Source organism: Campylobacter sp. BCW_6463 (assembly GCF_001762785.1).
GTDB lineage: Bacteria > Campylobacterota > Campylobacteria > Campylobacterales > Campylobacteraceae > Campylobacter_D > Campylobacter_D jejuni.
On the sequence record NZ_MJXL01000029.1, the window covers coordinates 1 to 57,671 of the forward strand.

Annotated in this window: 50 protein-coding genes, 1 tRNA gene and 5 pseudogenes; 14 read left to right on the plus strand and 42 right to left on the minus strand. The window is 30.0% G+C overall.

Going from position 1 to position 57,671, the window contains the following annotated elements:
* A pseudogene (locus AJ884_RS02530) lies at positions 1–474 on the plus strand (glycosyltransferase family 2 protein); the annotation flags it as partial.
* On the plus strand, positions 474–1,436 hold the full coding sequence (locus tag AJ884_RS02535; protein ID WP_070286407.1) for a radical SAM protein: 963 nt from the start codon (positions 474–476) through the stop codon (positions 1,434–1,436). The pseudogene AJ884_RS02530 and the gene AJ884_RS02535, both read left to right, overlap by 1 nt.
* Here AJ884_RS02535 and truD read toward each other — a convergent pair.
* Positions 1,429–2,547, minus strand: a complete 1,119-nt coding sequence (gene truD / locus AJ884_RS02540; protein ID WP_070286408.1) for a tRNA pseudouridine(13) synthase TruD — start codon at positions 2,545–2,547, stop codon at positions 1,429–1,431. The two genes, AJ884_RS02535 and truD, sit on opposite strands and share 8 nt — an antisense overlap.
* Complete coding sequence (locus tag AJ884_RS02545) at positions 2,516–3,337, minus strand: thiamine-phosphate kinase (protein ID WP_070286409.1); 822 nt, start codon at positions 3,335–3,337, stop codon at positions 2,516–2,518. The genes truD and AJ884_RS02545 overlap by 32 nt, the downstream gene beginning before the upstream one ends.
* 86 nt (positions 3,338–3,423) lie before the next feature.
* Between AJ884_RS02545 and AJ884_RS02550 the strand changes: the two genes are divergently transcribed.
* The 10 genes from AJ884_RS02550 (at position 3,424) to AJ884_RS02595 (ending at position 11,119) form a co-directional block, all read left to right on the plus strand.
* On the plus strand, positions 3,424–4,497 hold the full coding sequence (locus AJ884_RS02550) for a DUF5644 domain-containing protein (protein ID WP_070286410.1): 1,074 nt from the start codon (positions 3,424–3,426) through the stop codon (positions 4,495–4,497).
* Positions 4,494–4,877 carry a hypothetical protein gene (locus tag AJ884_RS02555; RefSeq protein WP_002870895.1) on the plus strand — a complete coding sequence of 128 codons (384 nt, stop codon included), beginning with the start codon at positions 4,494–4,496 and terminating at the stop codon, positions 4,875–4,877. Before AJ884_RS02550 ends, AJ884_RS02555 begins: the two co-directional genes overlap by 4 nt.
* Entirely contained in the window at positions 4,870–5,553 is a 684-nt protein-coding gene (rsmD, locus tag AJ884_RS02560) for a 16S rRNA (guanine(966)-N(2))-methyltransferase RsmD (RefSeq protein ID WP_070286430.1), read from the plus strand. The genes AJ884_RS02555 and rsmD overlap by 8 nt, the downstream gene beginning before the upstream one ends.
* Before the next feature lie 58 nt (positions 5,554–5,611).
* The gene (locus tag AJ884_RS02565; RefSeq protein WP_070252594.1) at positions 5,612–6,658 is read left to right on the plus strand and encodes a flagellar basal body P-ring protein FlgI; all 1,047 of its coding nucleotides are present in this window, start codon (positions 5,612–5,614) and stop codon (positions 6,656–6,658) included.
* Positions 6,658–6,999, plus strand: coding sequence for a hypothetical protein (locus tag AJ884_RS02570; RefSeq protein WP_070286411.1), 342 nt, complete (start codon positions 6,658–6,660; stop codon positions 6,997–6,999). Before AJ884_RS02565 ends, AJ884_RS02570 begins: the two co-directional genes overlap by 1 nt.
* 62 nt (positions 7,000–7,061) lie before the next feature.
* A complete protein-coding gene (gene flgM, locus AJ884_RS02575) occupies positions 7,062–7,259 on the plus strand; it encodes a flagellar biosynthesis anti-sigma factor FlgM (RefSeq protein ID WP_002792053.1) in 198 nt (65 codons plus the stop codon).
* A 40-nt stretch (positions 7,260–7,299) separates the two neighbouring features.
* Entirely contained in the window at positions 7,300–7,734 is a 435-nt protein-coding gene (locus AJ884_RS02580; protein ID WP_002856482.1) for a flagellar protein FlgN, read from the plus strand.
* Between the two features lie 9 nt (positions 7,735–7,743).
* Positions 7,744–9,570, plus strand: a complete 1,827-nt coding sequence (flgK, locus tag AJ884_RS02585; protein WP_070286412.1) for a flagellar hook-associated protein FlgK — start codon at positions 7,744–7,746, stop codon at positions 9,568–9,570.
* A gap of 16 nt (positions 9,571–9,586) precedes the next feature.
* A complete protein-coding gene (locus AJ884_RS02590) occupies positions 9,587–10,351 on the plus strand; it encodes a TIGR02757 family protein (protein WP_070239585.1) in 765 nt (254 codons plus the stop codon).
* A gap of 3 nt (positions 10,352–10,354) precedes the next feature.
* Complete coding sequence (locus AJ884_RS02595) at positions 10,355–11,119, plus strand: TSUP family transporter (protein WP_061210475.1); 765 nt, start codon at positions 10,355–10,357, stop codon at positions 11,117–11,119.
* On the opposite strand, the pseudogene AJ884_RS02600 reads toward AJ884_RS02595, so the two are convergent.
* From AJ884_RS02600 to AJ884_RS02745, 30 genes and pseudogenes are all read right to left on the minus strand, one after another.
* Positions 11,112–12,281: pseudogene (locus AJ884_RS02600) on the minus strand (type II secretion system F family protein). The gene AJ884_RS02595 and the pseudogene AJ884_RS02600 overlap by 8 nt on opposite strands.
* Positions 12,278–13,838 (minus strand): annotated as a pseudogene (locus AJ884_RS02605) (GspE/PulE family protein). Before AJ884_RS02605 ends, AJ884_RS02600 begins: the two co-directional pseudogenes overlap by 4 nt.
* Positions 13,828–14,414, minus strand: a pseudogene (locus tag AJ884_RS02610) (transformation system protein). The pseudogenes AJ884_RS02605 and AJ884_RS02610 overlap by 11 nt, the downstream one beginning before the upstream one ends.
* Before the next feature lie 3 nt (positions 14,415–14,417).
* On the minus strand, positions 14,418–15,026 hold the full coding sequence (locus tag AJ884_RS02615) for an ATP-binding protein (RefSeq protein ID WP_002921280.1): 609 nt from the start codon (positions 15,024–15,026) through the stop codon (positions 14,418–14,420).
* Positions 15,019–16,430: pseudogene (mshL, locus tag AJ884_RS02620) on the minus strand (pilus (MSHA type) biogenesis protein MshL). Before mshL ends, AJ884_RS02615 begins: the two are co-directional and overlap by 8 nt.
* Positions 16,408–16,719, minus strand: coding sequence for a transformation system protein (locus tag AJ884_RS02625; protein WP_070286413.1), 312 nt, complete (start codon positions 16,717–16,719; stop codon positions 16,408–16,410). Before AJ884_RS02625 ends, mshL begins: the two are co-directional and overlap by 23 nt.
* 23 nt (positions 16,720–16,742) lie before the next feature.
* A complete protein-coding gene (gene nifJ, locus AJ884_RS02630) occupies positions 16,743–20,303 on the minus strand; it encodes a pyruvate:ferredoxin (flavodoxin) oxidoreductase (protein WP_070286414.1) in 3,561 nt (1,186 codons plus the stop codon).
* Positions 20,304–20,395: 92 nt separating this feature from the next.
* Positions 20,396–21,037: an HAD family hydrolase gene (locus tag AJ884_RS02635; RefSeq protein WP_070286415.1), complete on the minus strand. Its 642-nt coding sequence runs from the start codon at positions 21,035–21,037 to the stop codon at positions 20,396–20,398.
* Positions 21,037–21,996 carry a fibronectin-binding outer membrane protein CadF gene (cadF, locus tag AJ884_RS02640; RefSeq protein WP_070233839.1) on the minus strand — a complete coding sequence of 320 codons (960 nt, stop codon included), beginning with the start codon at positions 21,994–21,996 and terminating at the stop codon, positions 21,037–21,039. The genes AJ884_RS02635 and cadF overlap by 1 nt, the downstream gene beginning before the upstream one ends.
* 125 nt (positions 21,997–22,121) lie before the next feature.
* Positions 22,122–22,511 (minus strand): 30S ribosomal protein S9, encoded by a 390-nt coding sequence (gene rpsI / locus AJ884_RS02645; protein WP_002851459.1) that lies wholly within the window; start codon positions 22,509–22,511, stop codon positions 22,122–22,124.
* Between the two features lie 2 nt (positions 22,512–22,513).
* Positions 22,514–22,939: a 50S ribosomal protein L13 gene (rplM, locus tag AJ884_RS02650; RefSeq protein ID WP_002779321.1), complete on the minus strand. Its 426-nt coding sequence runs from the start codon at positions 22,937–22,939 to the stop codon at positions 22,514–22,516.
* Positions 22,940–23,022: 83 nt separating this feature from the next.
* Positions 23,023–25,788 carry a RecB-like helicase gene (locus tag AJ884_RS02655; RefSeq protein ID WP_070286416.1) on the minus strand — a complete coding sequence of 922 codons (2,766 nt, stop codon included), beginning with the start codon at positions 25,786–25,788 and terminating at the stop codon, positions 23,023–23,025.
* Positions 25,785–28,151, minus strand: coding sequence for a PD-(D/E)XK nuclease family protein (locus tag AJ884_RS02660; protein ID WP_070286417.1), 2,367 nt, complete (start codon positions 28,149–28,151; stop codon positions 25,785–25,787). The genes AJ884_RS02655 and AJ884_RS02660 overlap by 4 nt, the downstream gene beginning before the upstream one ends.
* The gene (locus tag AJ884_RS02665; protein WP_002862138.1) at positions 28,148–28,669 is read right to left on the minus strand and encodes a FixH family protein; all 522 of its coding nucleotides are present in this window, start codon (positions 28,667–28,669) and stop codon (positions 28,148–28,150) included. Before AJ884_RS02665 ends, AJ884_RS02660 begins: the two co-directional genes overlap by 4 nt.
* A complete protein-coding gene (locus AJ884_RS02670) occupies positions 28,656–29,258 on the minus strand; it encodes a hypothetical protein (protein WP_002870878.1) in 603 nt (200 codons plus the stop codon). The genes AJ884_RS02665 and AJ884_RS02670 overlap by 14 nt, the downstream gene beginning before the upstream one ends.
* A complete protein-coding gene (locus AJ884_RS02675) occupies positions 29,255–29,356 on the minus strand; it encodes a hypothetical protein (RefSeq protein WP_002858872.1) in 102 nt (33 codons plus the stop codon). The genes AJ884_RS02670 and AJ884_RS02675 overlap by 4 nt, the downstream gene beginning before the upstream one ends.
* Positions 29,353–29,574 (minus strand): DUF4006 family protein, encoded by a 222-nt coding sequence (locus tag AJ884_RS02680; protein ID WP_072224426.1) that lies wholly within the window; start codon positions 29,572–29,574, stop codon positions 29,353–29,355. The genes AJ884_RS02675 and AJ884_RS02680 overlap by 4 nt, the downstream gene beginning before the upstream one ends.
* The gene (locus tag AJ884_RS02685) at positions 29,571–30,434 is read right to left on the minus strand and encodes a cbb3-type cytochrome c oxidase N-terminal domain-containing protein (protein WP_002870877.1); all 864 of its coding nucleotides are present in this window, start codon (positions 30,432–30,434) and stop codon (positions 29,571–29,573) included. The genes AJ884_RS02680 and AJ884_RS02685 overlap by 4 nt, the downstream gene beginning before the upstream one ends.
* On the minus strand, positions 30,434–30,697 hold the full coding sequence (locus tag AJ884_RS02690; protein WP_002851307.1) for a cytochrome c oxidase, cbb3-type, CcoQ subunit: 264 nt from the start codon (positions 30,695–30,697) through the stop codon (positions 30,434–30,436). Before AJ884_RS02690 ends, AJ884_RS02685 begins: the two co-directional genes overlap by 1 nt.
* A gap of 4 nt (positions 30,698–30,701) precedes the next feature.
* A complete protein-coding gene (gene ccoO / locus AJ884_RS02695) occupies positions 30,702–31,367 on the minus strand; it encodes a cytochrome-c oxidase, cbb3-type subunit II (protein WP_002855439.1) in 666 nt (221 codons plus the stop codon).
* Positions 31,368–31,379: 12 nt separating this feature from the next.
* Positions 31,380–32,846 carry a cytochrome-c oxidase, cbb3-type subunit I gene (gene ccoN / locus AJ884_RS02700; protein ID WP_002880455.1) on the minus strand — a complete coding sequence of 489 codons (1,467 nt, stop codon included), beginning with the start codon at positions 32,844–32,846 and terminating at the stop codon, positions 31,380–31,382.
* A gap of 125 nt (positions 32,847–32,971) precedes the next feature.
* Positions 32,972–33,652 (minus strand): butyrate response regulator transcription factor BumR, encoded by a 681-nt coding sequence (gene bumR, locus AJ884_RS02705; RefSeq protein WP_002862143.1) that lies wholly within the window; start codon positions 33,650–33,652, stop codon positions 32,972–32,974.
* A 2-nt stretch (positions 33,653–33,654) separates the two neighbouring features.
* Positions 33,655–34,866 carry a butyrate sensor histidiine kinase-like phosphatase BumS gene (bumS, locus tag AJ884_RS02710; protein ID WP_002862144.1) on the minus strand — a complete coding sequence of 404 codons (1,212 nt, stop codon included), beginning with the start codon at positions 34,864–34,866 and terminating at the stop codon, positions 33,655–33,657.
* Positions 34,863–35,522, minus strand: coding sequence for a sulfite exporter TauE/SafE family protein (locus AJ884_RS02715; protein ID WP_002870873.1), 660 nt, complete (start codon positions 35,520–35,522; stop codon positions 34,863–34,865). Before AJ884_RS02715 ends, bumS begins: the two co-directional genes overlap by 4 nt.
* A complete protein-coding gene (carA, locus tag AJ884_RS02720; RefSeq protein WP_002851156.1) occupies positions 35,519–36,637 on the minus strand; it encodes a glutamine-hydrolyzing carbamoyl-phosphate synthase small subunit in 1,119 nt (372 codons plus the stop codon). The genes AJ884_RS02715 and carA overlap by 4 nt, the downstream gene beginning before the upstream one ends.
* A complete protein-coding gene (locus AJ884_RS02725; protein ID WP_070286418.1) occupies positions 36,637–37,188 on the minus strand; it encodes a DUF507 family protein in 552 nt (183 codons plus the stop codon). The genes carA and AJ884_RS02725 overlap by 1 nt, the downstream gene beginning before the upstream one ends.
* 92 nt (positions 37,189–37,280) lie before the next feature.
* Positions 37,281–37,799: a MotE family protein gene (locus AJ884_RS02730; protein WP_070286419.1), complete on the minus strand. Its 519-nt coding sequence runs from the start codon at positions 37,797–37,799 to the stop codon at positions 37,281–37,283.
* Positions 37,792–38,220 carry a flagellar export protein FliJ gene (locus tag AJ884_RS02735; RefSeq protein ID WP_070286420.1) on the minus strand — a complete coding sequence of 143 codons (429 nt, stop codon included), beginning with the start codon at positions 38,218–38,220 and terminating at the stop codon, positions 37,792–37,794. The genes AJ884_RS02730 and AJ884_RS02735 overlap by 8 nt, the downstream gene beginning before the upstream one ends.
* On the minus strand, positions 38,217–39,467 hold the full coding sequence (locus AJ884_RS02740; RefSeq protein ID WP_070286421.1) for an adenylosuccinate synthase: 1,251 nt from the start codon (positions 39,465–39,467) through the stop codon (positions 38,217–38,219). Before AJ884_RS02740 ends, AJ884_RS02735 begins: the two co-directional genes overlap by 4 nt.
* A gap of 27 nt (positions 39,468–39,494) precedes the next feature.
* Positions 39,495–39,592: transfer RNA gene (locus tag AJ884_RS02745), tRNA-Sec, on the minus strand.
* Between the two features lie 139 nt (positions 39,593–39,731).
* Here AJ884_RS02745 and yedE point away from each other — a divergent pair.
* On the plus strand, positions 39,732–40,940 hold the full coding sequence (yedE, locus tag AJ884_RS02750; protein WP_083267221.1) for a selenium metabolism membrane protein YedE/FdhT: 1,209 nt from the start codon (positions 39,732–39,734) through the stop codon (positions 40,938–40,940).
* A 3-nt stretch (positions 40,941–40,943) separates the two neighbouring features.
* Entirely contained in the window at positions 40,944–41,171 is a 228-nt protein-coding gene (yedF, locus tag AJ884_RS02755; RefSeq protein WP_002855447.1) for a sulfurtransferase-like selenium metabolism protein YedF, read from the plus strand.
* A 71-nt stretch (positions 41,172–41,242) separates the two neighbouring features.
* Here the strand turns inward: yedF (AJ884_RS02755) and AJ884_RS02760 are convergent, their stop codons facing one another.
* The 10 genes from AJ884_RS02760 to fdhD all read right to left on the minus strand — a co-directional run bounded on the left by AJ884_RS02760 (position 41,243) and on the right by fdhD (position 57,612).
* Positions 41,243–42,772, minus strand: coding sequence for a type I restriction-modification system subunit M (locus AJ884_RS02760; RefSeq protein ID WP_070286422.1), 1,530 nt, complete (start codon positions 42,770–42,772; stop codon positions 41,243–41,245).
* A complete protein-coding gene (locus tag AJ884_RS02765; RefSeq protein ID WP_070286423.1) occupies positions 42,769–44,034 on the minus strand; it encodes a restriction endonuclease subunit S in 1,266 nt (421 codons plus the stop codon). The genes AJ884_RS02760 and AJ884_RS02765 overlap by 4 nt, the downstream gene beginning before the upstream one ends.
* Positions 44,027–46,996 (minus strand): type I restriction endonuclease subunit R, encoded by a 2,970-nt coding sequence (locus AJ884_RS02770; protein ID WP_070286424.1) that lies wholly within the window; start codon positions 46,994–46,996, stop codon positions 44,027–44,029. The genes AJ884_RS02765 and AJ884_RS02770 overlap by 8 nt, the downstream gene beginning before the upstream one ends.
* A 72-nt stretch (positions 46,997–47,068) precedes the next feature.
* A complete protein-coding gene (putP, locus tag AJ884_RS02775) occupies positions 47,069–48,538 on the minus strand; it encodes a sodium/proline symporter PutP (protein WP_070286425.1) in 1,470 nt (489 codons plus the stop codon).
* A gap of 17 nt (positions 48,539–48,555) precedes the next feature.
* A complete protein-coding gene (locus AJ884_RS02780; RefSeq protein ID WP_070286426.1) occupies positions 48,556–52,044 on the minus strand; it encodes a proline dehydrogenase family protein in 3,489 nt (1,162 codons plus the stop codon).
* 130 nt (positions 52,045–52,174) lie between these two features.
* Positions 52,175–53,197, minus strand: coding sequence for a selenide, water dikinase SelD (gene selD / locus AJ884_RS02785; protein WP_079860378.1), 1,023 nt, complete (start codon positions 53,195–53,197; stop codon positions 52,175–52,177).
* 10 nt (positions 53,198–53,207) lie between these two features.
* The gene (gene yedF / locus AJ884_RS02790) at positions 53,208–53,780 is read right to left on the minus strand and encodes a sulfurtransferase-like selenium metabolism protein YedF (RefSeq protein ID WP_002867054.1); all 573 of its coding nucleotides are present in this window, start codon (positions 53,778–53,780) and stop codon (positions 53,208–53,210) included.
* Between the two features lie 109 nt (positions 53,781–53,889).
* Complete coding sequence (gene ccaA / locus AJ884_RS02795) at positions 53,890–55,992, minus strand: aspartate chemotaxis receptor CcaA (RefSeq protein WP_070275956.1); 2,103 nt, start codon at positions 55,990–55,992, stop codon at positions 53,890–53,892.
* Positions 55,993–56,099: 107 nt separating this feature from the next.
* Complete coding sequence (locus AJ884_RS02800; RefSeq protein WP_002870865.1) at positions 56,100–56,837, minus strand: winged helix-turn-helix domain-containing protein; 738 nt, start codon at positions 56,835–56,837, stop codon at positions 56,100–56,102.
* Positions 56,830–57,612, minus strand: coding sequence for a formate dehydrogenase accessory sulfurtransferase FdhD (gene fdhD, locus AJ884_RS02805; RefSeq protein WP_052794950.1), 783 nt, complete (start codon positions 57,610–57,612; stop codon positions 56,830–56,832). Before fdhD ends, AJ884_RS02800 begins: the two co-directional genes overlap by 8 nt.
* Positions 57,613–57,671: the final 59 nt, after the last annotated feature.

Genomic DNA, 57,671 nt, shown 5'->3' on the forward strand with positions numbered 1-57,671 from the left:
AATTCCCAAAATAATATAATCTTACAACAAACTAATCAAATTCATAATTTAAATGAAACCTTAGAAAATAAAAATCAATTATTAATTGTAAAACAAAACCTGCTAAAATTCCAAAATAATTATGGAAAAGCCAAAATAAGAATTCAAAACCAACTTTCTTATAAACTAGGACAAGCTTTGATTTTAAATTCTAAAAGTGTATTCGGTTTTTTATCTTTACCTTTTATAATATTAAGCATTGTTATTTCACATAAACAAGAACAAAAGGCTTATAAATTTAAAGTAAAGAAAAATCCAAATTTAGCTTTACCACCTTTAGAAACTTATCCTGATTATAATGAAGCTTTAAAAGAAAAAGAATGTTTTACTTATAAATTAGGAGAAGAATTTATTAAGGCTAGTAAAAATTGGTATGGGGGTGGGTATATTAAATTTTGGTTAATTAACATACAAAATTTAAAAAGGAAAGATTAATGAAACTAAAACAATGGCTATTATCACTAGTAAAAAAACTACAAACTAAAAAGAAATATAAGCATATTTTAGAATTGCAATCTAGAATTACAGAACTAGAAAAAATAAATAATATTTTATTAAACAATATGACAACGGGGGGGGGGAGTATAACAGAAAAAATTAAAAAAATTACTCCTAGACCTTTTTTACACGGTATTAGTTTTCATTTAGCAGAACACTGTAATTTAAATTGTTTTAGTTGCGATAATTTCTCTCAGATAGCTAAAAAAGGCTATTATGAATTAAATCAATTTGAAAAAGATGTGCAAAAAATATTTTACATTACCGAAGGAATGGTAGAACAGTTTTATTTAGCAGGAGGGGAACCTTTGATGAATAAAGATTGTAAAGAATATTTTTATATTTTAAGGAAACATTTTAAAAATAACTCAATTTGGTTAATTACTAATGGAATTTTACTCCCAAAACAAGATAATTCTTTCTGGAAAGCTTTAGAAGAAAATAATATCATCCTAAGACCTACAAAATATCCCTTGAAAATTGACTGGGAAAATATTAAACAAAAATGCAAAGAATACAACATAACACTATCTTTTTTCAATGATGAAAACATAGAAAAAACCAGTTTTAAAACAGCTTTAAATTTAAAAGGCGATAGCGATCCATTTGATAATTTTACAATTTGTCACAGAGCTAATATAAGAATACAAATAAAGGATGGTATAGTATACCCATGTCCTATAGTAGCAAATATCAAATATTTTAATAGCTACTTTAAGCAAAATTTGCAAATTTCTAATAGGGATTATCTTGAACTTAAAAAAATTACAAGTTATGATGAAATATTAAACTTTATATCCAAACCTTTACCATTCTGCAGATATTGTGCCATTTCAAAAATGGATTGTAGACCTTGGTGTCATAGTACAAAAAACATAACAGAATATGCAGTTAACTAAAGATTGTATTATGCAAAATTTCTTCTAAAACCACAGTGGCATAAGAGCCTTTTTGTAAGAAAAACTCCATGCAAAAATGAGCTTTTTCTTCATCATAACGCCATTTTAACTCTTCTAAATATCCCCACATAAAGCGTCTTGAACCTTGCATTTTAGCCTTAAACTCCAAAGTATCTTTAAAAATTTCATTTTCTAAATTTAAGGCCAGACCTTCTCCTGCTTCATAAGCCTTAGCACCGATTAAAAGTCCCATAGCACTAATGTCTCTTGCTCTAAAACGCTCAAGCTCAGCACTCAAATCCTCGCATAAAAAACACTTTCCAAAAGGATAATGCCCTAAAACCTCGCCTTTTAAAAGCTTAAAAAATTGCTCTTGTTTTTTAAGTTCCTTGGCTTCTTCTTTAGAAATTTTATAAATTTGGATCAATTCTTTTTCGCTAAAATCATTTGCAAAATGTGATAACTCCACTCTTTTACTCAAATAGCGATTAAAAAGCTCACTTTGAAAAGCTGAGATTAAAAACTCTTTCATTTTTACATTTTTCATTTTTTTGCCACGCAAAATTTCAAGCCCTTCTTTATAATTATCCCCAAATTTTCCAAAACGCTGATAGCCAAAATAATTTGCAAAACCTTGTTTATCCAAATTCATCAAAACTTGTTCTAGTTTTAAAGCATCGCTTGGCATTACTTTTTTTAAGCGTATAAAAAAAGAATTTCCTTTTAAATGCCCTATTCTTAGCTTGTTTTCATGGATAAAAGTTTCTAAAATTTTAAGTTTAGGATGAGAAAAATTTGACAAAAAACTCTCAAATTTTTTAGGCATAGAAAGGTATTGAAAGGTTGATCCTTGCTTGTCTTTAAGCCCTGCATAACCAAAATCTCTTATTTTAACCCCACTTGCTTCACTTAAAATTTTTAAAGCTTCATTTGTGGTTAAATCTTTTTTATTGATATGCAAAATAAGATGCTCACCCTTACCTCTAAATTCATACAAAGGCCTTTCACGCACTACAAAATCATCGCTATTTTTACTAAAATACGCATTAATAGGACTGTGTTTTAAACTATACAAAGGCTTAAAAATGGTGTTCTCTTCCGCTAAATTCATATTTTCCTTTCACTGCTTTTCCAAAGATATTTAATTTCACGCCGTGTTTTTTGGCTATTGTTTCTATATTTTGCCGTTCTTTTTCATCAAAAGCAAACAAAATTTCATATTCTTCTCCGCTATAAAGCGTATAATCATCAAGTTTTTTAAACCAAGAAATACCGCATTTATTTAAGGCTAAAAGTCTTGCTAAATCCTTGCTCAAACCATCTGAAATATCCATAGCACAAGAAATTAAAGGTGCGATTTCATAAAAAAAACTAGCTCTTAATTTTGGCTTTATAAATACATGGTTTGGTTTTAAAATGCCCCCATTTTGTAAAATTTCAAGCCCTTTTAAACTTCGCCCTAATTTTCCTGTATAAGCAAGTAAATGTCCTTTTTTTAAACCTTTTCTAAAAACGGCTTTATCGTTAATCTTTGAAATGATAGTAAGACTAATGTCTATTTTATCATTGCTTATAGTATCGCCGCCTATGATTTTTATATTAAATTTCCTAGCTGTTTTTAAAAAACCTTTTTGCAAGGCTTTGATCTCATTTTCGCTTAAATTTTTTGGTAAAGCAAGTCCTAAAAGTGCGTATTTTGGTACAGCATTCATCACAATGGCATCTGAGATATTGACAAGCATTGCTTTTGTAGCGATTTGCTCTAAGCTAAACCACTCCCTTTTAAAATGCACATTTTCAAAAAACAAATCCTTGCTAAAACACCAATCATCAATAATAGCTCCATCATCGCCATTTTTTTCATTTAAAAAAGCTTTGATAATAAAATCTTCTTTGTTCATAATGCGTGATTTTATAAAATTTCCTTTTAAATTCTAGTGAATTTTAGAAAAATTTTATATAATATAGAAATATTTAAGGAAAAACCATGAAAAAATTAGAATTAAGAATTTTTAGATTTGATAAAACCAAGGATTATGAGGCTTATTATAAACCTTATATTTATGATAATTATGAAAATTTTGCAAGTTTTTATGATTTGCTTTTGCAAATTCAAGATGATGATATTTATTTTGATTTTGATAAAGATGAAGATACTTACATAGTTGTAAATAAGCAAATCATACCACTTTTTACACCTTTAGAAAAAATAGCAAAAGAATTTGATTTTAATCTTTGTATCGAGCCTTTAAGTACAAAAAGAGCTATTAAAGATCTTATCATTGATAAAAATGATTTTTTAGACAAATACAAATATCTTGAAAAATTTGGCGATGAAGAGGATAAAAAGCTTTATGGAAAATATGATTATTTATATTATGCAAGTGAAATTTTAGACTATCTTCCTGAATATATGGGCGATGGAGTGTTTTATTTGGCCTCAAAAATGATAGAAAAATATCCTGAAAAAAAGATAGAAATTTTAAAAACTCTAGCAGATAAAGAAAAGGGTATTTTTTATCACCTTGAAAGTAAAAATGAAATTTTAGAAACAACGATCAAAAACCTACAGAATGAAATTTTAAATTTAGGGCTTTTTGATAAAAATATTTTACACTTTGATTTACCTAAAACCAATGCTTTTGATAATGAGATCAAAGAACTTAAAGAAATTAAACATAATTTTAAAGATTTCAATATAACTTTTTATGGTTTTAATGCTTGTGATACTTTAAAATCCAAACTTGAGGCTAAATTTATTTCCTATGAAAACAGTATAAAAAATAATGGCTTTACTTTACTGAATTTAAACCCTACGCTAAGCTATAAAATGGCTGCAGATATTGTTTTGGACGCTTATGATAGCGGGGCTGATTTTATGGTAGTAAAAGAAGAAAAGGATTTTTATCTTTTTGATACTTGTGCTAAAAAACTTATGCAAACAAGTGGGAGAGATTTTGAAGACTTTTATATTTTAAGTCGTTTTGAGTTTTTAGCCCTTATTCAAGGCATACAAGCTCCATCATTAAAAAATCATACTTTAAAGGTTAGTTTGATATGAAAATCTCTTTAGAATGCAAAGATCTCATCATAGAAAAAACTTTAGAACTTTTTTTAAAAGATCATTTGGTAATGAAAAAAGATTGCGATTTCATCATTAGCGATGAAAAAATTCACACCGCAAAACCCTTATTTATCATCTCTAAGAACTCTCCATTTTTAAGCGTGCCATTTAGCAAAGAAGCCTTGTTTGAGTCTTTAAATGAATTTGACAATGCTTTAAAAGCAGCAGCTTTACAACTTGCACTTGAACAAAAAAGACTGCTTGAAGAAAAAATTGACGCTATTGCCTTGGAATTTAAAAAAGATTATGAAAATAAAATCGATCTTGCCATAAAAGATCTTAAAAACAAACTCGTAAAAGCACTTAATGATGAATGATGAATTTATAAGCGTTAAAGACTTTTTTAATCACAATGAAAAAAGAAAAAAAATTCTTCAAAAACAAGAAATTAGTTCCCCTAAAGAAAAAATAAAAAAAGTCAAAGAAACAAAACTTTATACAAATATAAAAAGTGGTAAATACAAAGGAAAAAAACTACTTTTGCCTAGTCTTACAACAACAAGAAGCACTAAAAGCATAGTAAAAAGTTGTGTTTTTAATGTAATAAGAGAAGATTTAAAAGATAAAATTTTCATTGAAGCCTTTGGTGGAAGTGCTTTGATGGCGGCTGAAGCACTAAGTAATTATGCTTTAAAAGCTTATGCTATAGAACTTGATGTAAAAGCTTATAAAATTGCTTTAGAAAATGCTAAAAACATAGATCCAAATTTAGAAGTAATCCATGCAAATACTTTTGAAATTTTACCCCGACTCATAGAAAATTCAAAAAATGAAATCATCTTATATCTTGACCCACCTTTTGATATCAGAGAAGGTTTTAGCGATATTTATGAAAAAATTTATCATTTTTTAGAAAATTTAGATTTAAAGACTTTAAATTTAATCATTTTTGAACACCACTCAACCATAAAAACTCCCGAAAAAATCCAAAATTTTCAAAAAGTCAAAGAAAAGAAATTTGGATCAACAAGTTTAAGTTTTTACTCTTCTTAACTTACTTGGAACACTTCTTGCTTAATCTATCATCAACAATAGATTAAAGGAAGAATCCATGAGAGTTTTAACGATATTTTTACTCTTTATGACAAGCATTTTTGCAGTGCAAATCAAGGATGTAGCAAACACTGTAGGTGTAAGAGATAATCAACTTATAGGTTATGGACTTGTTGTAGGGCTTAATGGAAGCGGCGATGGAACAAGCTCTAAATTTACGCTACAATCCATCTCAAACCTTTTGCAAGGTATGAATATCAAAGTAGATCCTAACGATATCAAATCAAAAAATACCGCAGCTGTTATGGTTACAGCCAAACTTCCAGCTTTTGCAAAAAGCGGAGATAAACTTGATATTACCGTTTCATCTATGGGTGATGCAAAATCTTTACAAGGCGGAACACTTTTACTGACTGCACTTCGTGGGATTGATGGTGAAATTTATGCCATAGCACAAGGCTCTATCTCAACAGGAGGTTTAACACCTAGACCAGGAGGAGCAGGTTCTCACTCAACTACTGCAACTGTAATGGGTGGAGCTAATGTAGAAAGAGAAATTCCACAAAATTTTAGTCAAAACAATGATCTAACCTTAAGTTTAAAAGTAGCAGACTTTAAAACCGCAAACGATATAGAAAGAGTTTTAAATACTGTCTTTGGCGAAGAAGTGGCTAAAGCCATCGACTCTCGCACAGTAAAACTCAAAAAACCTGAAGATCTTTCAAATGTTGATTTTATGGCAAGAGTTTTAGAACAAGATATAGCTTATAAACCACAAAGCAAAGTTATCATCGATGAAAGAACAGGAACAGTGATTGCTGGAGTTGATGTAGAGGTAGAACCTGTTTTAATCACCCATAAAGATATCACCATAAAAATAGATCCAAACAATAACGCAGTAGCTAATCAAAATGAAATCGATATGAAAGATGGTGGTTTTGTAGATCCAAGTTCAAATACCTTAAGAATCAACAATGCAAAAAGCACAGTTGCAAATATAGCTAGAATGCTTAACAAACTTGGAGCAACCCCAAATGACATTATCGCTATTATGGAAAATTTAAAGCGCGCAGGTGCAATTAACGCAGATTTGGAGATCATCTAATGAAAGTGGATAATTTTTTAAATACTTATAGTATGAATAGTGCTTTACTTGATCGCGCAGCCAAAGCAAGAAGTTTAAAATCAAGCATCAAAATAAATGATAATGATATAGTTACAAAGAGCAAAGAAGATGAAGCCTTAAAAGAACAAACGGATGCTTTTGAAGCATTTTTTTTAAAGCAAGTTTTAGACGTATCTTTAAAAAGTCAAAATTCACTCTTTGGAAAAGATGCCAGCGATGAAATATACTCTTCCATGTATAACGATACCATGAGTAAAGCTTTAAGTGGAGGTATGGGTTTTTCAAAATTATTATACGATTTTTTAAAAGAAAGGGGTTAAGTTTTTTAAATTTGGGTCGATATGGTTTGTAGAGGATTATAACTAAGATCAAGGAGGCAGAAATGATCAATCCTATACAACAAAGTTATGTGGCAAATACCACATTAAATACAAATAGAATAGATAAAGAAACAAAAACAAACGATACTCAAAAAACGGAAAATGATAAAGCGAGTAAAATCGCAGAGCAGATTAAAAACGGTACTTATAAAATCGATACAAAAGCTACAGCTGCTGCGATTGCTGACTCTTTAATCTAAATTTTCATTCTCCTTTTTTTGAGAGAGAAAAGGAGAAAATATGCTTAAACAAAGACTTGATGAAGTAAATGCTATCTTAGCAAAACTTATTGCTTTAACCGAAGAAGATATAGAAAATATCAAAGTGGCTAAACATGAGAGTGTAACGCCAAGTGTAGAAGAAAAAAACAAACTTATCGCCGAATTTATTACAGCTAAAAAACAGCTTGATGTTGCCTTGGTTGAGCTAAATAATAGCTCTACAAAAGGGCTTAGTGAACTCTTAGATGATGAAGATAAACAAAAGCTAGATCTACTTAAAAAAAATCTTCAAAACCTTCATAGCAAAAACAAAGAGTATGCTAAATTTGTTCTTATTGTCAAAGATTTTCTTGATAGCTTAGTAAATAAAATGTTTGATATCAATGATGGAACAAATAATGCTTATGGAGATAAAAAGACAAATCCAGAGTCAATTTTCAAGATCAATGTATAAGGATTTATAATGGGTATTTTTGGAACATTATACACAGGTGTTACAGGCTTAAAGGCAAGCGAAGTTCAAATCGCAACAACTGGAAATAATATCTCAAATGCTAATGCAACTTTTTATACACGCCAAAGAGTAGTGCAAACTACAAATGGGTATATTACCACAGGTGGAGTTCAAGTAGGCACAGGAACTGCTATAGAAAGTATAGTGCGTTTGCATGATGAGTATTCTTACTACAAATTAAAAGGTGCATCAAACCAACTAGAATACACTAAATATATGGCTTCAACCTTACAAGAAATCGCTCAGCGTTTTCCAGACTTACAAAATACTGGAATTTTGAAAGATTTAGAAAATTATAACAAAGCTTGGAATGATTTTGCATCCAACCCCAATGAAAATGCCACAAAAATAGCCCTTGTAAAAGCTTCTCAAACCTTAACAGAAAGCGTTAATAACACTTTTGCAACCTTGGATAAAATCCAAAAAAAAGTAAATGATGATATTAAAAATACGGTTGATGAGATTAATAGAATTGGTGAAGAAATTGCCACTATAAATAAACAAATTTATGGACAAGAAGCCTTACCAACAGAACACGCAAATGAGCTTAGGGATAGAAGAGATGAACTTGAACTTACCCTTTCAAAGCTAGTTAGTGCAGTTGCAAGCAAAAATGAAATCAATCAAGACAATCGCCTTGATACAACCATCACTGATCCAGGACATCAATACAATCTAAGTATAGAAGGTTTTAGTATAGTAGATGGGATAAATTTTCATCCTTTAAAGCTTGATTATGATGATAAAAATAAATCTTATAGCATTTATTATGAAACTCCTGATGAAAAAGTTCGCGATCTTACTGCAAAGATTAACGGTGGACAGCTTGGTGCTCAACTTGACTTACGCGGTAGAAACTATAGCAAAAGCGAAGGAAAATATGAAGATGGAATTATCCAAGATTATATGGATTCTTTAGATACTTTTGCTAAGACCATGATCAATGAAACTAACAATCTTTATGCAAGTTCTGCGAAAAGTTCTGTTACTTCTGATTATCTATCTGGACTTAAAGGAGATATTCCTTTAGTTAATTACGACAGAACCATACAACCAGGAAGTTTTGATATAGTCATTTATGATGATAAAGGCGATAAAAAACTCACCAAAACCATCACCATAGATGTAAATACAACCATGAATGATATCATGCGTCAAATCAATGCTAATACAGATGATAATAACGATCACAATGCAAATAATGATGTTGATGATCATATCAATGCAAGTTTTAGCTACGATGCAAAAACTGGAGATGGTTTATTTCAAATCAATGCAAAATCAGGCTTTAAGGTAGCTATTGAAGATAAAGGCACAAATTTCGCAGGTGCGTTTAGTATAGGTGGTTTTTTCAGCGGAACTGATGCAAGTGATATGAAAGTAAAAGATTCTATCTTAAATGATCCAAGCACAGTAAGAGCAAGCTCAAATGGGGTTGATAGTGGCAATGACATGGCAAATAAAATCATCCAACTTCAATATGATAAAGTTAATTTTTATAATGAAGATGGCACTATTGATAATCTTACCATGGAAGAATATTACCGCAAACTTACAGGTAAAATAGCTTCAGATGGTGAAAATAACAATGTTGTAAATTCAAGCAATGAAACTCTTTATAATTCTGTTTATAGCGAATACCAATCTAAAAGTGGTGTAAATACAAATGAAGAATTAGCCGCTCTTATACAATACCAATCAAGTTACGGTGCTGCAGCAAAAATCGTCTCAACCGTAGATCAAATGCTTGATACCTTACTAGGACTTAAATCTTAAGCTCTAGCAATATCAAGTGAAAAATTTTATCCATCTTAAAGCTAAGCTTGATTTTTTAGCCAATCAAAAAAATACCAATCATTCCCTTTTTGAAACTCCAGATCCTTTGCAAATTGCTAAAATTCACAATGATGAATTTATTGCCTTAATTTGTGCTTTATTTGCCTATGGAAATGCTAAAAATATAGTAAATTTTCTAAAAAAACTTGATTTTTCTTTATTAAACCTTCAAGAAAAACAAATAAAAAAAGAACTTAAAAATTTAAAATACCGCTTTCAAAATGAGAAAGATATACAAGAAATTTTTATCACTCTTTCAAGACTTAAAAATGAAATTTCACTCTACGAACTTTTTTATCAAGCCTATCAAAAAAGAGAAAATACCACAGATGCCATCTTAGCTTTTATACAAAAAATCAAAACCTTAAATTCATATTCAAGTTATGGGTATGAATTTTTCTTTGGAAAAATTTGGCAAAACACCCCTACTTCACCTCTTAAACGCTATAATATGTATCTAAGATGGATGGTTAGAAAAGATGAACTTGATCTTGGACTTTTTACCAAAATTCACACCAAAGATCTTTTAATTCCACTTGATACACATACACATAAAATTTCCTTGACTTTAGGACTTCTAAAGCGTAAAATATATGATTATAAAAGTGTTTTAGAACTCACGCAAAATTTAAAAAAATTAGATGCAAATGATCCCATAAAATATGACTTTGCACTCTATCGTTTAGGGCAAAGTAAGGAAATTGACAAATTTAAGGAGTGAAAAATGGGCTTTGAGCACTTAGATACAATTTATTATTTCATACTTTTTTTTGTAGCTCTTTTTGCTGGTTTTATAGATTCTATTGTAGGTGGAGGAGGGCTTATTACTCTACCAGCACTCATAGCCTGTGGAATTCCTGCGCATTTATCCTTAGCAACAAACAAACTCCAAAGCGTCTTTGGTTCTTTTACAGCTACTTTAACTTATTTTAAATCCACCACTCTACCTCATCTTGCTTGGGGTGTTTTTTTTACAGCCTTAGGAGCAGCTATAGGAAGTTATAGTGTTCTTTTTGTAAAAGATGAGCAATTAAAGCTTATTATCTTAATCTTTTTAACTCTTACTTTCTTATATACAGCCTTACGTCCTAACTTAGGCAAACACGAAAGTGAACCTAAAATAAAAAATATCAAAATTTTTCATTTAATTTGTGGCTTAACTTTAGGATTTTATGATGGATTTTTAGGGCCTGGAACGGGTTCATTTTGGATTTTTGCTTGTGTGATGCTACTAGGTTTTAATATGAAAAAAGCAAGCATTAATACTAAAATTTTAAATTTTACAAGCAATATTATTGCCCTTGCTATATTTTTATGGCAATACGAACTTTTATGGGCTGTAGGCTTGCTTATGGGCGTAGGACAAGTTTTAGGAGCTTATTTAGGCTCAAAACTTGTATTAAAAACTAATGGAAAGTTTATAAAAACTTTATTTTTAATCGTTGTAGGAGCCACTATCATTAAAGTAGCTTGGGATTATTTTAGTTAAAATTGACCCCTGAGCTAAGCTCCCACATAGGTAAAAATATACCTAAAGCCAAAAACAAAACTAAAAGCGCCACAAATAAAGTCATCATAGGCTCTAAAAAAATCAAAAATCTATCCATTAAATTTTCACTTTTTTGTTGATAATATTTGGTAATTTCTTCACTTAACACTTCAAGTCTTCCACTTTTCATCGCAACGCTAAGCATAGAAAATACCAAAGAATCAAAAATATCAATCTTTTTAAAAGCCTGACTTAACTCAAGACCAGAATCTATAAAACTAAAAAGTTTTTTATACTGAAAAATTAAAAATTTATTTTCAAGCCCTATAATAGCTAAATCAAAAGCTTTAGATATTGAAATTCCATTTTTTAAAAGCAAAGAAAAACCATAAAAAAATAATAATTTTGATTATAAATAATCAAACGAGAAATCAAAGGTATTTTTAAAAATAAAAAATCGCAAGAAAAAGCAAAAGAATGAAAATTTTTATAAGCTAAAATAAGCATAACAATAAAAATAACAAACAAAAATATGCAAAAAATTCCATAGTCATCTAAAAAATTATAAATTTCTAACATTACATGCGTGATAAAAGGCAAACTCGTGCCTAAATTTTCAAATAAATCTTTAAAATTAGGCACTACAAAAAGCATTAAAAACAAAAATACTTAAAAAAACCAAAGTAGGATATCTAAAAGCCTTTTTTAATTGTTTTTGAGTCTCTAAGCTTTTTTCTCGAAGTTTAGAAATTTGACTAAACACTTCGCTGATTTTTCCTGTCTTTTCAGCCGTTTTAATCAAGGCTAACTCCGCACGATTTAATCCAAAATTAGCATTTTCAAAAGCTTGATTTAGATTTTGAGCTAAAATTAAATTGTCTAATATTTTTTTCATAATCTTGCAAGAATGCATAAGATATAATTCTCTAATCGCTTCTTGAACACTTAATCCAACTTCACACAATAAAGCCAGCTCTTTAAAAAAGAGTATAAAATTTTCATCTTTTAATCTCTGAAAATTAGATTTTTGAATTTCTTTTATATTAATGATTTTCCAATTCTTTGATAAGGCTTTTGCTTGTGCTGTATTTAAATTTTCAGCTTTTATAGTTTTTGTATAATTTTGATTGTTTTTAAGAAATTCTACTTCATAAAATTTCATCTTACAACCCTTAAAAGCTCATCTATACTTGTAAGACCTTCTTTGGCTTTTTTTAAACCTTGTTCAAACATAGTTTGAAAACCATATTTTTTTGCAAGCTCCATTAAAATCGTTTTATCTTGATTTTCCCTAATTGCACAAGCTAAATCTTCATTGATCTCTAAGCATTCAGCGATTAATTCTCTGCCAAAAAATCCACTATGATGACAACGCTCGCATCCTTTTGGTTCAAAAAATTCACCTTCAAATTCAATATAATGTTTTTTGCTTTTTTGTTTGCACCAAGGACAAAGTTTTCTAACCAAACGCTGTGCTATAACAAGACTCAAAGCCGATGCTATCAAGTAACTTTTTGCTTGCATATCCAAAAGCCTATCAATGGTACTAAGAGCATCATTAGTATGCAAGGTGCTTAAAAGCAAATGACCTGTTAAAGAAGCTTTAAGTGCAATATCTAAACTTTCTTCATCGCGAATTTCTCCTATCATGATAATATCAGGATCTTGCCTTAAAATTGCTCTTAAAACACTATTAAACTCGACTCCAACTTTTGAATTGAGTAAAATTTGCTGCACTAAAGGAATTTTATACTCTATAGGATCTTCTGCGGAGATAATCTTTTTTTTCAATACTTTTCAACTCATTTAAACACGCGTATAAAGTTGTGCTTTTACCACTACCTGTAGGGCCGGTTAATAAAATCATTCCATTGGGACGATGTAAAATCTTTTTTAAAATTTCTAAATTTTTATTTCCAAGATTTAGTTTATACAAATCCAAAATTTCTTTATCATGTTTTAAAATTCTTATAACAACACTTTCGCCATAAATCAAAGGCAAACATGAAACACGAAAATCATATCTTTCATTTTCAAAATCTAATTCAAAACTTCCATCTTGTGTTTTTCTTGATTCAGCTAAATTCAAACAAGCTAAAAATTTGACATGAAAAACCAAAGCTTCATAAACATCCTTCTCAAAAATAGCAAATTCACGCAAAATTCCATCAACCCTAAACCTAATCAAAGCATCATCATTCCTTGCTTCTATATGAATATCACTCGCATGAAAAGATAAAATTTCATGTAATAAAAAATCAAAAATTTGACTGATGCAACTTTGATCATCTCTTTTTTGATTTTCTTGCCATTCAAGTCTAAGCTTAATGCTTAATCTTTTAATCTCCTCTTGAATACGAATTTGATTTAAAATTTTAGCTATCTTTAATTCATCGGCAATTGCAGTGACGATTTTTTCACAAATCATAAAAGTCTTAACTTGCTCTAAAAGCTCTAAAGAACAAGGTTTAGATCTAACAATCATAAAGCCGTCATTGTTTTTAATAAGCAGAAATTTAAATTTTAAAAGTAAAGAAAAAGGTATACCTTCATAAATAAAATCATTATCTTCATCTAAATCAACAAAATGTAAATTACAAAAATTTGCTAATTTTTTAAAAAAATCCCAAGAAGTGATATTAAATTTAGTGCAAATTTCATCAAGACTTATTTCATTATCAATATAAGCTTGAAAAATTTTATCCATTCTACTTTCCATCTAATTCCATTAAACCATAATAATTTATATAAGCATCTAAAGCACTTTGAGCTTCTTTTTCTTCACCTAAAGCTCTTTTAGCCTGAGCAAAAATCAGCCAAGAATCTTGTTTTTGCTTGTCAAGTTCATTGGCTTTTAAAGCCCAAATATTGTCTTTTGATAAGCTTTAATATCAAAATACTTCTTAGCTAAATTTAATGCCTTTTCATAGCTTGGATTTTGATAAAAAGATTTTTTTAAATCAGAAATATTTAAAATTTTAGAATCAATTTCTATCTTACTAATGTGTGTATTTTCCCGCACCGCTTTAACTTCTTCTAGTTCTTTATATAACTTTTCCCTAGAAATCTTATTTTTTTCTTGTAAAATTTGCGCTTGAAGAATCTTTTGCTCTAAATGCTTTTTATGTTCAATAGCTTGCAAATAAATATTTTTTTGCTTATTATATTTTTGCATTAGCACAAAAAAACAAAATGCTATCACTAAGATTAAAACAATTAAAAATAAATATTTTAAATATTTTTTAAGTAAAAAATATTTATACCTAAGCTCAAGTTCTTTAATTCTTTCTTGCATACCTTACCTTAATAAGCCATTCTCTAAAGCACTAAGCTTTAAAATATACTCTTGACTTTTGTTTGTATCAAAAAAACTATTTATCTCATAAAAACTTTTTAAAGTTTTATCAATATATCTTAAATTTCCTTGAGAAATTTTTTGTAAAAACTTAAGACATTTATTTGAAAAATTCATTCCGAATTTCAATTTAATATAATCATCAAGCTCTAAAAGACTAATATTTTTCAATTCAAAACAAGCACTTAAACGACTTTTAAAATGCTCTTTTTTAAGTATATTTAACTTTTTATGAGAACTTAAAACAAAACTTATAGAATCACTATAAATCCTAATGCTTTCTAGCATTGCATAATCATACATTCCTACTTCATCAAGAATGATTAAACTCTGACCTTGTGAAATCAAAAACTCAATTTTTTCTTTTAAGAAACTCTGATCTTTAAAATTTTCATTAATAAAATCAACATTATATTTTTTTGCCAATCTTTGCAACAATACACTTTTACCGCTACCACTTTTTCCCCATAAAAAAATAAAAGCTTTTTGGCTTTCTAAAATTTGATTGATTTGATGAAAAATTTCTTCTCTAAATGGAATAATTTTACTCATAATGCTTAAATCCTAGATCTTTAAGACTTGGAGCGTTTACACTATCTACTATACTTGGAGTGATAATAAAAACAATTTCGGTTGCTTTAGAATTTAAAACTTCTCCTTTAAACAAAGAACCTAGAATTGGAATTTTTGATAGAAAATTGATAGAATTTTTCTCATTAGATTTATCGTGAGAAATCAATCCACCTAAAATTAAAGTTTGATTATTCTCTACTTGCACAACACTAGAAAGCTTTTTTTGTATGGTATCAGGAGCAATAGTTCTTGGTTCTTTTTGTCGTTTATTATCTTCTGGATACTTAAAATCACTTAAGCTTGGATTAATTCTAAGCATTATTTTTCCATCATCAGAAATTTCAGGCAAGATATTGAGTAAAATGCCTACAAAAATAGAATAATTATTATAACTTTCACTAACAGTAGTCCCATTTTCAGTGCCTTTAGAACTTTCTTTGACTTGATAATTTATAGTATCGCCTACAGAAATAATGGCTTGTTGGTTATTTAAAGCCATAAGCTTTGGATTAGAAAGCACGCTAGTTTTCCATTTTGAGAAAGAAAGTTAATAATAGAATCAAAATTTAAATTCGCCCTTAAACCCAAATTCTTAACAAAACCTTGCCCATTTTGAAACTGAATAAAAGAATTTTCATTATTTACTTGCGAATTTAAACCTATATTAAAATTTTACCAATTAATCCCACTAGAATGGCTTTCATTTAAACTCACAGCAAGTATGCTAACATCGATAATAACTTGTTTTTTAAGACGATTTTCTAGTTTTTGCAAATAATTTTTCACACTTTTTAACTGAGAATTTGTTCCAGTTACTATAATAAGACCTGCATTGGGATTTATAATGGGAGTTTTAGCCTCATAATCTTCATGAGAATTTTTTAATAATACAATAATCTCTTTTTCTATATTTTGCCAAAAATCAAATTTTTCCATACTTTTAATCATATTGTCTTCTGCGTCATCAAAACTACCGCTATATTCACTTTGCCTTGGTTTAGCGTCTACAGACGCTTTAGTTATGCTTTGTCCTTCTCTGATAGAAGTGATATAACTTATCTTAAAAATCTTCGTATTAATGCCTGAAATTCTTAAAATTTTACCATCAAAATCATAGCTAAGATCATGCTCTTTGATAAAAAAATTAAAAATTTCGTCCAAACTCATTTGATGAATATTGACAGAGTTTTGCAATGTTTCTAATTTTTCTTTGGCAATTTTATCTTTAACAATAATACTAAAAGAACAATATTTTGCAAGCTCATCAAGACTTTCTTGTATGCTTAATTTTTCATTAATACTGATATCAAAAAGACGCTTTTGACAATCTAAAGCATAAAGATAATGGCAAAAAAGAATGTTAATTAATATTAATCTTATCATTTTTATTTATTTGGATTGCAATTTCTAAATTATCATATTGGAATTTAATCTCTTTAGTATTTATTTCATATATTATAGCATCATCAATCATATCACCTTTTTTATACCATCGATCATAAATTTTTACTTTATCAAGCATAATTGCAGTAATTTTAATATGTCTTAATTTTTCAAAAGTAGGATTCACAAATGGGCTTTGAAGAGTATTAAAATTTATGCGATTTTCTTTATCTATCAGTTTAAAATACTCTTCAAAATTATCTTGTGCCAACAAAGTGCTAAAACACAATGTAGCACTAAAAATATATTTTATCAGCTTTCAACCTCATTGCTATAATCAGCCATAGCGATACGCTTAAGCTGTCTATAGCGACGTTGAGCGTCTTTTTTATTGCGTTCAAAAAGCTCAGCAGCGTGTTCAGGATTTGCTTTTTTAAGTGAATTATAACGCACTTCATTCATTAAAAATTGCTCATATAAATCCCAATCAGGCTCTTTTCCTGTTAGAGTTAAAGGATTTTTTCCTTGCTCTTCTAAACGAGGATCAAAGGTATAAAGTGGCCAATAACCACATTTTGTAGCAAGCTCACCTTGCTCTCCTGAGTAACCAAGCCCACCTTTAATACCATGAGCTATACAAGGAGAATAACAAATCACCAAAGATGGTCCATCATAGGCCTCAGCTGCAGTGATAGCTTTGATAAGATGAGTATAATTTGCCGTTGAATTTACTTGTGCTACAAAAATATAACCATAAGTCATAGCAATTTGACCTAGATCTTTTTTCTGTATAGGTTTGCCTGCTGCTGCAAACTGTGCTACAGCTCCTGTTCTAGAAGATTTTGAACTTTGACCGCCTGTATTAGAATAAACTTCTGTATCAAGCACTAAAATATTTACATTTTCTCCACTTGCTAAAACATGATCAAGTCCGCCATAGCCTATATCATAAGCCCAACCATCACCACCAAAAATCCAGTGAGATTTTTTACTTAAATACTGTTTAAGCTCTAATATATCTTGCACCGCTTTAATATTTTTATTTTGCTCTAAAATAGGGATCATTTTATCTTTAATTTCCGCAGACATAGCACCATTATCTTTATTTGCAATCCAATCTTTAAAAAGGGCTGATAAAGCATTTGGAACTTCTTGCATACTTTCATTCATGATATATTCAATGCGGTGTCTTGTATTTTCAGTTGCAATTTTCATACCCAAACCAAACTCAGCATTGTCTTCAAAAAGTGAATTTCCCCAAGCAGGACCGTGTCCATTTTTCACACTTTTTCTATAAGGAGTTGATGGAGCTGAACCCCCATAAATAGAACTACAACCTGTCGCATTAGCCACAATCATTCTTTCACCGAACAATCTTGTAATTAAAGTAATATAAGGAGTTTCTCCACATCCAGGACAAGCTCCATGGAATTCAAATAAAGGTTGGGCAAATTGTGCTCCTTTTGTAGTTTCTTTATTTAAAATATCATCTTTGTATGTGATTTCTTTAAATAAATAATCCGCATTTTCTTGCTCACCAAAATCCATCTCTTCTTGAAGTGGTACCATAACCAAAGATTTTTCTTTAGTAGGACACTCATGAACACAAAGCTCACAGCCTGTACAATCAAGTGGAGAAACTTGAATTTTAAAGCTTAATTTTTCTCCTTTGGTTCCTTTAGCTTCTAAAGCATGATCTTTTACACCGCGAGGTGCATTTGCCATTTCTTCATCATTAATCAAAAATGGCCTGATAACAGCATGCGGACAAACTGAAGCACATTGATTACATTGGATACAATTTGCCTCTATCCATCTTGGTACCATAACCCCAACACCGCGTTTTTCGTATTCGGTTGTGCCGTGTTCAAAACTTCCATCTTCATAACCTAAAAAGGCTGAAACAGGTAAATCATCACCCTTAGCTGCGTTCATAGGTTTTACGATTTTTTCAACAAATTCAGTACCTTTATAGGCATTGGTTTGTTCTTTTTCTTTAAGCTCTAAATTTTTCCAATTTGGATCTACTTCAACTTTTACAAGTCCATCAGCACCCACATCAATAGCCTTGTAATTCATTTCTACAATAGCATCGCCTTTTTTACTATAAGATTTATACGCAAGCTCTTTCATGTATTTTTGTGCGTCTTCATAAGGAATGATTTTTGCAAGTTTGAAAAAGGCTGATTGCATAATGGTATTTGTACGATTTCCCAAACCTATATCACGAGCTAGTTTGGTTGCATTGATGATATAAAAATTTACTTCTTTTTCGGCTAAAGTTTTCTTTACTGCATCTGGAAGTTGTCTTATGGTTTCTTCAGCATTCCAAATACTATTTAAAAGGAAAGTTCCACCTTTACGAATTCCTGCTAAAACATCATAAATTTCCAAATAAGCCGCTACCGAACAAGCGATAAAATGCGGAGTTGAAACAAGATAAGTTGAACGGATAGGTTTTTTAGAAAATCTTAAATGGCTTCTTGTATAACCCCCTGATTTTTTAGAATCATAAGCAAAATAAGCTTGAGCGTAAAAATCCGTTTTATCTCCGATGATTTTAATCGAGTTTTTATTTGCGCCCACAGTTCCATCAGCACCAAGTCCGTAAAATAAACATTCGATCGTACTTTCATCTCCAAGTGAAATTTTCTCTCCAGTACTCAGTGAAGTATGAGTTACATCATCAACTATACCTACAGTAAAGCCATCTTTTGGATTATCAAGTTTAAGATTTTCAAATACTGCTATCATTTGAGCAGGATCAACATCCTTTGAAGAAAGTCCGTATCTTCCACCCACTATAACAGGAGCATTTTCTCTTCCATAAAAAGCTGATTTTACATCAAGATAAAGTGGCTCTCCAAGACTTCCTGGTTCTTTGGTTCTATCTAAAACCGCGATTTTTTTCACTGATTTTGGCATAACATCAAAGAAATATTTTAAACTAAATGGGCGATAAAGATAAACTTTTAAAATCCCTACCTTTTCACCCTTAGCATTAAGATAGTCTACTACTTCTTCAAGTGCTTGAGTCACAGAACCCATAGCAACAATCACACGCTCTGGCTCTTTGTGTCCATAATAAGTAAATGGCTTATATTCTCTACCTGTGATTTTTGAAATTTCTTGCATATATTCATTAACAACATCAGGCAAAGCATCATAAAAACGGTTACTTACTTCTCTAGTTTGAAAATAAATATCATCATTTTGTGCTGTTCCACGTGTTTTTGGATTTTCTGGATTTAAAGCATTATTTCTAAATTCAAGCAAAGCTTCTCTATCTAATAATCTATCAAAATGCGCATAATCCATTACTTCAACTTTTTGAATTTCATGGCTTGTTCTAAAACCATCAAAAAAATGTAAAAATGGCACTCTTCCCTTAATTGCAGCTAAATGTGCTACACCAGCTAAGTCCATGGTTTCTTGCACAGAATGCGAACAAAGCATAGCAAAACCAATTTGTCTTGCCGCATAAATATCTTGATGATCACCAAAGATAGACAAAGCTTGAGCAGCCAAAGAACGCGCTGCTACATGGATTACACAGGGGAGTAATTGACCTGCTATTTTATACATATTTGGAATTTTAAGGAGTAATCCTTGAGAAGCCGTATAAGTTGTAGTCAAAGCCCCAGCTTGTAAAGATCCATGCACACTACCTGCAGCTCCTGCTTCACTTTGCATTTCTACGATTTTTACAGGAACTCCAAAAAGATTTTTTTTTCCTGCAGCTGCCCACATATCGGTGTAATCAGCCATAGGAGAACTAGGTGTAATAGGATAAATTCCAGCAACTTCAGTAAAAGCATACGCAGCGTATGCAGCAGCCTCATTTCCGTCCATAGTTTTCATAATTTTACCCATTGAGACCTTCCTTTATATTGATAATTTTTATAATTTTTTAGCTATCAATTTACTATAAATTCTCTTAAAAGGCGTTTAACTAAAACTTGAAATTAGTTTAATCTAGCTATATAATTAACAGCCTCATATGCATTTAAAAATACCATAGAATGGGCTTTTAATTCATTTTCATTGCCATAGCCGCAAGTTAAGGCCAAAGGAGTGATATTAGCAGAAATTGCAGCTTGAATATCTAGTATTGTATCGCCTATCATATAGGCATTTTCTTGAGTTTTATTGAGTCTTTTTAAGGCTAAAATTATAGGTTCAGAACTTGGCTTTGGATTCGTGACATCTTCAAGAGTAATTAAAGTTTTAAAGAATTTTTTAACTCCCAAATAATCAAGTAGAATCGGAGTAAATTTACCTCCTTTTGTTGTAACTATACCAAGATCTGCAATTTCGCTTCCAAGTTCTAATGCTTCTTTTGCTTTAGACAAAAGAGTGGTTTGTTCTAAATAAATTTGTGCATAAATTTCACGATAAGCTAACACAAATTCTTTACTTAAATTTATTTTATCTGGATAAAGCATTCTAAACATTTGCTCTAAGGGATAACCTATGAGATTTTTGATTTCTCCATTATTTTTAGAAGTTAATCCAAGGGCTTTAAAAGCTCCTTGGAAAGAATTTAAAATAGCATCAGTAGAATCAATTAAAGTGCCATCTAAATCAAATAAAATAGTTTTATTCATTATCTTAAAATAAATTTAGCATCCACTCTTCTATTATCCGCTCTACCTTCTTTAGTGTCATTGCTTGAGCGAGGATTGTCTTGACCATAACCTACTGTTTTGATGCGACTTTTTTCTACACCATATTTTTCAAGTTCATTAGCAACACTTTTAGCACGTCTTTCTGAAAGCTTTTGATTATAAGCTCTTGAACCTATATTATCTGTATGTCCTTCAAGAATAGTATCATATCTTTCATTTTCATCTAAAACTTTTGCAATTTCTTTGATTTTTTCTTGAAAAGTTGGATTTATAGTAGTTTTATCAAAACCAAAATGACCTTCCAAAGAAATAGTTTTTTCGCAACCATTTTCATCTAACAAAGCACCTTCTCTTGGTTCTACAGGACATTTTGTTTGTGGAGCTGGACGAGTATCAGCAACTTCTTCTACAGCTTTTTCCTTTTTGCCACCAAAACCAAAACTAATACCTAAAGTTGAAACCCAATTATGGTTTGCATGATTAAAATTAATTTGATCTCTAGTTTCAAGTCTTAAAGCCAAAGAATCACTAAGACGGAATTTTACACCCGCACCATAATGTCCAAATCCACCGCTTTTATTATCATAAGCAGCATTTGAAAAATCCTCATATCCTCCACCTGCTAAACCATAAAAATAAAATTTCTCACCTACATCAATACCTTTAATAGCACTCAAATAAGTTCTTGTAATATCTGTAGTTTTATTTGTATTTGTATATTTAACATCAGAATAATGCTCTAACCCAAATTCTAATTGATCAAGCCAAAAATCGTCAAAATGATAACCAAGTCTAATCCCTGGTGCATAACGATTATCCATATCTAAATTACCCTCAAAGTAATTATAGTTTAAAGTTGGAGTGATTTCAAATTTTACATTGTTATCAGCACCGAATAAAACACTTGCCAAACCTAAACATAATAATATTTTTTTCACAGAAAAAACCTTTCATTGTGTTATAAAATAAAAATTTAAATTTTGCAATTATATCATAAATGATAGAAAAAAGGATGAGTTTTATAAAAAATTGTAGAAAGGTGGGAAAATCCCACCAAAAAATATTAACGTTTAGAGAATTGCGGGCTTCTTCTTGCTTTGCGACGTCCGTATTTTTTACGTTCAACAGTTCTACTATCTCTAGTAAGAAGTCCTTTAGGTTTTAATAAAGCTCTAAAATCAGCATCCATAGCTGCTAAAGCTCTTGAAATTCCATGTCTTAAAGCTTCAGCTTGAGCACTATAGCCCCCGCCTAAAGTAGTTGCTTTAATATCCATTGAAGTTTCTTGTTTAGTCACAAGTAAAGGTTGAACCACTTTAAGCTTAATTGCCTCGTGCCCACCAAGCCAAGTGTTTAAATCAACACCATTAACACTAATTTTACCACTACCTGGTTTTACCCATACCTTTGCGATAGCAGTTTTTCTCTTACCTGTTGCGTATGTTGTTGCCATGATTATTTTCCTTCTTTAGCAATTTGCGCAGTGTGTGGGTGCTCACTACCCGCATAGATTTTTAATTTTTTAAGCATAGCTCTGCCCAAATTTGTTTTAGGAAGCATACCTCTAACTGCTAATTTATATAATTTTGCAGGATTTTTTTCAAGTAAATCACCAAATTTTTCGCTTTTTACACTTCCAAAATATCCTGAATGTCTATGATAAAGCTTATCTTCTGCTTTATTAGCACCTGTAAATACAGCTTTTGAAGCATTGATGATAATTACATAATCACCACAATCAACATTTGGAGTAAAGCAAGGCTTGTTTTTGCCTCTCAAAATTGTTGCTACTTCAGTTAAAAGACGACCAAAGCGTTTGCCTTCTGCGTCTAAAACAATCCATTCTCGTTTTACTTCGTTTGGCTTTGTTATCTTTGTCATAATTTTTACCTTTGCCAAAAATTTAAAATGTGATTGTATAAAAAATAATATTAATTTTTACTTAATTTAAGTAAAAATAAAGTTTATATTTCCAAAATTTGAATTTCATTTTCCAAACAATAAACTATAAAAGCACGCACTTTATCTTTTTTCAAAATTTCACTAATGGCGATCTTATAAGTTCTTACTTGCTCTTTATGTTTATCTTGCATAGCAAGACCTGTTTTATAATCAATTATGAAAGCTTCTTCATCTTTTAAAGCAAGCAAGTCTAATTGTTTAATTTCTCCATTAAAACTCAAAGCTTGTTCTTTTAAAAGCTTTCCATCACCAATTAAATTTTGAAATTGAGTATTTTTCAGCAAAATTTCAATTCTTTTAAAAAGCTTTTCAAAATCACCCTCATCTAAAAAATGTCTAAATTTGCTCTTGCATCTTTGAGTAAGTATTTGAAAATTTTCACTCTTAGGAAATTTTAAATTTTGCATAAAAAAGTGAAAAGCATTTCCAAAATATAGCTCTTTACTATCAAGTCTTTCTTCGCTTTGAACTTCTTGTGGGCTAATTTTTTCAAATTTTTGTAAAGCTTGAATACTTTCTTTTTTAACACTTAAAATTTGTTCTTTGCTTTCTAAAAAACCTCTCTCCTGAGAGTGTATATTTAAAAATCCTCCCTTAAAATAACTTGGATAATTTCCATTTACACTTTCTTCATTTCTTTTTATGACGATCAAACTTTCCTTAGCTCTTGTAAAAGCCACATAAAGTTTATTGATATCATCTTCATAATTTGCCCTTATAATATTTTCTTTAAAAAGTGTATAAATAGACTCTTTAGTAAGCTCTCGAATTTTATCTTTAATATGGAGTTGCCAGCCTTGATTGATGTCATATTCAAGCATGATATCTTCATTGTTTGAATTGTTTTTAGATAAACTATCAAGCAAAATCACATGATCAAATTCCAAACCCTTGGATTTATGCACACTCATAATACTAATACCCATATTTTGTTCGCTTACTATTTTCAAAGTACAAGGCTCAAATAAAAGCTTTAAAAAATTCTCCTTAGTTTTAGCATATTCGATAAATTGTATTAAAGCGATATCATTTAAATCAAGTTTTAATTCCTTTATTAAAAAAAGTACATTTTCCATAGCATTTTTTGAAAAATCAAGGGTGATTTTTCTCGGCTCAAAACCTAAAAGTTCTTTTAAAAATACCAAGTAAAATTCATCACCAAAAATACAATATTTAGCATATTCTAAAACAAGTCTTACGCTTGCTTTATTTTCAAGCAAAACATTACTTTGGGTAAATGCAGGAATATTTTGCTCTCTTAAAAAATCCAAAACCATATCTGCATCACTATTTTTCCAACACAAAATACAAATATCATCATAAGAAATATTTTTAGATCTTAAAAAATCAATTTGCTCAAATAAAGTTTCTAAAGTCTTTTCCTTGATTTCTTGGGCTTGGTTTTTAACCTTTTGTTCTTTAGATTCCACAATACGCACATAACCGCCTTTTTTACTTTCTAAGGCAAATTGCTCTTTATAATCTTTGATTTTTTCTTTAAAAGTTTCATTAACAAAATCAACCAAAAGCTCTTTAGAACGATAATTAGTATTTAAATTATCACTTTTAATTTGACTAAATTCTTGTTTTAACAAATCAAATAATTCTTTTTTTCCTTTACGAAAGCGATAAATACTTTGTTTTTTATCTCCTACATAAAAAAAAGTGCGATTTTTCTTAACTCCTTCTCCTGAAACAAGCTCAGCAATCAAAGGGCGTAAAATTTGATATTGGATCACGCTTGTATCTTGAAATTCATCAATAAGCAAATGCGAAATAAAACCATCTAAACGAAAATAAATCATATCCTTAAATTCACTGGTTATTAACTCATAAACTTTTTTACTCACATCTTGGAAATTTAAGGTATTTTTATCTTTATGAAATATATTTTTAGCTTCACTATAATGATTTAAAAGATTCATTAAATTAGCAATTTTATAATTTTCAAGCTCTATAGCATAAGTATTTAAAGCATTTATAAGTTCCATTCTTTTTGTGCTAAAATGCAAGTTAGTGCTTTCTAAATCCTGCAAATATTTTGTACTTTCAAATTTTGTCATAAAACTTGATTGCATAAACACGGATAAATCTAAAACTTCACTTTTAAAAATGTCGCACAAATTTTTATAATTTTTTACATGAGTAAGACCCAAACAATAACTTCTTAACTCACTATAAGCTTTATTGATATAAACTTTAGATGGATTTGGAATTTTAGGACGATTTTGAAAATAAGCATTCTCATAAAATTTTTCAAGCTCGTTAAAAAAATTTTCTTTCTCATCAACTAAATTAATATAATAAGCCAAATCTTTTAATTCATCTTTTTTAAGAAGTTTTAAAAAAATCTCTCTTACATCAAGCTTCTCTTCACTCATTGTAAAATCACTACTTAAGCCCAAATTTAAAGCAAAAACACGCAAAATTTTTCCGAAAAAAGCATCAAAAGTACTGATTTTTAACTCTGTTCTTAAAAATTCTTCTTTTTTAGCATCTCTTAAAGAAATAAGCTCTTCTTTATCTTTACCTAAAAGCTTGCAAAGTTCATTGCATTCACTGGTTTTATTTTCTTTTTCTAAATTTAAAAAAGTCTCAATAATTCTTTTTTGCATTTCATTAGCAGCTTTTTTGGTAAAAGTTAAAGCTAAAATTTCATTAATCCTAGCTCCTTTTAAAATAAGTGCTACAAAACGCACACTCAAGGCAAAGGTTTTTCCGCTTCCCGCACTCGCTTCTAGTGCTAAAAAAGGCTCAAATTGACTCATTTTAATTCCTTTTTATAAATGAGTTTATAAGGACAATACTCATCTTGTTCATTTTCAAACTCTATTTCTTCCTTGCTCATAAGAACCAAATCTTTAAGTCTTTCTTTCAGCTCATCTAAACTTTTAGCTTTTTGATGCAATATTTGCATACTATTTAAATCATAAAAACCCACGCTTGTATTTTCATCATATAAAGCTTGGTAAAAAGCAAGTTGATAAGAATTACTTGGTACTTTTCCACTTTTATAATCAATGATCAAATTACCTTCTTTTGAACTATCGATACGATCTATAGTGCCCTTAAGTTTTATACTATCTGCTCCGAGCTTTAAAATATTATTTAACTCAAGCTCTGTATATGCGACATAAAAGCCTTTTGAAAAACGCTCTTTTTCATTTTTAGCAAATTGTATAAATTTTAATTTAAATACTTCAAGATCAAGTTCGCTGATATTGTATTTTTGATATTCTTTGTCCAATAAATTTTTAAAAACTTTTATATCAAAATCATTATTTGCATAATTTTTATAATAAATTTCAAGCATTTTATGGATAAAATTTCCTTGATTTTTCGCTTTGCTTTCCTCGCTTAAAACCCTAGGTTCTGCTAAATTTAAAATATAACGATAATAATAAGTTCTTTTTTGATTTTCTAATAAATTAAAACGACTAAAAGAAAGTGGAAACTCGAAAGGATTATGCTTTAAAATAGGAGCTTTTATAGGAGTTAGATTAGGTTTTATACCTTCATAGTCTAATTTTAAAGCATTAAGATAAGCTTTTTGATGGATATGAGTTTCATAAAAAAAGTCAAAATCAAGTTCATCTAAAAAACGTGATTTGCTTTTTTCTTCATTTTCCACAAAGCAAATACTTACTTCTAAAGCACTCTTCATCAAGCTTTCATAATAAAATCTTTGTAAATTTTCTCTCCTATCATAGCTAATCAATCCTGCTTTTTTACGCACTTCATTGTTTAAAAAAAGTTCATTAACACTTCTTTTAGGAATAAATTCTTCATTAAAATCAACCAAAATCGCCCCATCAAAACAAAGCCCGCGACTTTCTAAAAGTCCCATTACCGTAACCTTACCTCCACCTACATCACTAAGGGAAAGTTGTGAAATTTGCATGAAAAAAAGATGGATCAACTCTTTAAGAGTTAAAGACTGATTTTTCAATAAATCTTTAATAAAATAAAGTTCTTTTCGTATCAAATAAATAAGCTCTTGCTTTTCATTCTCTAAAAATAAAGCAAGTAGTTTTTCAAAATATTCAAAATCACATTTCTCATCAAAATACTTTTTAAACTCTATAAAATCAAGTTTTAAAGAATGTAAAAGCGTATTGTGATAATCAAAAATCATCTGCGTGTCTTCAAAATAATCCTCTTGATTTTTGTAAACAAAAGAAACACTACTAGCACTTTCATAAAGTGCTTGAAATTTTTGATAAAATAAACTTTCTTTAATACTAATCCCACTTGCAAAATTGAGCATATTGTCTTTATCAAAAAGCCTTAAAAACTCACAAAAACTTTCATCTGGAGTTATAACTACAATATTTTCAGGCTTTAAACCTTTGCGTACAAAATGCGAAATTTCATCCATAACAAAGGCGCATTGTAAAGCCCTTAATTCAAAAGATTTGAGTTTAATTTTTGAATTTCTTGTTTTAAAAATTTCTTCTTTTAAGATCTCTTGTTTTGAAAGATTGATTTCATAATGAGTGTTTATTTTTAAATCAAATGTTTTTAAAAAATCAAGTTTTAAAAGATATTCGAGATTAAATTTACTTGTTTTAAAACTTAAAACCACTTCTTTAATCTGAGAAATTTCACTTAATAAATTTTCTTCAAATTTACTCAAAAAACCTTGCAAATCATAAACTATAGCTTCATACTCATCTAAAAAATCTTTATTAAGAGTGTAATTTTTAGGCAAAGAAAGATCATCATAAAAAGAATTCTTTTCAAGCAAAGCAAGATAATTCTTATATACTTCATCTAAAATTTCCAAATGTTCATTATAGGTGGCATAATAATCATTATTTTTAAGATCTTCTATGCTTTTTTTTTCTAAACTAAGTTCTTTGAAAAAGGAAAAAAGATATTCGTTATTTTTCAAAAAAGCAAAAAATTCTACCGAAATTCCTAGTTTTTTTTCTAAATCCTTACTTTTTAGACAAGCTTCTTGCATTAAAAGCAAACTTTCATAAGAACTTGCCTTATGAAAATTACTCAAACAAACTTTATCTAAAAATTCACCTATATGAATAGCACTATCTAATAAAGAATTTTGCTGTTTTTTTTGATTATAATACTCTCTAATTTGTCTTGAAGAACTAAAAATTCTTAATTTCATTGAGCATTTAATTCGTAGCTAAAAAAACCCACTGTTTCTTGATTTGCATAAAACTTTAGCTTAAGCTCCCATCTACCTTTATCTAATTTAGGCAAAGCGATACTTAAAATTCCATTTTTAACTTGTCCTTCTAACTTTTGATCAAAATTTTTAGTGAATGGTCTTGTAAGAAGAACTTGAACTTTTAAATCATCAGAATTTATATTTTGTAATGCAGAAATTTTAAAATTTGCAACATAGGAATTTTGATCCACTTCATAACTAGGAATTTTTCTTTTACCTATAAAAGTGATTTTATCATTTTGAAAATTTACTTTAAAAAATTTATCAAAATTTACTTGTTGTTTTTGTATTTGATTGTAATTATTTTCAACATTTTGATAAGAGTCAAAATAAAAATCATCCTCATATACAGGATGGTGACTTGCTATAAAAATCGTTACAATACAAGCAATAATTATAGCCAAAAGTGAAAGCAAAATACCATAAGGCCAAAAACTTCTTTTAGTTTCTAACATTTTTTTTCCTCTTTATTCTTCTTTGTGCATAGTATAACAATGCAAAGCAAATAAATCCATAGATAAGTATTCTTAAGATATTGATAGTATCACGATTTGCATTACCTATAGAATGTTCTAATTGTAATCCCAAGGATTTTGCCACACGATCTACAATATCGGCATAACCATTAAGTATAGCAGCATTATAAATATCACCTTTATTTGTAGCTAATATCGGTAAAATAGATCCTGTTCCAGGATAAGGACTAAGCACGGATTCTTTATCAATCAAAGCTAAAGCACCTTTTGAACCCACTATATCAACTTTGTGAGAATTTTTTGACAAAAGAAGTAATATATAAGATTGAGGAAGTTCTTTTTGTTTATTTAATAAAGTTTCAATTTCAGTTTCATCACCAACCATAACGCCAATAAAAATATTACTTTTTTGGTAAAGCTCTTTTCCTATAAGATTAATTTCATTACTTACTTTTTGACTTAAAATATTTTCATTAAAAAGTACAGCATCAAGAGCAAAAACCCTAGAAGGCAATAAAACAAAGAAAAAGATGGCTAAAAAAAAGCCATCTTGTAATATTTTTTTCATCCTATATGAAGATGATTTACAGTTAAAACCGACCAAGCGGTGATTGCAGCAGCAACAACTAAACCAATAACAATTAAATATTCCAAAGCCTTACTCATTGTGCTTCCTTTATACTTCTATGATCTTGTTCTTTTGAACCAAACATCTTTACACTTTGTACATCTTTAAGACTATATGGCTTTTGCATCACTTCTTGCTGAGCTTTAAGACCCCAAATAGTTAAAACTACTAAGATAGCAAGTAATAAAACCGTAGCAATTAACATACCTGTAACACCTGAAAGAGAAAACACGCATCTATTATTATTTTCCATCATTCACCCCTTGAAAGAGAAATTACATACTCGCCAACAGCTTCTTTTTGAATATCATTAAGTGTTGGAAAACTCGGCATTGTTCCTATAAAACCAGCCTTACCACTATGTAAAACATCTACTACAAAAGCTGCAGAACCGTATTTTGTAAGATCTGGGAACATTCCATCTTGACCTTTTCCATCTTCTCCATGGCATGCTGCACAAGTTGCATAAGCTTCTTTACCTTTTGCTACTAAATTTTCATTTGCAGTTTTCTTAATAGCTGAAAGATCTTTTGCTACATAAGCAGCAATAGCAGGGATATCTTCTTCTGCCACACCTAAATCAGCAGCGCCAAGCATTTCTCCACCTGGAAAATTCATACCTTTTGAACCATGTTTAATTACATTGATTATACCTTCTTCGCTACCCCAAATATTTAAATTTTGAGCTTTACCATTGATACCATCGCCTGTAATTCCATGACAAGCTGAACACTGAACTAAAAAGATATTTTGACCCATTGCTATTTTATCTTCAGGAGATAAATTTTTAAATTTTTCTTCAAATTTTGTATTATGAGTTGCTACTTCTTCATTGTATTGACCTATACTTGAAAAAGAATTTAAAGGATATCCCCATAGAAAATACCAAATAGCCCAAACAATAGTCAGGAAAAATACCACAGCCCAGCCAGTAGGAACAGCATTTTTATACTCTCCTATTCCATCCCAACTATGTTCGCTAAGCTCTGACTCACCTTTTTTTTCTTTCATTTGCTTAAACATTCTACTCACAATAACTAGTGTGATTAAAATGATAAGAATAGCTCCAATTAAAGATAAGAGATTAACATTATCTTCTAAATTTAACCATTGCATTAAGCACTCCTTTTACTTTCTAATACACTATCATCAATATCATCTTTTAAGGCAAGGTTTGCATAATTTTCATAATTTCTCTCGCCTTTTTTTTCTGTTCTATATAAATGATACCAATACGCATATAATACTATTGACAAAAACATCACGAGTGCAAAAAAACCATAACCTTGGAAAATCTCCCACTCATGTTTTTGAACTGTTGCTAAATCAAATGTGATTAAATTTTTAATCACATCAAAAACTATTGATAAATGTTCCATCATCTTACTTTAAGCTATTTAAATAAGCGATCAAAGCAACTATTTCTTTGATTTCACCTTTAGCAAAAGCATCTTTTACTTCTTGATTTTTCATTTGATCAACTATAGCCTGAGCTTCAGCTTTTACTTCAGCTTGCGCATCCTCCCAAGAACCAAGTTTTGTTCCATTTTCTGTATCATAAGGAACATTGAAAACTTTTTTCACGGTTAAAGCCTCAGCATAAGCAGTTTCAATATCTGCATTATTTTTAAACATATGCTTATATGAAGGCATAATAGAATCTGGAACAACAGAAGTAGGATCCCACATATGATTTTCATGCCAATCAGCTGTTCTATAATTTCCTACACGAGCAAGATCAGGTCCTGTTCTTTTTGAACCCCAAAGAAAAGGTCTATCATAAGCAAATTCACCACTTACAGAATACATACCATAACGATCTGTTTCTGATTTAAATGGACGAATAAGCTGTGAATGACAAGCATTACAACTATCTTTAATATATACTGCACGTCCTGCAAGTTGTAAAACCGTATAAGGTTTTTTACCTTCAATTGGTCTTGCATTTTCTGCAAAATTTGGTAAAACTTCAACTATGCCTGCATAAGCAATCACTACAAAAACAGCTACAGCAAAAAAGAATGGATTTTTTTCTAACCAACTAAACATATTTTCTCCTTTTTATGCTGCCATAGGCGAAGCGCTTTTTGGTTCTTTATCAAGCACTCTTCCACAAGCAATTGTTTTGTAAATATTATAAGTAAACATAAAGAAACCGATAAGATACAACAATCCACCAATCGCTCTAATCCAATAATAAGGAACAATAGCCACAACAGTATCAATAAAGCTATAAAGCAAGTTACCATACTCATCTGTCGCTCTCCACATCATACCTTGAGTAATACCCGCAATCCACATTGAAGCAAAATAAAGAACTATACCTGTGGTTTGGATCCAAAATTGAGCTTCCATTAAAGATTTGCTATAAAGCTCTCTTTTGAAAACTCTAGGAGTCATATGATAAAGCGCAGCCATAGTCATAAATCCTACCCAACCTAATGTTCCATCATGAACATGTCCTGGAATCCAATCTGTAAAGTGTGCTAAAGCATTAACAGACTTAATTGAAAGAATTGGCCCTTCAAGTGTTGAGAACATATAGAAAGTTGATGCCAAAATCATAAATTTAATCAATGGACTCTCGCGAAGCTGGCTCCACTCACCTTTCATAGTAAGTAAGATATTAATCGCTGAACCCCAAGAAGGTAAAATCAATACTATAGAGAAAACCGAACCCATAGTTTGCATCCAATCAGGTACAGTTGAATAAATCAAATGGTGACCACCTGCCCAAAGATAAACAAACATTAAGCCCCAAAATGCAAATAAAGAGAGTTTATAAGAGAAAATCGGCTGACCACTTTCTTTTGGCAAGAAGTAATAAATTTGAGCAATAATACCCACAGTAAATACAAATGCCACAGCATTATGTCCATACCACCATTGTACTAAAGCATCATTTGTTCCTGCATACATTGATACACTATGCCACCATTTACCCATTCCAGTAACAAAATAAGTTGGTACTTCCATGTTGTTAAAAAGATAAAGCATAGCTATACCTAAAAATGTAGCTATATAATACCATAAAGAAATATAAAGAGTTTTTTCACGGCGAATTCCAATAAGTCCAAAAATACTTACACCCCATAAAACCCAAACAAGAACAACAAGAATATCTAAAGGCCACTCAAGCTCTGCATATTCTTTAGATGTAGTCACACCCATAAACAAAGATATAACAGCTAAAACCATAGTAAGCACATAAAGCCAAAAATGAAGCTTACCAACAGCCATTAAAAATCTTGACTCAGCCATACTTACCTTAAGAACACGCTGACCTATATAATACCAAGTTGCCCAAATCCCTGAAAGCATAAAACCAAAAATCACACCTGAAGTATGAAGTGGTCTAAGTCTTGAAAAAGTAGCATATTCTCCTGCTAAATAATTTAAGTTAGGATATGCCATTTGAAAAGCTATAAGAGTTCCTATAGCCATACCAACAATGCCAAACAATACGGTTGTAAACATAAAATATCTTGCAACCGTATAGTCGTAATTTAATACATTACCTGGATGCATCGACTTTCTCCTTAAAATTTTTGATAATAAGAGAATATTATAGAATATTAATTATACATTTTTTCTTAAAAATGATAATTTTGTTAATCATTTGTTATGCTTTATATTTTAAGGCTAAATCAGTCTTATTTATTGATATTTATCTTATAACCTAAACTTGGCACATTTTTTATAAAATCTTCACCCACTTTATCTCTTACTCTTTTAATAAAAGTTCTAACAGCAGTATCACTCACATGTTCACCTATCCAAACATTTTTCTTTATATCTTCATGCAAAACCAAAGCCCCAGGTTGCTTTAAAAGCAAAGAAATAAAAGCTAATTCTTTTTTAGTTAAAACAATTTCTTCACCATTGTAAATCAAAGTTCTTTTAGTTTTGTTAAATTGATATTCTTCAGAAATTTTTACAAGCATATTTGCTTCAATTTTTTCGCCTATCAGATAATCTAAAACTTTAAACAACTCTTCTATATCAACAGGTTTGATCAAATATTTATCTATACCAATATCAATAGAACGCAAAAGTCTCTCTTTCTCTGAATACGCACTAAGAACAACAATTGGGACATCATCTGAAATTTCCTTAATCTCTCTTGCCATATCAAGCCCATCCATAATAGGCATAGCAATATCTGTGATAACTAAATCCGGCTTAAATTTTTTAAATTTTTTAAGCCCCTCATCTCCATTTTGAGCTCCGATTACTTTACTAAAGCGTTCGCTTAATACATTAATCAATGATTCTCTAGTCTTAATTTCATCTTCAACTACTAATATTATCAATTCTTTACATTCTTGTGACATTTCTACTCTACCCTCTCTTTTAGTTTTAAAAATACCTCAAAACAAGCCCCATCTTTTCCATTCTTAACTTTTATTTTTCCTTGGAAACTTTCAATAATTTGTCTACTTATATAAAGTCCTACTCCTATACCCTGACTGGGATGTTTTGTTGTAAAATAAGGTTGAAAAATTTTATCTAAATTTTCTTTATCAATCCCACCAGCATTATCTTTTATTGTAATTTTCAGATAGTTTTTTCCAAATTTTGAAAAATTTATTGTTATGATTTTCCTTTTTTTGTTTTTAAATGCCTCTATTGAATTTAAAATCAAATTAAGAAAAACTCTTATTAAACCATTCTCATACGCTAAAACTTCATAATCACTTTTCGAAACAATATTAATATTTACATGATTTTTTTCTATAGTTTCAAAAGCAATTTCTAAGGCTTTATTTAAAGTCTCTTTTATAAATACACACTGCTCTACTCCTTTGTTAAACAAAGTTCTAAACACATCAATTGTTTCTGACATATTTTTAATCATATCTTTTGATTGTGAATAAATTTCAGCAAATCCTTTTTCATCTTTAAGATTTTGCTTCATTTGAAACATGGCAATACCAAGCTCATTTAACGGTTGTCTCCATTGATGTGCTATATCACTAATCATTTGTTCTAATGAAGATTTCAAAATCTCTTCATATGCTATTTTAATATCTTTTTCATTTTTTTCCAAGGCAATTTTCATTTTTTTCTCAAATTTTTTACCTAACTGTATAAATTCTTGTTGGTGATTTTTAACTGTATTTTCAAGATTAATACTTAATTCTCTTAATTTAGCGTGATTTAGAGCAAGCTCTTCATTAAGCTTAAAAGAATTACTGACATCATGAGAAAGTGCTACTATTTCTATTAATTCATTATTTTTATCCAATATGGGGATTAACAAAGTTTCAAGATAGAAGGTTTTGCCTAATTTATCAATATTTTTAAAAATAACCTGATAAGGCTTTTTATATGAAAGATCTTTTAAAAGCTTCTCAACATAACATTCATCAACATCTGGATGTTTAAATATTGAATGTTTTTTTCCTATAAGCTCTTTTTTGCTATATCCACTTATTTGACAAAGCTTATCACTGACAAAAATTAAATTTCCTTGCACATCAGCTCTTGAAAAAATTGTATTTTTTTCCAGAGCTTTAAAAAACTGATCTTTAAAAAAATCTTTCATTGAAAAGCCTTAAAACCTATATAGGCAAGATTTATACCGTAACAAACAATAATGCCATACGATAAATAATTAAACAAATTTTTCAAAAAATCACTAAAAAATTGTGAAATTTTAGAAAAAAATAACATCGCAGGTAAAGTTGATATTCCAAAAATCATCATTACCAAAATACCTTCAAAAATATTTTGCTTACTTATTGCATTGGCTATAAAAAAATACACCAATCCACAAGGAACAAAACCATTTGAAAATCCTAAAAATATAGCTGATTTTAATCCTTTAAAATTTTTAGATTTTTTAATAATTTTCTTTACAAAACTATCAAAAAAAACATTATTTTCAATAAAAGATAACATATTGCCTCTAAAAATAAGAGCAAAACCCAAAATCATCATAAATATACCAAGAATAAAAAATGACAAACTTTGAACCTTAGCATTGATTGCCAAGATATTCCCAAAAGTCCCAAAAATTATCCCTAAAACAATATAAGCAAAAATTCTAAACAAATGATAAATAAAAGTTAATAAAAATAAATTATTGCTTTTTGAATTTAAATTTATAAAAAGTAAATTAAAACCACCACACATAGAATAGCAGTGTCCAAAACTAGATAAAAAAGCAACGCTGATAATAGCTAAAAAATCTATACTCACATCAAATTCATAAATTCTTTAAAAATGTACTTACTTTCATGAGGACCTGAAGAACTTTCCGGGTGATGTTGCACTGAAATAATAGGATAGTCTTTATATCTTACTCCTTCAACATTATCGCCAAATAAATTTCTATGAGTGATATGAGCCACTTGAGCTAATTCTTCTGGAACATTATAATTATGATTTTGTGCGGTAATTTCTACCGTTTTTGTATCAAGATTGATCACAGGATGATTTGCTCCATGTTGTCCAAATTTCATTTTATAAGTTTCATATCCAAAAGCATTACTTAAAAGCTGGTGACCTAAGCAAATTCCAAGCATAGGAATTTTAGCTTCTGCAAGTTTTTTAATCTCTGCAATCTCTTGTTTTAAAATCCTTGGCTCACCTGGACCATTAGAAAGAAACACGCCTTGAATTTCACCTTTTTTATACAGAGTAATCAACTCATCTGCTTTAACATTATATGGATAAACTTCTACTTCAAAACCTACTTCTACAAGTTCATTTAGGATATTTGTTTTAACACCATAGTCTATAACAGCAACTTTTTTCTCACTTCTTTTAGCATCATTAAATTTTTGAAAACTAGCGTTCCAAACACCTTGTTTATGAGAATAATTTTTCTTAGTGCTAACTTCTTTTACAAAATTTACTTCATCAATTTTTGCTGATTTTTCTAAGGCGATTTTTAAATCTTCTTTATTTGAAATTTCAGTTGAAATTACAGCTCTTAAATTGCCATTATTTCTTATCATTTTTACTAGATATCTCGTATCAAGTTCATAAATTCCTATTTTTCCATGTTTTTCAAGATAATCTTGCAGACTTTCTTTAGCGCGAAAATTTGAAAAACTGGAACTTAATTCACGCATTAAAACACCGCTTGCAAAAATTTCCTTACTTTCATTATCATTTTCATTAGTTCCCACTATACCAATTTCTGGCATGGAAAATACGATAAATTGCCCTGCATAAGAAGGATCTGAAATAATTTCTTGATATCCTGTTAAAGAAGTGTTAAATACAAGCTCTCCAAAAAAAGTACCGCTCTTTCCAAAAGCCTTAGCACTTAAAAAAATATCATTTTCTAAATAAATATAAGCCTTCATTAAAACATACCTTTTTTTCTAAGCTCTTCTTGATAGAGTTTTTCAAAGATAAGATCGTATTCTTCACTACCTGGAATAGGTTTTGTTTTATAATTGCTAATTTTCTCATAAACCTCATCTTCAAGTTTTTCATAAATTTTAAGATAAGACTCTATGCTTGAAAAGATTAAATTTTTAACTCTATTTTCGCTCACTATAAAATTAATATAATCATTCTCTACAAGTTCTTCTAAAATTTGATGCGCTAGATGATTATGTCTATCTTCAGAATCTAAAATCACATTAAATTCGGGAGCTAACTTTTTCTTCACAAGCCAAAACATATTTTTACGATCTACTTGCATAAGTTCCATTTCATCTTCTTGTTGCTCTAAAAGTTCTTTTACTCTTTCATCTAATTTTCTTTCATTTAGAATATCTTTCTCTAAAACTTCTATTATACATACCTTAAGCTTTTCTGACTGATCTTTAATTTCTACAAAAGAAGAATTAGCTATATCTAACATCATTTTATTTGCGATATAAGGAATATGTGGTAATTTTATACGCATCTTGAAAACCTTTTATTTAATAATGTTTGAAATAATAGCTTATTTTTGGTAAAAGAATGTTAAAAATGAAAAATTTTCATTCTTTTAATCACCTAATTACTAGCATTATTATCTAAATTTTTCAAAAGCAAAGTAAGCTCGCTAGCTTTTTTTGGATCCATTTTAGACAAAACACCTGAAATTTTACGCGATTCCAAAGAAAGCATTATTTTACTTGCATCCTCTGCATCCATTTGACTTAAAACATCTGCAATGGCTGCATCTTTCATTTGGGAGTAAATTTCTTTAACCCTACCTTGAGTTTTATCATTGATTGAATTTAAAATCTTTTGTTGTTCTTCTACAAGCCTTGCGTTTTCAAGTTTTAATTCTTCAATTTTTGCCAAAGTCGCATTAACCTCAGCCTCTTTTTTTTCTAAATTTTCAAGCCTTTCTTTTTGCAAAGCTTCAAAAGAGGCTTTATAAGCTTCTAAAGATTGTCTTGCTTCATCAAATTCTCTAGTTTGCAATTCAATTTGAGCTTTTCTAGCTTCAAAATACTGCTCACAATCCTGTTCAGCTCCAAAAACTACACTTGAAATAAAAACTAACAATATAATTTTTTTAATCATCTTTTTCCCCTTTGAAAAAACGACTGATTGCAATTTCATCTAAAAATTTTTCTTCAGCCTTCGCAAGTTCTTTTTGTTTTTGTTTAATTTCTTCAGTTTCCAAAGCCTTCATTTTTTCATAATCTAAATGCGCTTTTTGATATAAAAACTGATAATGATTCATTTCTTTTTTAGAAAGTTCTACTTTCTCCTTAGCTCTTGCCAAAGCCTCGCGTCCTACTTGCGCCATACTTAAATTTGATCTTAACTCTGCTATAGATCCTGATTTTGGCAATACGCCTAAACTTTGACACTCTTGGCGTGAAAGTTCATAAGCTTTTTCATGTTCAAGCTGTCTTTGTTTGGCTTGATTAAGATTTGATTCTGCTTTATCAAGTTGTTGTTTTCTTACTTTTACAACAGAATTATATTTACTTTTCATAAGATGATAGTATCATCTCTTTCAGGGCTAGTGGAAATATACTTTACTTTAACCCCTGCAAGCTCTTCAAGTCTTGCTATATATTTTTTAGCATTTTCTGGCAATAAATCATAATCTTTTATACCAAAAACTTTATCCCAACCATCCATTTCTTCATAAATAGGTTGAACATTTTCTAAATCGCTTGGTATGTAATCAATTTCTATGCCCTTATATTCATAAGCACGACAAATTTTTATCTTTTCAAAACCATCTAAAACATCAAGCTTCATCAAAGATAAAGCATCAAGACCATTAAGCCTTGCTGTATATCTTACAGCAACTGCATCGAACCACCCGCAACGTCTTTTACGTCCCGTGCTTACGCCAATTTCTTTTCCAATTTGTGCAATTTTTTCTCCATCTTCGCCCTTATCCTCAGTAGGAAAAGCTCCATTTCCCACACGCGTTGCATAAGCTTTTACAATACCTATAATATTTCCCGCTTCTTTAGGATTTAACCCAAGTCCTGTTAAAGCGCCTGCTGAAATAGTACTTGAACTTGTAACATAAGGATAAGTTCCATGATCAATATCAAGCATAGAGCCCTGAGCTCCTTCTAAAAGTACTCTTTTATCTTCATCTAAAGCCTTCCAAAGCATTCTTGTAGTATCTGTAATATAAGGAGTTAAAATTTCATTAAAGCGTTTTAAATCAGCAAGCAATTCTTCAGCACTTGGAATTTCAATTTCAAGCATTTCAAAAAAAGTTTTATTAGCTTCAAAATCTTTCATCAAAGCCTCACAAAGTCTTTGTGGTTCTAAAAGCTCTCCAACTCTATGTCCTGTACGATTAATCTTATCTGCATAAGAAGGTCCTATACCCTTACCTGTTGTTCCTATGGCATTTTTGCCTTTGAGTTTTTCTTTTGCAATGTCTATCAAAGAATGATGTTTTAAATTTAAATGAGCTCTATCACTGATATATAATCTACCTTTTAAATTTTCAAATTGAGCCATTTCAGCAATCAATACTTCAGGAGAAACCACAACTCCATTTCCGATAATATTAATACATCTTGGATGCAAAACTCCACTTGGCATAAGATGAAGCGCATATCTTACACCATTTACCCAAATCGTATGTCCTGCATTGTGTCCACCTGCACTTCTGCAAACAAAATCATAATTTTCACATAATTTATCAACTACCTTACCTTTTCCTTCATCGCCCCATTGAATGCCGACAATAATATCTGCTTTGCTCATAAAAATTTCCTTGATTTTACTTAATATTGGCGAGAAGATGAGAGAATCGAACTCCCCAAAGAATAGTCAACTATCCTTTCATCTGATTTGAAGTCAGTGGCGATCACCAGATACGCTAATCTTCCAAAGTGATAATTATAGCGATTTTTAATGAAAAACAAAATAAATTTATTAATATTCTTTTTGACTTCATATTAAATTTAAGCTATAATCTCACTCTTTTTTAGCATCAAGTTTTGATGATTACATTTTTAGGATCTTTCTTTGAATTCTTTTAAACAAAAATATTTAATCAATTTTTGGGACAATTCCCATTCTATGATGGCACTTGGAATTTTAAGCGCAGTGTATTTTGGGATTTTTGGTGGCGTTTGGGCTGTTACTGGAGAAATGACGCGTTGGGGCGGTGAATTTTTAGAACTTTTAGGTATGAATTTAGATGGATATTCTTATTACCAAAAGCAAAATTTAAATGGAACCCCTTTAACAAGAACTGATGGTATTATGCTCATAGGTATGTTTATAGGTTGTTTAGTAGCCGCACTTTTAGCTAACAAAGTCAAATTTCGTCTACCTGCTAGCAATATAAGAATTTTTCAAGCAATAGTAGGTGGAATTCTTTCAGGATATGGAGCAAGACTTGCATTTGGATGCAATTTAGCTAATTTTTTTACAGGTTTACCTTATTTTTCTTTACACGCTTGGCTTTTTACTGTTTTTATGGTTTTAGGAATTTATCTAGGAGTAAAAATTTGCAACACTTCCTTTTTTAAACCTAAAGCTAAATTAGAACGGGTAAATAAAGAAAACTTGCTGCTAAACAAGCAAAGTTTGCGTACAAAACTATATTTTAACTTAGGCATATTGCTTTTCATAGTCTTTTTAGCTTGGGTGTTTTATCTTGTTTTTACAAATGGCAATATCAGCACACAAAACAAACAAAGTCTTCTAGCTTTAGCACTGATTTTTGGTTTTGTTTTTGGCTTTGTTATTTCTAGAGGACAAATTTGTTTTACTTCTTGCTTTAGAGATTTATTTTTATCTGGTAGAGATAATGCTATAAAAGGTGCATTACTCGGCATGATTATCGCTTCTTTAATCGCTTTTGCTTTTATCTTGCAAGGTCATACTAGCAAACTCATAGAACTTTCTCCTGCTGTAGCTGTGGGAGCATTTTTGTTTGGTTTTAGCATAGTTTTTGCCGGAGGTTGTGAGTGTGGTTGGGCTTATCGTGCCTTTGAAGGGCAAAGTCATTTTATGATAGTAGGAATTGCAAATATAATAGGAACTATGATTTTAGCCTTAAGTTATGACTTTTTACCAAAGGCTTTTAAAGAAGGTATAAAAATCAATCTTTTAACCGAATTTGGAAATTTAAATGGATTTTTTATCAACCTTGTTTTATTTATCCTAATGTTTGCTTTTGTGGTATTTTATAAAAAACACTTCTTTAAAAATCAACTTAAAGGATAAACAATGAAAATTACTTATAGTTTAAATTTGCAAGGTGAAGCTTGCCCTTATCCTGCTATAGCAACACTTGATGTCTTACCCAAGCTTAAAAGTGGAGAAATTTTAGAAGTACTTTGTGATTGTCCACAAAGTATCAATTCCATACCTCAAGATGCAAAAAACCGTGGTTTTAAAGTACTTGAAATCGATCAAAGTGGACCCACGCTAAGATTTTTAATCCAAAAGCCTTGAAAATATTAATTTTTAAGCTTTAAAAAATAGTGAGAATATTCATCTAAAATTATTCTCACTCTAAACCTTAATCATTCAAGCTCACGCACCAAGTTATCAATTCTATTTCTTAAAACACTTTGGCGTTTTACAATCTCTTCTATTTCTTTATTTAGTGCTTTTATGTCGATTATCTCTCTTGTATCTTTTGCTTCTACATAGCTTGATACGCTTAAGTTATAATCATTTTTTGCGATCTCTTCAATGCTTACAAGCTTAGTTAAATGTGGCACTTCTTTTCTATCTTTATAAAGTTTTAAGATATTTTCTAAGTTTTCCTTGCTTAGCATATTTTTATTAGTTACTTTGATAAATTCTTCATTTGCATTGATAAATAGTGTATTTTTATCAGTTTTATTCTTTCTAAGCACCAAAATACACACCGCAATGCTTGTCCCAAAGAAAAGATTTGGTGCTAGAGAGATCACACAATCTACAAAATTTTCTTCTATCATATATTTTCTTATCTCTTTTTCTGCTCCACTTCTATACATTACCCCAGGAAAGCAGACAATCGCAGCACTTCCTTTCTCGCTAAGCCAAGAAAGTGAGTGCATCACAAAAGCCAAGTCAGCTTTTGAAGTGGGTGCTAAAACCCCTGCTTTGTTAAATCTCTCATCATTGATTAAAAGTGCATTGTCTTTGCCCTCCCATTTGGTACTATAAGGCGGATTACTAACTATTGCATCAAAAGGCTCTAGCTCTTTATGATTTTCACTAGGATTTATCAAAGTATTGCCGTGTGCGATATCAAAGCGTGTGTAATTTACATCATGTAAGAACATATTCATTCTAGCAAGGTTGTAGGTAGTGATATTGATCTCTTGCCCAAAATAGCCCTTTTTAGGATCGCTTTTTAGTGATTTTTTGTATTGCAAAAGTAGCGATCCACTCCCACAAGCAGGATCGTAGACTTTATTTGGCTTAGCATTATTATACAAAGTAATTTCTACCAAAAGTTTGCTTACTTCTTGTGGAGTGAAAAACTCTCCCCCGCTTTTACCTGCATTACTTGCATACATTGTCATTAAAAACTCATAAGCATCACCAAAAGCATCGATCTCATTTTCATTATAGTGTAAATCAAGCTCACTTATTGTTTCCATAATCCTTAAAATCTTTTTATTACGCTCTTTATTATCCGCTCCAAGTTTATTAGAGTAGAGATCCAAATCATCAAAAAGCCCTTTAAAACTTTTTTCGCTCTCACTTCCATTAGCACTAGATTCTATCTCTTTAAAAACTACACTTAGTTTTTCATTTAAATTTTCTAATTTTGCATTTTTAAACATATTTGAAAAAAGATGGCTTGGCTTTATAAAAAATCCTTTAGCATTAATGATTGTATCTCTACCATTTTCTGCCATCTCATCGCTTAAATTTTCATAATCTTGCTCAAAAGATTTTAAAACATAATTTTTTAGATTCTCGCAGATAAAATAATAAAATAAAAATCCCAAAACATAACTTTTAAAATCCCAGCCATCGACACTTCCACGCAAATCATTTGCTATCTTCCAAATGGTTTTGTGTAATTCTTCTCTCTCTACAACGCTTTTCATATGGCTTCCTTAAAAGTTAATAATTGATTTCTATAGTATTCATACTGCTTTTTTCTTGCTTCTATCTCTGCGGGGATTCCACTTTGTAAATCCGTGGTAAGTGCGTGGAATTTATCTAAAATGCTAACAATTTTTTCTTGGGTTTCTAGTGAAGGAATTGGGATCTGGAATTGCTTAAGCCTTTCAATGCTTAATCGCATTACCTTAGTTCCTTGTGCGTATTTTTTCTTATATTCTATAAATTGTTCGCCTTGAAACACATAACTCACATATTTAGGATTTAAAGAATGAGAGAAAGCAAAACTATCTCCGCTAATGTATACATCACTTTCACCTAAATATACAACCGCTTTGCAAACATCTTCTATATTTTCACTAGCACCCGCAATGACTAAATCACCTTTTTTAGCCTTTTTGAGTTTTTTAGCATTTTCGGCACTAACAAAACTTTTAGTGGTGTGCGTATAGTTCTCATAATAAGTATGAATCTGTCCGTAATGAATGCAAGGGATTCCAGAATCTAGTAAATCCTTTTTTTGCAAACCGTTTCCGCGAGTAAATTTTCCTATTTCCCCTAACATTTTTAGCTTATACCCCCCCCCATTAGTTTTTAGATACTCAAAAGATAAAAGCTTGTTGCGATAATACTCATATTGACGGCGGCGGGCTTCTAGCTCTGCTTCTAGCTCTGCTTCTAGCTCTGCTTCTAGCTCTGTAAAAGTATCTAGAATCTTTACTATCTCTTCTTGAATTTCAAGCGGTGGGATAGGGATTTGGAGATTTTTCCACTTGGGTTGAGTTAAACCAAATCTAGTAATTCCTTGTGCATTTTTTAAAATTTGTTTTCGCAGATTCTCAGAATCAAAACAATATCTCAAAAAATAAGGATTAATTTGTCTATTGAAAATCCTAAAACGCATAATATGATAACTATAACAAACATTAGGCATATCTTCAATTGCAACAGAAGCAAAACCAATTTCATTAATATTCTCAGACGATGGAGTAATAAATAAATCATTTTTTAAAATATTACATTTTTGTATTTCAGCTTCTGAGGCAGTTACTTTCATTGAAGGAATATTTTTATTAATACAGTGATTATTCATCACATCTAAAAAATTTAAAAGAAAAACTTCTTTTTGGTTTTCTCTTATTTTTTTATCAACTCCTGTATTTGACAACTCCCCAATTTCCCATAAACTCTTAAACTCCACGCCATTAGGACAAAGCTCATTTAATAATTTTTCTATTTTATTCATTCTCTTCCTTTTTAAGAAAAACTACAAATTTATCAAAAAAACTCTTAAGTTTATTAATGATTTGTTGTCGTTTTTCATCATTTCCTTCACTCTTTGGAGCAAAAGGATTAATAAGCGGTAAAAGTCTTCCTATGCCCTCTCCTTTATCTTGGAAGAAATTTAGCCCAAAGGCTTCATCTAAATATTCTTTTGTCAAATATTCATTTAGATTTTCATCTTCTATGATTTTTTGTAATTCTTGCTCTTTTTTTCTTTGCATAAAACTTTCAAAAAGGCTTTTATAATCGCTATTTTTATTATGATCAATCTCATTTAAAAACCCTTCGATTAGCTCTTTTTTATCCCTTAGGCTTGGGTTTGAAATAATGGTTTTTAAAATATTTTCTTTTGTCTTTTCTTTGGAATCTTTGTGATACTCTTCAAGCAAGAACAATATAAAGTCTACATTGATCTCATTTTGTTTAATCAGCTCGATTTCAAAGATTAAATCATCATTGATATTTTCTTTTTCCACTCTTTTTTCATTTTTGATTGCAGTATAAAGCTCTAAATAGTAGCTTTGATAGTCTTGTTTATCTCTGATGTTTAAAGGGTTTTTAAATTCATCAAAGAGATTTAAAATATTTTCTAGTTTTAAAATTTCATTGAAAATTTTAATGAATTCTTTTTGCTCTTTTTCGCTTTTTAATGGAAAATTTAAAAGTTCAAATTTTTGTTTTAATTCATCCACTAACGCACTATATTTTTCAAAATAAAAAGCAAAATTTTCTAGCAAAACAATGCTTGATGCTTTTTCATCACCAAACATTTTTAAGCTTTCATTTGTGGCATTTTCTAAATCTCTAAAACACACGACATTGCCGCAATTTTTTTGCTCATTTAAGATTCTATTGGTGCGTGAAAAAGCCTGCAATAATCCGTGGTATTTGAGATTTTTATCCATATAAAGAGTATTGATCGTTTTAGAATCAAAGCCTGTTAAAAACATATTAACAACTATAAGCAAATCTAGCTCTTTATTTTTAAGCTTTTGGGATATATCTTTATAATAATTATCAAATTTTTTTAAGCTAAAATCACTTTTAAAATAGCTATTATAATCTTTTATCGCATTGTTTAAAAACTCTTTTGCACTTTGACTATCACTTGCAAACTCATCTAAATCTTCATTTTGTTCATAAGAGTAAATAATGCCAACTTTTAAATCTTGTTTGTTTTGTTTTAATTGTCTGCTAAATTCTTCATAATATTTTTTGGCAAAATCCACACTAGCGGTAGCAAAAATAGCGTTAAAACCTTGCACTCTTTGATTTTTAAGCATATAAGCGTTTTGTCTTTTGGTGTGACGATTAAAATTCTCTAAAATATAGCTTGTGATTTTTTCTATTCTTTCATCATTTAAAAGGCTTGATTCTCTATCAATGGTTAGAATTTTCTTATCTGAATCACTTTCAATTTGCTTCATTGTAGAATGATAACTTACTTTAAAAGGTAAGACATTTTTATCTTTTATCGCATTTAAAATCGTATAGGAATGCAAACAAGCACCAAAAGTGCTTTGCGTGGTTTTAAGCTCTAAATTTTTATCACTATTAACAAAATAATTTTTACTAGCATTTTCTTCAAAAATCGGCGTGCCAGTAAAACCAAAAATATAGTATTTTTTAAATTTTTTGATAATTTGTTCGTGCATTAAGCCAAATTGACTTCTATGGCATTCATCAAAAATAAAGACGATTTCAGAATCAAAAATGCGAGAATTTTCATATTTTTGCACGAATTTTGAAAGCTTTTGAATTGTGGTAATGATAATTTTCTCATCTTCTTTTGTGCTTTCTATGCGACGCTTTAGCTCATTGGTATTTTTAGTGGCATTAGCTGCACCTTTTTCAAATTTATCATATTCTTTTTGCGTTTGATAGTCTAAATCTTTCCTATCTACAACAAAAAGCACTTTTTGAATAAAGTTTAGTTTTGTGGCTAAAATCGCTGTTTTAAAGGAAGTTAAAGTCTTTCCGCTTCCTGTGCTATGCCATATATAGCCCCCTGCTTCTACACTGCCATAATGTTTGTGATTATGGGCGATTTTAATTTTATCTATAATCCTCTCACTTGCTGCGATTTGATAAGGACGCATGATAAGCAATTCATTATCTGCATTAAAAACACAATATTTTGTAAGGATATTAAGCAAATTTCTTTTAGCTAAAAAGGTTTTTGCAAAGTCTTCTAAATCTTCGATAATATTGTTTTTAGCATCTGAAAAACTCATACAAAAAGCATAATTATCGTTTTGTGATTTTTTAGCTTTGTGCTGGTTTGTGTTGCTATAGTATTTAGTAAGTGTGCCATTTGAAATAATAAAAATTTGCACAAATTCATAAAGTGCATTGCCCTCTAAAAAGCTTTCTTTTTGATAACGCCTGATTTGATTGAAAGCTTCTTTTAGATTCACCCCACGCCTTTTTAGCTCAATATGCACTAAAGGCAGTCCATTTACTAAAATGCTAACATCATAGCGATTTTTAAATTCTCCATTTTCATTTTTTAACTGCGAGATAACTTGAAGGTGATTATTAATAGGATTAACTCTATCTATCAAAATAATATTTTTCTTGCTTCCATCTTCTTTTTCAAGTGTAAGTGTAAAACCATCACTTTGAAGCATTTTAGTTTTATCTTCAAAAGTTAGCTTAAGATTAGTGATATTTTGCCTATAAAAACTTTCCCATTCTGTCGGTGAAAAAGAGATATTATTAAGCCTTTGAAGTTGTAATTTAAAATTAGATTCAAGATCGTTTATATCGCTTAAATTTAATCGCTCATAGCCTTGAAGTGTAAGTTCTTTAATAAGAAATCTTTCTAAATCCTCTTCGCTTTGATAAGCTTTTGGCTCTTTTGGTGTGAATTTGTATTCTGTAATAATAGTAGTGTTGTCATTTTGCGTCATTAAATCATTCATAAAAAACCTAAAAATATAATTTAGGAAATTATACACAATTATCCCTACAAAAGTAGGGATTTTTAGAGATTTTCAAAGCTCTTTTAACATCTTTTCATAAGCTGCCTTAGTTCCAGATCTTACATTTGTAAACAAACTTGCAATAATAATCACCACCGAAGCTGCTAAAAACCCTGGAACTATTTCATAAAGACCTGAATTTGCAAAATTCTTCCAAAGCACCACAGTAGCAGCTCCTGTTATCATACCTAAAATCGCTCCTACTCTTGTCATCCTACTCCAAAATAAAGAAAAAAGCATTACAGAACCAAAAGAAGCTCCAAATCCGGCCCATGCATAAGAAACTATACTCAAAACACTTGAGTTTTTATCAGTAGAAATCAAAAACGCTATTACAGCTACTAGTAAAACACCTAATTTACCTAAATTTAATACAACATGACTTGGCGCATCTTCTCTAAAAATCTTTTTATAAAAATCTTCTGCTATAGTAGAACTTGAAACCAACAATTGTGAACTTGCCGTACTCATAATAGCTGCCAAAATAGCACTGAGTAAAATACCTGCTATCCAAGGATTAAATAAAAGTTGCGACATCACAATGAAAATCTTTTCAGGATCTTGCAAACTTAATTCAAATTTATGCACATAAGCTATGCCCAAAATACCTATCATACAAGCACTTAAAAGACAAACCGCCATCCAAGCAATACCTATAAAAGTGGCCATAGGAATATCTTTAGTAGAACGAATCGACATAAAACGCACTAAAATATGTGGTTGACCAAAATAACCCAAACCCCAAGCAAGTGCAGATATAATGCTTATAACTCCTACTCCTTCGCCCATAGATAAAGCTTGTGGCTTTATTTCTCTTACTATATTCATCGCTTTACCAAAGCCACCTAAATAATAAAGCATAACCAAAGGCACAATGATTAAAGCCATCATCATTAAAAACCCTTGTATCATATCCGTCCAACAAACTGCCTTATATCCACCTAAAAAAGTATAAGCAACAATAATAATCGTTCCAGTAGTTAAAGCATAATCATATCTGATACCAAAAGTACTTTCAAAAAGTTTTGCTCCACTTACAAGCCCTGATGAAACATAAAAGGTAAAAAATATCAAAATTACCACCGCACATACGATGCGCAGTATATGCTTATCATCATCAAAACGAGTTTCAAAATAATCAGGAATAGTCAAAGAATTTGCAATCACACTGGTATAAATTCTAAGTCTTTTTGCCACAAAAATCCAATTTAAACTAGCTCCTATAGTAAGCCCAATCGCAATATAAGAATCTATAAAGCCACTTACATATAAAGCTCCTGGTAATCCCATTAAAAGCCAACCACTCATATCAGAAGCCCCTGCGCTAAGTGCAGATATCACAGGCCCCATAGTACGCCCACCTAAAAAATAATCTTCTGAATTTTTATTTTGCTTATAAAAATAAAAACCTATATAAAGCATCAATAAGGCATAAACTACAAACATCACTGCTATTGGGGTATTAATTTGAACTACTTCCATCAATCTCTCCTTGATCATTAAGATATTGCTCTAATGCCTAAATTTCCATAGCGATGAAAAGATATACTTAAAGCTTTTTCATTAAAATAATTTAAAAGTTCAAAACGACCATTTAACAATGGCTTTTCTCTTATGATGATTTTAGCAAGCTTTGCAGCCTCTTTATAAATCTCATCATTTACATCTGGCTTTGCCAAATAACGCACTCTTTCATATTCTTTAATACTCTTGATAAAATTTTCTTTATTTTCTTTTAAAAATAATACTTTTGCTCCTATGCTTTGAACAATTCGTTCTATCATACTAACATCTTGTTCATCATAACTGATACTTAGATCAATATTTACAATATTTGCACCTAAAATCACCCCTAAAACATCTTTTAAGCTTTCATTTCCACAAAGTCTTAAAACCATATTCTTTATTTTAGTATAAGAAAAAAGATTATCTTCTCCACGAATATTGACATAATCTTTTGAAACACTAAACTCATTTTTATAATGATAAGCATAAGATTGAGACATTTTAATTAAATCGTTCATAAAATCTTGTGATTCTTTTAAATCTATTTGTGCTAATTTTTTTGAAAATTTATCTTCAATTAAATGATCATCAAAATCTTCTTGCTTAATCTCTAAAAATTGAGTGATATAATTATAAATTCCCACTTTTCTACCCAAACCTATAGCTGATTTTTTAATTCCACCAAAAGGTTGGCGAAGCACTATAGCCCCTGTGGTTGGTTTGTTGATATAAATATTTCCTGCTTCTATATGAGTGTGAAAATACTCCCATTCTCTTTCATCTAAGCTTTCAAAACCTGCAGTTAAACCATAACCTGTGGAATTTACTATATCAATAGCTTCTTTTAAGTCTTTAGCCTTCATCACACTTAAAATCGGCACAAAAAGTTCATTCATATGGGTAAAATCACCCTTTTTAGTACCGTATTTTATGCCTGGAGTCATTAAATAAGGATTATCCTCTAAAAACTTAGGTTTTAATGCCCATTCTTCATAAGGTTGTAATTCATCTAAGGCCTTTTGAACTTTAGAACTTGGCTTATCAGCTAAAGCACCTAATTTATTTTTAAATTCAAAAGGACTGCCCACCGCCATAGAACTTGCAGCATCTACTAAAGTCTTTTTAAATTCTTCATCATGATAAACCTCTTCTTCTAAGACTAGCAAAGAAGTAGCTGAACATTTTTGACCGCTATTGCTAAACGCAGAATGAATGATATTTTTAATCGCACTATCACGATCAGCAAATTTAGAAACTATAGTCGCATTCTTTCCTCCCGTTTCAGCACTTAAAAGCAAGGTTGGATTAGCTTTTAACATAGCATAAGCAGTATCCTCTCCTCCTGTAAGAATTGAAAATTTAATCGCTTCATCAACAAGTAAATATTTAGAAATATCGCTTCCTTTTGAAGGTAAGAAAATCAAAGCGTCTTTTGGAATACCTGCATCCCAAAAACACTTACAAAGCATATAACCTGTTAGGGTTGAAAGTGAAGAAGGTTTATAAATCACCACATTACCTGCAGCTAGTGGTGCAGCTATGGTGCCCACTGAAATCCCTATAGGAAAATTCCAAGGAGCTATGGTAACCCCTATGCCTTTAGGTGTGAATGTAACTTTTGGATTTTGTTTTTTAAGCTCTTCTAAAGAGTGCGGATAAAATTCTATAAAATCAATAGCCTCACTCACTTCTGGATCGATCTCTAAAAAGGTTTTGCCCACTTCTAAAGCCGCCAAACCTATCAAATCCCCTCTTCTTTCTCTCATAAGTTTTGCACTTTTGGCTAAAATTTGATAAATTTCATCATGACTTTTTTGTATAAATTTGGAATTTTTAGCTACTTCTAAAGCTTGTTTGATTTCTTTTTCTCCGGCTAAATAAGCCTTTCCTATCACTCTATCTTCAATCTTATCTTTAACTTCTAAAACATTTAAATTTTCTGCTTTAAAATCAAGCTCACCTATGACAGGATAAACATCATAATCTTTTAAATTTTCATATTTAGCTTTAATTTCTTTAGCCCATGCTCTATTTTGCGCTAAAATAAAATCCGTATCACTTTCGTTGCTAAATTTTTTACTTTCATAAGAACTTGTGATATTTAATTCTTTATTTCTATCTTGCTTGCGATGCGTAGTGTTATCAAGAGTTTTTATGCCTTCTAAAGATTTTAAAAAAAGTTCTTTTTGGATATTCCAGTTTTTATCTCCTACTTTAAGATTGAAAAAATAACGCATAAAATTATCTTCACTTGTATTTTCATCAAGGCGTCTTACAAGATAAGCAATGGCATTGTTAAAATGTGCTTCATCGCAAACTGGGGCATAAAGGATTAAATCATGCATTTTAGATAATTCATAAGAACATTGCAAACTCATACCTTCAAGCATTTCAAAAGTAAAAGAATCTAAAGCACCCGCTTCACTTATGCGTGTATAAGCATAAGCAATCTCAAAGATATTATGACTTGCAATTCCTATGTTGATGTATTTATAATTATCTCCTTCAAGAATAAAATCAAGCATTTTATTATAATTGCTATCAGTATCTATTTTTTTGTAAAAAGTAGGAAGCTCCCAGCCTTTTTGAGATGCAATAGTTTCTTCACTTTCCATATTAGCACCCTTAACAAAACGGATCTTAATAGGCTTCATACCTTTTAAAACCCTCTCTTTTGAAAAAGCAAAAAGTTTTTTAAGATACTCATAAGAATCAGGAATATAAGCTTGCAAAACAATCCCCGCTTTAATATCAAATTTAGCCACACTTTCCATAAAAGCTACAACGGTGAGTTCTAAATCTCTAAATTCTTCCATATCCAGATTGATAAATTTAGATACACCTTGTTTTTTCTCTTCTTCCAAGGCTAAAGCATAAAGATAATCTAGTCTTTTTACTACCTCTTCTTTGGAATAATCAAAATCTATAATATTAATTTGTGAAAAAATAGTAGTAATTTTTATGGAAATATAAGTGATATAACTTGATTTTAAGGCTTCTTCGTATTTTTGCATACGATATTTACTCTCAGCTTCGCCTAAAACCTCTTCGCCGATTAAATTCACATTTAAGGTAATTTTATCTTGCTCTTTTCTTTTCTTAATATGTGGTTCTAAAACACTAGGATTTGCATCTAGAACCATGGCTTTAGTATCTTCTCTTAAATGTTTGACAAAAAAAGGTACACTTAAATTAGGAGCAAATTTACCAAAATTTAAAAAACTAAAAAGTAGGAATTTTTCAAAGGTGCTAAAAAAATCCGCTATACCATATTTATTCAAAGTATATTCTATAAGCTCAAAACTTGCATTTTTATCTTTACATCTAAAAGAACGATCTAGCAGTTCTATAAGCATAACTTTATTTTTGGGATTATTAAGAAGTTTTTGCATTTTTGAGTGAAATTCTTTTTCAGAATTTAAAATATTAGCTTCTATTTGTCCTTGCAATTCTTCAGCTAAGGCTAAAGCTTTTTGTATCATTTCGTATCTCCTAAGATAAAATAAATTTTAATAAATAATATATAAATAAGATAAAAAATAATATTTTAAATCATAGAAAATGTATAAAAAATGATAAAAAAAATTTTAATGGGTATATAAGTAACAAAAATTAAGAAATGATAATATCATTTTCTTGCTTATTTGCAACCTTAGCAATAATTTTAGCTTGAATATTTTCATCTTCTAGTTTTTTTAAACATTCTAAGGATTCTTTTTCACTTATAGAAATTAAAAGTCCTCCTGAAGTTTGCGGATCACAAAGTAATAATTTTTCTTCATTTAAATCAGGGATAAATTCTTTTATAAATTCTAAATTTTTATAAGCTCCAGCAGGAATTAAACCCATATTAAAATACTCTTTTACTCCATCTAAAAAAGGAAGTTCACTTTCAAAAATTTCAAAAGAAATATTTTTATTTAGCATTTCTTTTAAATGACCTAAAAGTCCAAAACCTGTGACATCACTCATGGCGCTTGGGTGAAATTTAAGAGCAATTTGACTGGCTTTATAATTTAACTCCATCATACTTTTAAGCATTATATCTAAATGTTTTTGATTTAGCATTTGTGCCTTTAAAGCTGTACTTAAAATTCCTGTTCCTAAAGGCTTGGTTAAAATGATACAATCTCCAACTTTAGAAGTATTATTAGCAATAAATTTACTAGGATGTACTTTTCCTGTAACACTAAGTCCAAAAAAAAGCTCAGTGCTTTCTATAGTATGGCCACCCACAACTAAAGCATTGCATTCTTGAACCTTATCATTTGCACCTTCTAAAAGCTCTTTTAAGATATTTAAATCATGATTACAAGTATCAAAACCTACTATATTTAAGGCATTAATCACCTCTGCACCCATAGCAAAAACATCGCTTAAAGCATTTGCTGCGGCAATAGCACCAAAATGATAAGCACTATCTACTATAGGAGTGATAAAATCAAGCGTTTGCACCAAAGCTAAATCGCGGCTGATTTGATATACACTTGCATCTTCATTATTTCCAATATCGCTAAGTAAGGCAGGGGTTTTTTGCATGAAATTTAAAATTGTTTTAAGACCACCCGGGCTTAATTTCGCTGCTCAGCCTGCTGCTTTAACAAAATGCGTTAAATTTTGATTTTTATATTGCAGTGTTTTTCCTTTACAAAGTAATAATCTTTGCTTTACCAAAAAGCTCGTTTAAAATTTCATAAGCATTGCCTATATTTCCTATTTTAAGTTCTTTGCTTTTATTAAAAAATTCCAAACAAGCTCCGCAACTTATGATCTCAATACCTAAATTTTCAAGTTCTTTCATAGCTAAATGTGCTTTATGATTTTCATCAACATTGATTAAAACACTTTCATTTACGCAAAGAATTTTACTTGGAGCATGATCTAAATTTTTTAAGGTACTTAAAAATCCTACAAGTAAATTTTGTCCCAATTCACCCTCACCCACTTTGTCGGTTTTTAAAAATAAAACATTATAATCGTGAATATTTACTTCACTAGAATTAAAATTCTTTTTTTGCACTTTGATGCAAAACTCTTGTGCATTTTCATCTATAATAGGATTTAAATTTAAAGAGTTAAGAAATTTTACAACATTATTTTTTGAAATAATAGAATTTAAAACAATTTCTAAAATTTCATTTTCTTGAAGTTTTTCAAGAGCGTTTTTTGTTTCAACTATAGGCTGAGGACAAGAAAGATTGCGACAATCAATTTTCATTATTTTTCCTTGATATTAGCTTTGAAAAATAATATTATTTTATTACTTGTTTTGTGTTTAAAAATTTTAAACAATATGGAAAAAATTCAAAAGCTCAAAATGAGCTTTTTTAAAATCTTTTTTTATTCACATCTTCAAGAATTGCCGCAGCAATTTGATTGACTTCATTTGTTATATTATTGGTAACATTTGCAACTTCGACATTTTCCTTAGTTACAGTTTCAAGTTGTGCTATAGCATCGTTAATCTGTGTGATTCCTGCTGTTTGTTCTTTTACAGATTCTGCTACTTCATTTACGCTTTGAACAAGTATATTAATATTTGCCTCTATTTCAGATAAGGATTTTCCTGTTCTTTCCGCAAGCTGTCTTACCTCATCTGCAACAACTGCAAAACCACGCCCATGTTCTCCAGCACGTGCAGCTTCAATAGCTGCATTTAAAGCAAGAAGATTCGTTTGCTCAGCGATATCTTTAATCACATTGACAATATTTTTTATATCATCAGCTTGCGAAGCAACCTCAACTGTTTTTCCACTTACATTTTGCATAGAAGAATTAATCTCCTCTACAGCTGCAGCCGATTGTTCTAAAGAACTCGCTTGTGCATTAGAGCCATCAGCAAGTTTTTGCATAGAATTTTTTAACTCTTCTGACTGATTGGCTAAATCTTTAGCAAAATTTGAAGAAGCTACAAGCATCTTTTTAATTTCTTTACCTAAAATATTAGTTGTAATCTCAACTTCGCCTTTAGCATCAAGCACCTCTGTGCTAAAATCAAGCGCTTTATAACTATCAAAAACTCTATTAATTTCATTCATATTAGAACCAATTTTACTTTGCAAAACATCAAGCATTCTATTAAGAACATTTTTAAGTTCTACTAATTGAGGGTTTATAGGATTTTTAGTAATTCTTGCAGTTAAATTACCTTTTTCGATTTCTCTAGCAGTTTGCACTGATTCATCTACAGCATTTTGATCTTGTTCTAAAGATATTTGAATCTTTTCAATATTTTCATTTATGATTCTACCCATTGCCCCTAGCTCATCATTGGCACGAATTTCAATAGCCTTAGGTTCAATTTTTTCATGGTTTAAAAAACGGAAAAATGATTCTAAAGAACTAAGAATCACAGGCAATCTAGATGCGACAATTTTTCTTACGCAATAATAAACCACTCCTAAAACAACAAAAATAAAAATAAAAGATGCGCTAATAATAATTAATTGTAATTTTTTCAAAGGTTCAAAAACTGAATATTTAGGAGCAGTTACCAAAACCGTCCAAGAACTATCTTGCACTTTAAAACTATTAATCGCAGCATAGGAATCATCACCATCAAAAGCTATATAGTTAAAAACTCCATTTTTTCCTTCACTCATAGCCTTATAAGTCTCTTGTGCACCTTTGTTAGGATTGACATCTTTTAAATTTTTTAAAACCAAATTTTTATTAGGATGAATTGCAACAAGACCATCTGAATTTAAAAGAATTCTTAATTCTCCATTATATTTTTGGCTCTTAGGGTCTAAAAGATAAGTAGCAATAGCCGAAAAATCCAAAGTCATACCGATAACACCTACAACTTGATTTTTTCGGTCAAATATAGGCATAGCAATATTTACAGCATCAAAATTTTGACCTTCTAAATTCATTTTAATAGGACGGCCTATATATACTTTATTTTCCCCATATTTTGCTTTTTTTAATATATCTTGCACAACTTGCAAATTAGCTATTTCATCACTAGCTTGTATTGCTTTTATTCCGCCTTTATTATCCTTTTCTTCATCGGCGTAAAGCATGACAAATTTTCCACTTTGAGTATTGAAAAATTTACTCTCTTCTTTAAAGTATTCTGGCGGATCGATAAGATACAAATAAGTAAAATTAGAATAAGCGCTATTATCAAAAGTATTGGTTATAATATTTGTTATATTATCTATATCTAAATCTTCTTTGGAGGTTGATCTAAACATTTCTGTTAAAGTACCTGAAATACTTTTATTTAAAGCGATCATTTCCCCAAAAATTCCTTGAGTTTGGGTAGCATATTCTTTCGTGATAGAAGCAAGAATATCTTCTGTATTTTTGGTAATATTTTGACTTACTTGTTTTGTGATTAATGAAATTAAAATAACAAGTCCAATAACAACAACAGTTGCCACAGAAAAAATAAGTTTTAAACCTATATTTAAAGATTTAAACATCTTACAACTCCTAAAAAAATTTAGTTTCTAATTTTAACATATTTTTTTAAAAAATAATATTAATTAATTATAAAAATATTATGTATTAGTATTTTTTGATAGAAGATTTATTTTTTTCCTTTTAAAAACAATTCTTTAAAACGTTTATTAGCGTATTCTTCTATGTCCTTTTGCAAAATAGAGTAATTTTCCATTAATTCCAAAGCTCTAGGAGTAAGTTTTGTTCCTGATTCTTTAGAGCGTCCTTGTCGTGTGCTAACTAAAATTTCTTGAGAATTTTTTTGTAAGGTTTGTAAATGCATCCAAGCTTTTTTATAATTAATCCCCATAAGTTTAGAAGCATGCAATAAACTACCTGTTTGTCCGATAAGCTCTAAAAGTTCTGTTTTTCCTCGTCCAAAAAGCAAATCTCCATCCGCATTTTCAATCCAAGTTTTTGTTCTTACTATAAATTGCTTACCTTTTTTTTCTTTAAAACAACCAAGTTGACAATACTTTACATCAACCTTATAAGCTTTTAAAGCTGAACGCATACTTTTAAGTCCACAACCTTCTTTAGCAATATCTCTTGCATCTTTACAAAAAATTCTACGCTTTTCATCTAAACTAGGTTCTATTTTTTTAAGCACTTCAATCTTTGCTTTTTCAAAATCTAAATATCCAAATTGCCCCAACTCGCAATTATCAATTCTCATGTGATTTTCATCGGCTAATTGTCCGATTTTTTCTATATTTACATTAAATTTCTTTGCAATTTTAAAAGCCGTACCACAATCTAATTTTTCATTACTATTTAACAATTCTCTCATGTATGAGATGATTTCTTTTTCTTGGTTTTTATCCATGAATTCTAAATTCTCCACTATAAATATTAATCTTATTTTCTCTAGCAAAACCACAAAGCGTTAAATCAAATTTTCTTGCTATCATAACTCCTAAACAAGTAGGAGCCGTGCGTGAAACAAGGACTGGAATTTTATGCATAACTGCTTTAGCTACCATTTCAGAACTTAGCCTTCCACTAACCATTAAAAAACATTGACTTAAATCAACCCCAGCTAAACGTGCTTTTCCTAAAGCTTTATCTATGGTATTATGTTGAGCTATATCTTCACCTATAAAAAAAGTTTTCTCATTTACAAAAAGCTTAGCCGTATGTACACAGCCTGTTTTCTCATAAAGCTCACATTGAGTATAAAAAGTACTCATTTGTTTTAAAATTTCATCTTTGCTAAATTTTACATCAGAACTAATTTTACTTGCTTCAATGGCTTCTAAATCGATATTTGCAGTATGTGCTCTACCACAACCACTTATAACTACACCTTCAGCATTAAGCTTTGCTAAATTTTCTTTATCAATCTTTGCTTTGATATGCACACTCATACCATCATCTTTTGTTTCTATGTTCTCAATATCGCTTACTTTCGCAATGATATTTTCGCTCATTAAATACCCTATTGCTAATGCCTGTTCATCTACAGGAGTTGCCATTAAAGCACCTACTCTTTCATCATTAATAAAAATTTCAAGCTTAATTTCACGCACTAAAGTATCATCGCATGTAAAAGATTCATCACCTTTATATTTTAAAATTTGAGTTGTAAATAAGGGTTCCATAAGCTTTCTCTTTTCGCGTTATTTTAAAAATTTAATTATATCAAAAAAACATAATTAAA

Bases quoted from the DNA above. Each gene is read 5' to 3' on its own strand.
- AJ884_RS02765 (WP_070286423.1), bottom strand. From the start codon at position 44,034: ATGAATAAAATAGAAAAATTATTAAATGAGCTTTGTCCTAATGGCGTG.
- truD (WP_070286408.1), bottom strand. From the start codon at position 2,547: ATGAATTTAGCGGAAGAGAACACCATTTTTAAGCCTTTGTATAGTTTA.
- flgK (WP_070286412.1), top strand. From the start codon at position 7,744: ATGGGTATTTTTGGAACATTATACACAGGTGTTACAGGCTTAAAGGCA.
- AJ884_RS02570 (WP_070286411.1), top strand. From the start codon at position 6,658: ATGAAAGTGGATAATTTTTTAAATACTTATAGTATGAATAGTGCTTTA.
- rsmD (WP_070286430.1), top strand. From the start codon at position 4,870: ATGAATGATGAATTTATAAGCGTTAAAGACTTTTTTAATCACAATGAA.
- AJ884_RS02535 (WP_070286407.1), top strand. From the start codon at position 474: ATGAAACTAAAACAATGGCTATTATCACTAGTAAAAAAACTACAAACT.
- AJ884_RS02800 (WP_002870865.1), bottom strand. From the start codon at position 56,837: ATGGATAAAAACCAAGAAAAAGAAATCATCTCATACATGAGAGAATTG.
- AJ884_RS02655 (WP_070286416.1), bottom strand. From the start codon at position 25,788: ATGAGTCAATTTGAGCCTTTTTTAGCACTAGAAGCGAGTGCGGGAAGC.
- AJ884_RS02660 (WP_070286417.1), bottom strand. From the start codon at position 28,151: ATGAAATTAAGAATTTTTAGTTCTTCAAGACAAATTAGAGAGTATTAT.
- bumR (WP_002862143.1), bottom strand. From the start codon at position 33,652: ATGTCACAAGAATGTAAAGAATTGATAATATTAGTAGTTGAAGATGAA.
- AJ884_RS02690 (WP_002851307.1), bottom strand. From the start codon at position 30,697: ATGGAACATTTATCAATAGTTTTTGATGTGATTAAAAATTTAATCACA.
- ccoO (WP_002855439.1), bottom strand. From the start codon at position 31,367: ATGTTTAGTTGGTTAGAAAAAAATCCATTCTTTTTTGCTGTAGCTGTT.
- AJ884_RS02725 (WP_070286418.1), bottom strand. From the start codon at position 37,188: ATGCGTATAAAATTACCACATATTCCTTATATCGCAAATAAAATGATG.
- fdhD (WP_052794950.1), bottom strand. From the start codon at position 57,612: ATGGAACCCTTATTTACAACTCAAATTTTAAAATATAAAGGTGATGAA.
- rplM (WP_002779321.1), bottom strand. From the start codon at position 22,939: ATGACAAAGATAACAAAGCCAAACGAAGTAAAACGAGAATGGATTGTT.
- rpsI (WP_002851459.1), bottom strand. From the start codon at position 22,511: ATGGCAACAACATACGCAACAGGTAAGAGAAAAACTGCTATCGCAAAG.
- AJ884_RS02635 (WP_070286415.1), bottom strand. From the start codon at position 21,037: ATGAATAAAACTATTTTATTTGATTTAGATGGCACTTTAATTGATTCT.
- AJ884_RS02565 (WP_070252594.1), top strand. From the start codon at position 5,612: ATGAGAGTTTTAACGATATTTTTACTCTTTATGACAAGCATTTTTGCA.
- AJ884_RS02615 (WP_002921280.1), bottom strand. From the start codon at position 15,026: ATGAGTAAAATTATTCCATTTAGAGAAGAAATTTTTCATCAAATCAAT.
- AJ884_RS02740 (WP_070286421.1), bottom strand. From the start codon at position 39,467: ATGAGCAAAGCAGATATTATTGTCGGCATTCAATGGGGCGATGAAGGA.
- AJ884_RS02680 (WP_072224426.1), bottom strand. From the start codon at position 29,574: ATGATGGAAAATAATAATAGATGCGTGTTTTCTCTTTCAGGTGTTACA.
- AJ884_RS02550 (WP_070286410.1), top strand. From the start codon at position 3,424: ATGAAAAAATTAGAATTAAGAATTTTTAGATTTGATAAAACCAAGGAT.
- AJ884_RS02670 (WP_002870878.1), bottom strand. From the start codon at position 29,258: ATGAAAAAAATATTACAAGATGGCTTTTTTTTAGCCATCTTTTTCTTT.
- AJ884_RS02580 (WP_002856482.1), top strand. From the start codon at position 7,300: ATGCTTAAACAAAGACTTGATGAAGTAAATGCTATCTTAGCAAAACTT.
- AJ884_RS02555 (WP_002870895.1), top strand. From the start codon at position 4,494: ATGAAAATCTCTTTAGAATGCAAAGATCTCATCATAGAAAAAACTTTA.
- ccoN (WP_002880455.1), bottom strand. From the start codon at position 32,846: ATGCATCCAGGTAATGTATTAAATTACGACTATACGGTTGCAAGATAT.
- AJ884_RS02770 (WP_070286424.1), bottom strand. From the start codon at position 46,996: ATGAATGATTTAATGACGCAAAATGACAACACTACTATTATTACAGAA.
- carA (WP_002851156.1), bottom strand. From the start codon at position 36,637: ATGAAGGCTTATATTTATTTAGAAAATGATATTTTTTTAAGTGCTAAG.
- AJ884_RS02685 (WP_002870877.1), bottom strand. From the start codon at position 30,434: ATGCAATGGTTAAATTTAGAAGATAATGTTAATCTCTTATCTTTAATT.
- yedF (WP_002867054.1), bottom strand. From the start codon at position 53,780: ATGAAAATTGATTGTCGCAATCTTTCTTGTCCTCAGCCTATAGTTGAA.
- yedF (WP_002855447.1), top strand. From the start codon at position 40,944: ATGAAAATTACTTATAGTTTAAATTTGCAAGGTGAAGCTTGCCCTTAT.
- ccaA (WP_070275956.1), bottom strand. From the start codon at position 55,992: ATGTTTAAATCTTTAAATATAGGTTTAAAACTTATTTTTTCTGTGGCA.
- AJ884_RS02780 (WP_070286426.1), bottom strand. From the start codon at position 52,044: ATGATACAAAAAGCTTTAGCCTTAGCTGAAGAATTGCAAGGACAAATA.
- nifJ (WP_070286414.1), bottom strand. From the start codon at position 20,303: ATGGGTAAAATTATGAAAACTATGGACGGAAATGAGGCTGCTGCATAC.
- AJ884_RS02665 (WP_002862138.1), bottom strand. From the start codon at position 28,669: ATGTTAGAAACTAAAAGAAGTTTTTGGCCTTATGGTATTTTGCTTTCA.
- bumS (WP_002862144.1), bottom strand. From the start codon at position 34,866: ATGAAAGATTTTTTTAAAGATCAGTTTTTTAAAGCTCTGGAAAAAAAT.
- AJ884_RS02545 (WP_070286409.1), bottom strand. From the start codon at position 3,337: ATGAACAAAGAAGATTTTATTATCAAAGCTTTTTTAAATGAAAAAAAT.
- AJ884_RS02760 (WP_070286422.1), bottom strand. From the start codon at position 42,772: ATGAAAAGCGTTGTAGAGAGAGAAGAATTACACAAAACCATTTGGAAG.
- AJ884_RS02595 (WP_061210475.1), top strand. From the start codon at position 10,355: ATGGGCTTTGAGCACTTAGATACAATTTATTATTTCATACTTTTTTTT.
- putP (WP_070286425.1), bottom strand. From the start codon at position 48,538: ATGGAAGTAGTTCAAATTAATACCCCAATAGCAGTGATGTTTGTAGTT.
- AJ884_RS02675 (WP_002858872.1), bottom strand. From the start codon at position 29,356: ATGAGTAAGGCTTTGGAATATTTAATTGTTATTGGTTTAGTTGTTGCT.
- flgM (WP_002792053.1), top strand. From the start codon at position 7,062: ATGATCAATCCTATACAACAAAGTTATGTGGCAAATACCACATTAAAT.
- AJ884_RS02730 (WP_070286419.1), bottom strand. From the start codon at position 37,799: ATGATTAAAAAAATTATATTGTTAGTTTTTATTTCAAGTGTAGTTTTT.
- AJ884_RS02735 (WP_070286420.1), bottom strand. From the start codon at position 38,220: ATGAAAAGTAAATATAATTCTGTTGTAAAAGTAAGAAAACAACAACTT.